The following is a 57,671-nucleotide window of genomic DNA, read 5'->3' as shown; positions in this document are numbered from 1 at the left end:
CCGGCTCCGCGTCCTCGGCCCCGACCACCCGCACACCCTCAACACCCGCGGCAGTCTCGCCAGGTGGAGAGGGGAGGCCGGCGACCACCACGCCGCCATCGCCGGCTTCGAGCAACTGCTCACCGACCGACTCCGCGTCCTCGGCCCCGACCACCCCCACACCCTCAACACCCGCGGCAGTCTCGCCAGGTGGAGAGGCGAGGCCGGCGACCACCACGCCGCCATCACCGGCTTCGAGCAACTGCTCACCGACCAACTCCGCGTCCTCGGCCCCGACCACCCCGAAACCCTCACCATCCGCAACAACCTCGCCTCGTGGAGAGGCGAGGCCGGCGACCACCACGCCGCCATCACCGGTTACGAGCAACTGCTCACCGACCAACTCCGCGTCCTCGGCCCCGACCACCCCAACACCCTGGCAACTCGAGGGAACCTGGCGCATCTGCTACTACGGCGAGGCGCAGTGCCGGCCGCACGAACACAGGCAACGGCGAAACTCGACGCAGAACGACGCCTGTTCGGATCACACGACCAGCGGACGCGGCGGACCCAGGACCTGGTCAACGAAATCAGGGCGCAGATGGGTGGACGACCGAGCCCGAGACCTGGCAAGCGGAAGAAGCGCTGACCCGCCGCGAGCAGACCCGGCGCGTGAACTGAAGGCGACGTCGCTGACACCGTGATCTGGCCGTGGACGCGCATCGCCCGCCTGAGAGCAGATCAGGTCCGCACCGGTCCTGCCCGACCGGGGCGTACCGGTTCTACGTCGTGGACGCTGGCACACTGGCCGGACCGTCGATCCGGACCGGGGGGCCAGTCATGACGACCGTCGATCGTGTCCAGCCGAACGAGACCACCGTGCCGCTGCTGCCGTGCGTGGCCGTGGACGAGACACTCACCTTCTGGCGCGCGCTCGGTTTCGTGGTCACCTACGAGCAGCGCAAGCCGTACGTGTATCTGGCGCTGCGGTGGAGCGGATTCGAGCTGCACTACGGGCCGGCGCCCCGCGACCTCGACCCGGCGAAGGAGAGCAGTGGCGGCTGCCTGGTCATGGTCGACGCGGTCGCGCCGTACCATGCGGCCTTCACCGAGGCGATGCGCCGCGCGTACGGCAAGGTGCTTGCCCGGGGGTTGCCCCGGATCACCCGCTACCGGCCCGGCGCGTCGCGGTTCAGCGTCGTCGACCCGTCCGGCAACACCATCATCTTCATCGCCCGGGACGAACCCGAGGAGTTGGAGTACGGCGGCTCGAAGCGGCTGACCGGGCTGGCCCGGGTGCTGGACAACGCCCGCATCCTGCGGGAGTTCAAGTCCGACGACCGGGCGGCGTACCGGGCGCTCAACTCTGGGTTGCGCCGGCACGGCGATGCGGCGTCGAGCGTCGAGCGGGCGCTGGCGCTCGCCGCGCTGATCGAGTTGGCCACCGCGCTGGGTGAGCCGGAGCGGGTTTCGGAGTGGGGGGCGCAGCTCCGGGCGCTGAGCCTGAGCGCCGGAGAGCGGGAGCAGGTACGACAGGCCGTCGCCGATCCGGGCACGCTCGAACCCTGGCTGTCTGGCACCTCCTGAGAGAACGTCGCCTTCGATGGAGCAGCAACCCAAGCGGCACAGGTACTTAATCTGATACAGTACTGGTCGTGGTTGATAAATCAGCGACCGTGGCATCTCCCGCCGACGACGTGCTCGCCGCCGACCTGCTGCGCGGTCACACCGACACGATCGTGCTGGGGCTGCTGCGCCGCACCGACAGCTACGGCTTCGAGATCTTCAAGCGGATCCGGGACAGCACCGGCGGCCGCCACGAGATCAAGGAAGCCACCCTGTACGCCAGCTACCGCCGGCTCGCCCGGGACGGGCTGATCGAGTCGTACTGGGGCGACGAGACCCAGGGCGGCCGCCGCAAGTACTACCGGATCACCGACGCCGGACGGGCGGTGTACCGCCGCAACGTGGCGGCGTGGTCGGTGACCCGCGACCTCATCGACACCCTGCTCGACCTGGCCGACCGTGCCGGCCACCCCAACGAAACGACCGGAGGGCAGTCCGCATGACCACCGCACGCTCCACCCACGACACCGCGCTGGACGTCCACCGGCTGCTCGACGAGGCGTTCGCCGGTGCCGAGATGAGCCCCGAACGGCAGGATCTCAAGGAGGAGATCCGGGCAAACCTGGTCGCCCGCGTCGGCGAGCTGGTCGACGCCGGCCGGTCCCCCGCTGCCGCCGCCCGCGAGGCCATGACCGAGCTGGGCGACCTCGGCCCGCTGTTGGACGCGATACCGGCCACCGGGGCGACCTCCGGCCATGCCGAATGGGAGCGCCACCGGGTCCGTCCGGCGCCCGGATTCCTGGTCCGCACGACGCTGCTCGCCGCGCTCGGCGTCACCGGAGTCGTGCTCCTGGTGCTCGCCGTGGCCGGCACCGCCGTACCGTGGGGATGGTTGCTGGTGGCGGCGGCCGCCGTCGCGGTCACGGCCGGGGCCGGCACCGCCGACGCGCTACGCCAGGAGACCTCGACCAGCTACCCGATGCCGGCGGGACGCGCCGGTGGGTACGGCGTCGCCGTCACCCTGGTGCTGGCCGGCCTCGGCGCCGGCTGGCAGTTCCTGGCCAACGGCGGCCTTCCGTGGCTGGTCGGCGGGGCCCTCGCGGTGGTCGCGGCGGTGGTGCTCTTCGCCTACCTCGGTGGCACCCAGACCAACCGGCACAAGCCATGGGTGCTGAGCATGGAGGCGACCCACCGGGAGGCGGTCGACGTGTTCACCAGGGACCCGGCCGCCGCCGCCCGGTTCGGGATCTACACGGCCACGCTCTGGTTGGTCGCGATCGCCACCTTCGGGGTGCTCAGCTTCACCGTCGGCTGGACCTGGTCCTGGCTCGCACCGCTCGGCGGGGTCGTGGTCATGCTGCTGATGCTGGCCCGCATGCAGTTCCGCCACCCCCAGCGCTGACCCCCACCCCCACCCCGTTGATCAAGAAGTTCTGGTCGTCGGCACCGCCGAAACACGACGCAAATTTCTTGATCAACGGGGCGATCGTCGGGTGTGGGCACCGGGTCAGAGGTGGGTGGGGGCGGGGATGCCTAGCAGGGTCAGGCCGGTGCGGAGGGTTTCGGCGGTCAGTTGGCACAGGGCCAGGCGGTTGCTGCGCCGCGTGCCGGTGGCGCGCAGCACCGGGCAGTGCTCGTAGAAAGTGGTGAAGGTCTGCGCCAGCCGGTACAGGTAGCCGCAGAGGCGGTGCGGTTCGTACCCGGCGACCACCTCGGCGAGCGTGTCGGCGAAGGCGTCGAGGTCGAGGATCAGCGCCCGCTCGGCGGGTTCCAGCGCTGCTCCCGGGTCGACGGTCGCGTCGGCGCCGTCCGCGCGGGCCAGGATGGAGCGTACGCGGGCGTGCGCGTACTGCAGGTAGACGCCGGTGTTGCCGGTCAGCGCCAGCATCCGCTGCGGGTCGTAGGTGTAGTCGCGGACCCGGTTGTTGGCCAGGTCGGCGTACTTCACCGCACCGATGCCGACCTGCCGGGCGCGCTCGTCCAGGGCCGCCCCGGTCAGCCCTGGGTTCTTGGCGGCGACCACGTCACGGGCCCGGTCCACGGCCTCGGTGAGCAGGTCGACCAGGCGTACGGTGTCGCCGGCCCGGGTCTTGAACGGCCGCCCGTCGGGGCCGAGGACGGTGCCGAACGCCACGTGCACGGCGGGCACGGTCGGCGGCAGCCAGCCGGCCCGACGGGCGGTGTCGAAGACCATCCGGAAGTGCAGCGCCTGCCGGGCGTCGACCACGTACAGCAGCCGGTCGGCGTGCAGTTCGCCGACGCGCTGCCGCAGGGCGGCCAGGTCGGTCGCGGCGTAGCCGAAGCCGCCGTCGCTCTTGCGTACGATCAAGGGAGTCGGCTCGCCGTCGGGCCCGCGGATGTCGTCGAAGAAGACGCAGAGCGCACCGTCGCTTCGCACGGCGACGGCGCGGCTTTCGAGATCGTGGGCGACTCCGGGCAGCGCGGCGTTGTAGGCGCTCTCCCCCACCGAGTCGGCGTCGGTCAGCCGTACGCCGAGCCGGTCGTAGACGTCGGTGAAGTAGCGGGTCGACTCGGCGACGATGTCGCGCCACACCGCGACGGTGGCCGGGTCGCCGGCCTGCAACGCCACCACCCGCCGCCGGGCCCGGTCGGCGAAGGCGGGGTCGGTGTCGAACTCCGCCCGCGCCCGCCGGTAGAGCGTGGCCAGCCGGCGCATCGTGCCCGCGTCCTCCGGCGCCGTCGGCTCGGGGTGCTCGACCTGATGCTGGATCAGCATGCCGAACTGGGTTCCCCAGTCGCCGATGTGGTTGCGCCGGACCACGGTGCCGCCGAGGTGTTCCAGGACCCGCACCAACGCGTCGCCGATGATGGTGGAGCGCAGGTGCCCGACGTGCATCTCCTTGGCGATGTTCGGCTGGGAGTAGTCGATCACGGTGGTGACGCCCGCCTCGGGAGTGCCGACACCGAGCCGGGGACCGGCGAGCCGGTCGGCGAGCTGCGCCAGCAGCGCCCCGTCGGTGAGGTCGAGGTTGACGAAGCCCGGCCCGGCCACCTGGGCTGCGGCCACCCGACCGTCCGCGGACAGCCGCGCGACCATCTCCGCCGCGATCTCTCGCGGGTTCCGCCGCCGGGTCCGCGCCGCCGCCAGCACTCCGTCGGACTGGAAGTCGGCGTGCTCGGAACGGCGAACCTGCGGCGCGAGGTCCGCCATCCCCAGGCGGGCCGCGGCGGCGGAGACGGAGTCGGACAACGACGAGGCCAACGAGGGCACGGTCACGGGAGCTCCCTGGGATGGGATGAACGGGATCGTCACGAGGCGGTCGGCCGCACGGCAGGTGCGGACACGACGGAGGTACGCGCGAGAGGACGGACGACTATCGTCGTCGCAGGCGCGAGCGGCGGACGGTGCCGAGCACCCGGTCCATCTCCACCGCCTCGAACGCCGGGCCGCGATCCGAGCGCGGCCAGATGCCGGAAGTGTACGCACAACTCGGTGCGGCGGCGGGCCCGGTCTGCGCGGGCCTGCTGCAGCGCGTCCGTCGACGGGTGGGGAAAACCCTGATTCCCGCGCCGCGGGCACTCTCTAGGGTCGATCGCAGGCCCGCCCCGGTCCGCCTCTCATGGACCGGGTCCGACACCGGACGGTCGGTGCCGGTCGTGTCCCGAGCCGACGAGGAGTACCGGTGCGCAAGGTTGTCTCGGCCGTCCTCACGGTGGTCCTGGCCCTGGCGGCAGCCGGTTGCGGCAACGGAAACCCCGCCGATCCGGCCGCCGTCGAGGATGACCCGTACAGCGAATCCGCGCTTCGCTACGGGCTGGCACCCGTGCCCCATCCAGACCTGACGTACCAGCCCGACGTGGTCCTCGTCGGCGGCGGAGGCCGCTCGGTCCGGTCGGTCACCGCGGACGGGTTGACCTGGCGGATCGACGCTGCCGCGCCCCGCGCCGGGAAGCTGGCGCCCGGTAAGATCATGTTCGTCACCGGCCGAGGCGTGGGCCGGGTGCTGGACGTGCGGCGCGACGGTGGCGACCTGCTCGTCACCATCGGCCCGGTCACCGTCACCGACGTGATCCGCGACGGCATCCTCGAGCAGCGGGGCATCGCGATCGAGAACCCGGTCGTCTACCAGGCCGGAGAACCGCTCTGGGCGATGTCCGAGGAGGAGGCCGAGACGCTCGGTGCCACGCCGTCCGGTCGCGCCGGGCGCGCCGCTCCGCTGCGGCTCGCCCCGCCGCCACCCCGGCCGGCCCAGCCGCCACCGGCCCGTGGCGGCGGTGAGGTCAAGTCGGTAGTCGCCAACTTTTCCACCGGGGTGAGCCTCAACGACGGCGCCGAGGTCAGCTTCCACTACGACCGCGACGGTACGAAGCTGTCCGGGCGGGCCGCGCTCACCTTCAACCGGCCGGAGGCGGACTTCCACCTGAGCATCAAGGGCGGTTCCGTCACCCGGGCGGACCTCTCGATCAGTGGTGGCTTCGGCATCCGCTACTCGTTCGAGGCGGGGCTCCAGGACGGGCAGAACATCACCGCGGTGCTTCCCGTCCCGGCGGAGTTCAGCATCCCGATCGGGAGAGTCATCGGCGTACCGCTGGCGCTCACCGTCAGCCAGACGCTGAAGGTCACCACCGCGTTCGGTGCGAAGGTCGGCACGGTCAAGGGCAACGGCGAGTTCTCCCTGGCCGGCTCGCTCGGCTACGGCTACGTCAACGGCACCTTCGGCCCTCAGGTCAGCAAGAACTTCAAGCGCAAGGAAAGCCTGATCAACTCCCTGCGTGGGGTCCCGGTCGGGGTGATGGGGCTGCTGATCGAGCACCAGGTCCGGTTCGATGTCGGGTTCAGCGCCTTCGTGCTCAAGGCCGGTCTGTTCTTCGAGGTGTCGACCGCCTACGGGACGACCATCGGATCGGCGCTGGGCGCACCGCTGGCGGTCTGCCGCGGGGTCGGCCTCGGCGTCCGTGCCTCGTACGGCATCGGCTACGAGATCCTCGCCCCGGTGGTGAGAGTGATCAACAAGTTCCTCAGCCTGGTGAACATCGCGCCGATCAACTCGTCCGGCAAGCTGGGACCGAAGCCGTACGTCATCCACACGGCGGAGGAGATCATCCCGCCCGGCACCAAGCTCTGCGGCACCCCGAAGCCGGCAGCCGCCTGAGCGGGGACGCACCCGGTGTCGCCGGCTCCGAGGTGTCCGGTCAGCGACCCGCGTCGTCGCCGGTGCGTGGGGGTCCGGCCGTCTCGGTGCCGAACCCGTCGAGTGCGGCACGCTCGTCGAGCGTGCGCAGTTCCTGGAACACGGTGATGTGCAGCCCTGCCGGCGCGTCGAGACGGGCGTTGACCGAGTGCCACGGCGTGCGGGTCGGCGGTGCCACCTGCTCGGCCCCGGCCTCGACCAGCCGGTCGGTGGTGGCGGCGGTGTCGTCGACCTCGAACGCCACCCGGATCTGCGGTGCCACCTGCCGCCCCACCTCGACGTCGTCGATCATGCGCTTCTGCGCCGGGTTGGCGATCTCCAGCGTGGCACGCCCGGCGTCCAGGATCACCACCCGGGCGTCGTCCGCGCCGGAGTACGCGGCCTGCTCGGGCAGCCCGAGCACGTCACGGTAGAACCGCACCGCCGCCTCGTAGTCCTCGGCCTGCACCACCAGTCGCAGCTGCCGGACGGCCGGCACGGGCTTCTCGGTTGCGCTCATCCCACTCTCCTGGTTCCGTCGGGCGGGCGCTCGGCGCCGCTCCGGCAATGGTGTGGTGCTCGGCGGACGGCGACCACCTGAGACCGACCGCTCCGCACGCCTCGTTGTGTCACTCAGTCCGGCAGGTCAGCGATCCGGGTCGAGAGCCTGCGCAGCATCGCGAGTTCGTCGGCGCTGACGTGCTCCAGGAAGCGGGACCGCACCGAGACGACGTGGTGCGGTGCCGCCTGTTCCAGGACCGCGAAGCCGTCGTCGGTCAGGTGCAGGAGGCAGCCGCGCGCGTCCTGCGGATCAGGTTCCTTGTCGATCAGCCCTCGGCCCTGCATCCGCGCGGCGTGGTGGGACAGCCGGCTGCGCGACCACTCCATCTTGGCGGCCAGTTCCTTGAGCGGCCACCGGCGGTCGGGCTTCTCCGACAGTGTGCTCAACACCTCGTAGTCCGCCGCGGAGAGCCCCGAGTCGCGCGCCAGGTCACGACCGATCCGGGCCGGCAGTGCGATGAGCAACCGCCGGAAGGCCCGCCACGCCTGTTCCTCGTCCTCGCTCAGCCAGTAGGTGTCCATCCGAACACTCTACATTTCATTGACACGTCACCGAGCCTCACCTAATCTCGTTGACATGTCATCGAATAGCTCGCGCGACCTCCGCGTCCTCGTCATCGTCGCCAGCACCCGACCCGGCCGGCTCGGACCCGCGATAGCCGACTGGTTCGTGCAGGCCACGCTCCCAGAGGCGGCGGCCAACGGGGCCACCGTCGACCTCGCGGATCTCGCCGACCTCGGGCTGCCGCTGCTCGACGAACCCGAGCATCCCGCCCAGGGCAGCTACCAGCACGAGCACACCCGCCGGTGGAGCCGCACGGTGGAAGCCGCAGACGCCTTCGTGGTGGTGACGCCGGAGTACAACTTCGGCATGCCGGCGGCGTTGAAGAACGCCTTCGATTTCCTCTACCACGAATGGGCGTGGAAGCCGGTGGCCTTCGTCAGCTACGGCAACACCTCGGCCGGCACCCGGTCGGTACAGATGGCAAAGCAGGTCGTCACGACACTGCGGATGATGCCCGTCGGCGCGACCGTCGCCCTGCGCCTCACCGACAGCGTCCGGGACGGTCGGGTGAGCGGGTCCCCGACGCTCGACGCCGCCGCCCGCGCGGTGCTGGTCGAGGTGAGCCGGGTGGCCCGCGCGATGCGCCCGCTGCGCGGCGGGACCGACGTGGTCGACGGACCGGTCGACGGCCTCACCCTCACCGACGGTCGGGCCGGCGACCTGGCGGAACTGCTCGTTCTCCAGCGATGCTGCTGGGTGCAGGAGGCCATCGTCAACGACACCCTCGACCTGGCACCGCTACGGGAGACCCTCGACGACCTGCACGCCTCGATGTCGACCTGGCGGTGGTGGTGCGTACGCCGCGACGGCCGCCTCGTCGCGGCGGTGCGCGCCCGGGCGCACGAGGGCACATGGCTGATCGGACGCCTCATGGTGGCGCCCGACCAGGCGGGCAACGGCATCGGTTCCTGGCTGCTGTCGCACGCCGAGGGGCAGGCGCCCGAGGGGACCATCCGCTGCACGCTGTTCACCGGGCACCGCAGCACCCGCAACATCAGCTTGTACGAGCGCGCGGGGTACACCCGCACCTGGGTCCCGGATCTCCCGCAGGACGTCGTCCACCTGTCCAAGCCGCGCCCGGCCGGCCAGCCGCCCCGGCCGACGACCGACAGCCCTGTCCACGACGGTGCCGGTGTGGTGTGATCTCGAGGCATGAGAGTCAGGGTCGTCGGTGCCGGTGTCGTCGGGCTGACCAGCGCACTCCGCCTCGCCCACGACGGTCACGACGTCGACGTCGTCGCTGCCCGGACGGGTGACGCCACGACATCCGCGATCGCGGCGGCGCTCTGGTATCCCTACCGCGCCTTTCCGGCTGCGGACGTGACCCGCTGGTCGGCGTTCACCTATGCGACGTTGCGGAGCCTGGCCGCCGACCCCCGCACCGGTGTACGGATGCGACCCGGTCGGGAGTTGTTCCGCCAGCGCACCAGCGACCCGTGGTGGCGCGAAGCGGTGCCCGAGCTGGTCCGGGTCAGCGCCGAACGACTCCCGACCGGCTACGTCGACGGTTTCGAACTGACCGTTCCGGTGGCGGACATGGCGGTGCACCTGCCCTGGCTGCTCGGCGAGTTGACCACGGCCGGGGTCACGGTCCGGACCGAGCGGGTCGACGATCTCACCGACGCGTTGCTCGGCGTGGACGCCGTGGTCAACTGCACCGGGCTCGGGGCCCGGGAACTGACCGACGACGACGCCGTCACCCCGGTACGGGGACAGGTCGTCGTCGTCGCGCAGTTCGGTCTGCGCGAGTGGCTGCTCGACCAGACCGATCCCGAACACCTGGCCTACGTCGTACCGAGGAGCGACACGGTGCTGCTCGGCGGCACCGCCGAGGACGGTGACGAGGACCTGACCGTCCGGGCGGACACGGCCGCCGGCATCCTGGACCGGTGCGCCGGCCTGGTGCCCGCCCTCCGCGAGGCACGCGTCCTCGGCCACCGGGTCGGTCTGCGACCCGGCCGCCCGAACGTGCGGCTGGAAGCCGAGATCACCGACCGTGGCCCGGTCGTGCACTGCTACGGCCACGGCGGTGCCGGCGTCACGCTCTCCTACGGCTGCGCCGAAGACGTGGCCGAGCTGGTATCCGCGCTGCGCTGACCGGTCTCACCCGACAGGCGGCGGCAGCGTCACGGTCACGGTCAGGCCGCCGTCGGGACGCGGCACCGCGTCGGCGGTGCCGCCGTGCGCCCGGGCCACCGCCCGCACGATCGACAGCCCGAGCCCGAAGCCCCTGCTCCCGGCCACCCGCTCCCGGCTCAGCCGGCGGAACGGCTGGAACATCGTCTCCACGTCGTAGCCGGGGATCACCGGGCCGCTGTTGGTCACCACCAGGGTCGGACGGCCGGCCACCACCCCGGTACGTACCCGCACCCAGCCGTCCGCCGGCACGTTGTGCCGCAGCGCGTTCTCCACCAGGTTGAACGTCAGCCGCTCCAACAGCACCGGGTCGCCGGACGTACCGGCCGGGTCCAACGACCGGTGCACCGGGATCCCGGGGTACGCCGTCGCCGCCTGCTCGACCACGTGCGCGGCGATCTCGGCCAGGTCGACCTGGGCCCGCTCGACCAGTTCGTTCTCCGAGTCGGCGAGCGTGAGCAGGCCGTCGATCAGCCGTTCGTGCCGTTCGTTCACCGACAGCAGCGCCTCACCGAGGCGGCGCACCTCGGCCGGGGCGTCCGGCCGGCTGACCGCCAGCTCCACCAGCGCCCGGTTCAACGCCAGCGGTGTGCGCAGCTCGTGGGAGGCGTTGGCCACGAACCGTCGCTGCCCGTCGAAGGAGCGGTCCAGCCGCTCCAACATCTGGTCGAAGGTGTCAGCCAGTTCGCGCACCTCGTCGCGGGGACCGGTCAGCGCGATCCGTTCGTGCAGGCCCCGACCGGCGGAGTCGGCCCCGGCGATCCGGCGGGCCGTCCCGGTGATCTGGTGCAGGGGTTGCAGCGCCCGGCCCGCCAGCAGCCAACCGATCGCCACGGCCGCCGCCGACACCACCACCAGGGCGAGGCCCCCCTGCGTCAGCAGCGACTCCAGCGCGTTGCGCTTGGCCTCGCTCTGCACGTCCTGGATCAGCAGACGGATCTTGTCGAGGTCCTCCGCGGACGTCGGGATCCGGGCGATCATCATGCGGTCCGGCAGCTCGGCCCGGATCGGCTGCGGCATCCGCTGATCCACCAGTACGTACGTGACGCCGAGCAGGACGATGCCGGCGAGCAGGAAGAGGCCGCCGTACACCAGGGTGAGGCGGGCCCGCAGAGTCAGCCGCTTCACCGGATCGCGTACCCCACTCCCGGTACGGTTTCGACGACCGGTGGGTCGCCGAGCTTGCGCCGCAGCTTCATCACGGTGACCCGCACCACGTTGGTGAACGGGTCGATGTGCTCGTCCCACGCCCGTTCCAGCAGTTGCTCGGCGGAGACCACCGCCCCCTCGGCGCGCAGCAACTCGGCCAGCACCGCGAACTCCTTGCGGGACAGCGGCACGTACCGGCCGTCACGGTGCACCTCGCGGCGGCCCGGGTCGAGCGTGATGCCCGCCCGGCGCAGTGTCGGTGGTGCGGCGGGTCGGGCCCGTCGGGTCAGTGCGTGCACCCGGGCGGCCAGTTCCACCAGCGCGAACGGCTTCACCAGGTAGTCGTCGGCGCCCAGGGCGAGACCCGCCACCCGGTCCCGCACCGCCGCGGCCGCGGTGAGCATCAGCACCCGCGTGTCACCCCCGGCGTCGACGATCGAGCGGCACACGTCGTCGCCGGGCACCACCGGCAGGTCCCGGTCGAGCACCACCACCGCGTACTCGTTGACCCCGAGCCGCGCCAACGCGGCGTCACCGTCGTACGCCACGTCGACCGCGAAGGCCTCCCGGCGCAGCCACTCCGCGATGGCGTCCGCCAACACGTCCTCATCCTCGACCACCAGCACTCGCACCGGTCCATGGTGCCGCGCCCGGGGATAACGCCGCCGTAAACGTGATCGGTTACGCCCGCGATACGTGCTGCCGCGTGCACTGGTCCGGTGTCCGGCGACCGTCGCCGGACACACCGAAAGGACCGACGATGCGACGCAGCACACTGATGCTTCCCGTACTGCTGATCCTCGCGTTGGCCGGCTGCGCCGGCCAGGACGGCGGTGGGGCCGGGGTGGCCACGGCCGGCGGCGGGGCCGCGACGCCCTCGGCCTCGGCGAGCGACGACGCCGAGGGCAGCGACGCCGAGCGGCGGCTGGACTTCGCCCGCTGCATGCGGGCCAACGGCGTGGAGATGCCCGACCCGGAGGCCGGTAACGGACCGATGTTCCGGTTCGACGGCAGTGTCGACGCCAAGCAGGTCGAGGCGGGCATGGAGAAGTGCCGTCACCTGCTGCCCAACGGCGGACAGCCGCCCAAGCTCGACGCCGAACAGCTCGAACAGATGCGGGTGATGGCCCGGTGCATGCGGGAGAACGGCGTACCGGACTTCCCGGACCCGGCACCGGACGGCCGGATCCAGGTCCAGCGGGACGCCCTGCGGATCAACCCGGACGATCCGGCGTTCCGCACCGCCATGGACACCTGCCGGCAGCACGCGCCGCAGTTCGGGGGCGCCCGGTGACCCGCCGTACCCGCCTGCCCGTCGCCGGTGGCGTGGCGCTGTTCCTGGTGGCCGGGGCCGGCGTGGCCGCGGCGGCCGGCTTCGGAGGTGGCTCCGGCGGCGACTCCGCCGAGGCCCGCACCGCAACGCCCGGCAGTGCCACCGTCACCCGGCAGACCCTCGCCGACGCCCGGACCATCGACGGTGAGCTGGGGTACGGCCCCAGCCGCACCGCCACCAGCCGGCTGCCCGGCACGATCACCGCACTCGGGAAATCCGGCGCCACCGTGTCGCGCGGCAAGCCCCTCTACGCGGTCGACAACGATCCGGTGGTTCTGCTGTACGGGCGGCTGCCCGCCTACCGGACGCTCCAGCCCGGCGTCCAGGGACCGGACGTCGAGCAGTTCGAGCGGAACCTGAAGGCACTCGGCTACTCCGGCTTCACGGTCGACGACGCGTACACCTCGGCGACCGCCGAGGCGGTCCGGGCCTGGCAGGACGACCTCGGCCTACCGGAGACGGGCCGGGTCGAGCTGGGCCGGGTCGCGTTCACCGACGGTGCCGTCCGGGTGGAGGGTCACCAGCTCGACGTAGGCGCGACGGTCCAGCCCGGACAGGCGGTGCTCACCTACACCGGCACCGGCCGGCTGGTCACCGCCGAACTCGACGTCGACGACCAACGCCTCGCCGAGCGCGGCGCGACGGTACAGGTGACCCTGCCCGACGGACGGCGGGTGACCGGGAAGATCGACACGGTCGAGACGGTGATTCGCGGCGGCTCGGGGGGCACGGGCGGCGAATCCAGCCCCGAGACCAAGATCGAGGTCACCGTCGAGGTCGACGACCAGCAGGCCCTGACCGATTTCGACCACGCGTCCGCCGAGATCACCTTCACGGTCAGCGAGCGCGCCGACGTGCTTACCGTTCCGGTGGCCGCCCTGCTGGCGCTCGCCGAGGGTGGCTACGGCCTGGAGGTCGTCGAGGGCGGTACCAGCCGGATCGTCGCCGTGACCACCGGGCTGTTCGCCGATGGCCGGGTCGAGGTGACCGGAGACGGGATCGCCGAGGGCACCAACGTCGGGATGCCCCGGTGACCGGGGACGTGGTCGTGCTCGACCAGGTCGGCAAGCGGTATCCCGGCGGCGTGGTGGCGCTCGCCGACGTGACGCTGCGCATCGGGTACGGCGAGTTGGTGGCCATCGTCGGGCCGTCCGGCTCCGGCAAGTCCACCATGCTCAACCTGATCGGCACGCTGGACCGACCGTCCTCCGGGACGGTGCTCATCGACGGTCATGACGTGGCGCGGCTGTCCGACCGGCGGCTCTCCGCGTTGCGCGCCACCCGAATCGGCTTCGTGTTCCAGCAGTTCCACCTGGCTCCCGGCGTACCGGCGGTGGACAACGTGGCCGACGGGCTGCTCTACGCCGGCGTACCCCGTCGGGAGCGGCGGCGGCGCGCGGATGCCGCGCTGGACCGGGTCGGCCTCGGGCACCGGCTCGACCACCGGCCGCACGAGCTCTCCGGTGGCGAACGGCAACGGGTCGCGGTGGCTCGCGCCGTGGTCGGCGAACCAGCTGTGCTGCTCGCCGACGAGCCGACCGGCAACCTGGACACGGGTTCCGGGGCGGCCGTCCTCGACCTGCTGCACGACCTGCACCGGGCCGGGACGACGGTTGTCGTGATCACGCATGACCGGGAGATCGCCGCCGGCCTGCCGCGGCAGGTGCGGATGCGCGACGGGCAGCTGCGCGAGGACTCCCGGTTCACCCCGATCGGGGTGCGCTGATGACCGTGACCTCGACGGACCGTCGACTCACCCCGGCCCGGATGCCCGCCGCCGACGTGCTGCGGGTGGGTGGCGTCGGACTACGGACCCGACCGCTGCGGGCGGTCCTCTCGGCGCTGGGCATCGCCATCGGCATCGCCGCCATGGTCGCGGTGGTCGGCATCTCCTCGTCCTCGCGCGCGGAACTGGACCGCACCCTCGCCGCGCTCGGCACCAACCTGCTCACCGTGTCACCGGGGCGGACGTTCTTCGGTGCCGACGCGCAACTGCCGCCGGAATCGGTCGCGATGATCGGCCGGATCGGGCCGGTGACCCAGGTGGCGGCCACCGGCCAGCTCACCGACGCGAAGGTCTACCGCACCGACCGCATCCCCCCGGCGGAGACCGGAGGCATCGCCGTACGGGCGGCGCAACTCGGGTTGCCGGACACCGTCGGCGCGGAGGTGGCGAGCGGGACGTGGCTCAACGAGGCCACCGCCCGGTACCCGGCGGTGGTGCTCGGTGTGGCCGCCGCCGAACGGCTCGGCATCACCGTCGCCGGACCGGACGTGCAGGTGTGGCTGGGTGGACGGTGGTTCACGGTGACGGGCATCCTCGCCCCGGCGCCGCTGGCACCGGAGCTGGACAGCTCGGCCCTGGTCGGCTGGGCCGTCGCCGCGAGCGAACTGGGCTTCGACGGTCACCCGACCACCGTCTACACCCGCGCCGAAGCCGACCAGGTCGAGGCGGTCCGGGCGGTGCTCGGGGCGACCGCCAACCCGGAGGCGCCCAACGAGGTCGACGTCTCCCGGCCCTCGGACGCCCTCGCCGCCGCCCAGGCCACCGACGAGACGTTCACCGCGCTGCTGCTCGGGCTCGGCGCGGTGGCGCTGCTCGTCGGCGGTGTCGGGGTGGCGAACACGATGGTCATCTCGGTGTTGGAGCGGCGGGCGGAGATCGGCCTGCGTCGCTCGCTCGGTGCCACCCGAGGGCAGATCCGCACCCAGTTCCTCGCCGAGTCGCTGCTGCTGGCGATGCTCGGCGGAACCGGCGGGGTACTGCTCGGCATCCTGGTGACCTCCGGGTACGCGCTCTCCCAGGGCTGGCCCACCGTGGTGCCGGCGTGGGCGACGGCCGGCGGCGTGCTCGCGACGCTGGTGATCGGCGGCCTGGCCGGCCTGTACCCGGCGATCCGCGCCGCCCGCCTCTCCCCCACCGAGGCCCTGGCCACCACGTGAGTCGCAGAGGCGTCGGTGCCGCGAGGGCGCCCGGGTGGTTTCCCGGGCGCCCTCGCGGGGGTCGCCGTCACAGGGTGATGCCGAGTACCTGTCGCAGTCGGTCGGCGATGGCCCGGTAGCCGCGGGCGGTGGGGTGGAAGGAGTCCTCCGGGTCGGAGATCACGAACCCGTTGGACCAGGGATCGCCGCTGCACACCCGGTGTCCCTGGAACGCCTCGAAGGCGTCCACGAAGACGATCCGCCCGTCCCCGGTGGCTCGGACGGCCGCCGCGATCATGTCCCGCGCCTGGGCGGTCGCCTCGGCGATGCGGGTCAGTTCGGCGGTGTCGATGGTGGCGTTCGTACCGAAGCAACCTCCGCTCGTGGGCAGCGGGTCCACCCCCGGAACGGGAAGGAAGGCCGGATAGCTCAGCACCGCCAGTACCGCGTCCGACCGCATCCGCGACAGGATGTTCTGGTAAAGCGACACCAGCCTGGCCTGGGTCGCCTGTAGCTCCGCCGGGGTGACCAGTGGGCCGCCGCCGCAGTCCGACAACGCGCAGTCGCGCAGCTTCGCGGCGAAGCCGAGATCGTTGCCGCCGATGGTCAGGGTCACCAGCCGGGTGTACGGCTTCACGTAGTCGACCTGCGCGAACTCCTCCAGGCTCTGCCGGTTGGTGAGGTCGTTGATCCGTGCGCCGTGGCACGCCCGGAGGGTGGTCCGGTCGATCGGCAGCCCCCGGAACCGGTCACCCTGGATCTGCATCGAGTAGGTGCCGTTGGCGCGTCGGCAGGCCGCCGGGTTCGGGGGGCCCAGGTACGGTGGCGCTCCCGTACCGGACGAGTACGAGTCGCCCAACGCGGTGTAGCGGATCACCGGCGGGGCCAGGCCGCTGTCGAGCGTCCCGGTACCCAGCACGATGTGCAGCAGATCCGTGCCAAGCCCTTCGCAGAGCAGGTAGCGCAGGCCCGGCAGTGGCCCGCAGGCACCCCAGGCGGTGCCGATCGGCGCCAGCAGGTACAGCTCGAAGAGGATCTCCACCCGGCGGCCACCGTCGTAGAAGTCACCGGGTATCCGGACCGCGCCACTGGTCGCCCCGTAGTAGTGCCGGTTGAAGGCGAACGGCGAACCCACGTACAGCAGCGTGCCGTCGTACCCGGCGCTGCGGTCGACGACACCGGCCACGCCGTACGCGTAGTCGAGGTAGAAGTTGCAGCTCAACTCGGCGAGATACTCGACGGTCGCGGAGTAGTTGTCGGCGTCGGCGTTGACCGACGTCCGGCGGGCCACCTGCTCCTGGCAGTACCAGTCCGCGTCCTGGTCGGCCCCGGCGGTGCGGCTGCGAACCGCCGATCCGACACCCGCGCGCAGCCCGTTCCCGGTCGCCGTCTCCTCCCCGGGCAGGGCCTTGGGGCTGATCGGTCCGGTTCTGGTCGTGAACGGCGCCGGTCGGGTGCCCTTACGCGGCACCACCACCGGTCCGGGAAGGCTGGGCTGCGGCTGCCAGAGTTCGGTCGACCCGGCCTCCGGCGCGGCCGTCGAAGCGCTCGGCGCGGTGGTCGAACCGTTCGGTGCGGCCGAGGCGCTCACCGGAGGTGCCACGGCGGTCAGCAGACCGACCGCCGCCAGAATCGGTACGACCACCTTGGAGCGTCGCCGTACCGACCACCACGCAACGGCGGTCCGGTGCCGGGACCGGCGTCTTCCGTCCACGATCATCACCCCTCACGTGCTGCGGAATCGGTACCGGCAGGGTGGCAAAGCAGGCCAGCGGACGGATCCGTGAAACTACGCAACCGGCTACGCAGACGACCCGTGCGCACGGGCCTCCTCGGAGAGTCGGCGGGCCATCGCGGTACGGGAGCGGACCTGAAGCTTGGCGAAGACCCGGTTCAGGTGGGACTCGACGGTCCGGGGGCTGAGAAAGAGTCGCGCGGCGATCTCCTTGTTGCTCAGGCCGATCGTCGCCAGGCCGGCGATCTCGCGCTCCCGGGCGGTGAGGGTGGCCGCCCCGCCCGGTCGGGCGGAGCGCGCCGGACCGGCCGCGCGGTGCCGGGCGAGCACGGAGGAGGCCCACACCGCACCGCAGGCCCGGTATCCGTCCTCGGCGCGGTCGAGCGCCGCGGCCTCGGGTCCGGGCCGACCGACACCGAGGTACGCGACACCGGCGAGGTGGTGGGACAGCGCCTCCTCCATCGGGGTGCCGGCCTCGGCGAACCTGGCCGCCGCGCGCTCGGCCAGCGTCGCCGCCCGGTCCGGCCGCCCGGCCCGGTACACGGTGAACGCCCGGGCGAACCCGGCCAGTCCGACCTCGTAGGTCAGCCCGGCGTCGTTCGCCCGTCGCTCCGCCCGTTCGCCGGCCTCCACCGCCGTGACCTGGTCGCCGAGTCCGGCTGCGGCGACGGCGGCGACCAGATCCCGAGCCACCAGCACCGGTGGGTGCCGCGACGGTGGCGTCGCCGGCTCGGCGAGCAGGCGGTCACCGCCGCTCCAGTCGCCCGCGGCCACGCTGGCCAGGGCCAGTTCCACCCGGTTCATCCGCCACCACGCCCGAGACCGGGGCGGTCCGGCAGTCCCCGGGCGGTCGTCGCGCGCCTCGACGGTGGCGAGGGCGGCGGCCGGGCCGGCGGTCCACAGCAGCGGACGCAGGCGGACCGTCGCCGCCATCGCGGCCATCTCCGGGCTGCCCACCCGCACGGCGGCGGTCCCGGCCTCCTCCGCGGCCGCCACCGCCCGGGTGAGTCGACCGGCGCGGCTGTGCACCAGCGACTCCATCACGAGCAGGTACGGCGAGGCACTGCTCGGACCGAGGCAGTCCAGGATCCGTCGGGCGCGGGCGAGATGCCGGTCGGCGTCGGCGAGGTTACCCAACTGGATCTCCGTCAGCGCGAGCGGTGAGACGATCTCGACGTAGGGGCGCAGGTCCGCGTCGCTGGTCGCGTCCATCGCGACGACGGCGGCGGCAAGCTGCTCCCGCGCGCCCCTGGCGCAGCCGAGGTACAGGGTGGCGAGCGCGCGCAGCGTCCGCGCCGCCGCCACGAGCACCGATCGGCTCTCGTCCAACAGCTCCAGTGCCCGCTGCGCATGGTGCAGCGCCGAGGTGGGCTCCTCCCGGAACGCGTCCACGGCGGCCAGCTCCACGTGCAGCTTCGCCTCGTCGGTCGGGTCGAGTCCGCCACGGCGCAGTTGCGCGCCGAGCGTCGCGGCCGCCTCGGCGAAGTCGCCGAGCTGCCGGGCCACCGCCACACCGAACGTCTCGGCCCGGACCCGTACCGACCCCCCGGCGCGGAGCAGCTGCTGGAGCACGTCGCGGCTGCGGACCAGTTCACCGCTGCGGCCGAGGGCGCGGGCGTACCACATCGCCACCTCGGCACGCCGGTCGTCCCGGGGCCCGGTGTCCGGCATGATGCGCAGCGCGGTGCCCAGCCAGCGGGCCGCCTGGGCGGGGGCCTCGTGGGCGAAGGCTACGCCCGCGTCGACCAACGTGGCGACGGCGGTCTCGTCGCCGTGGCGGGCGGACCGTTCGGTGTGGTGCGCCACCAGTTGCCGGGACGCCCGCCGGCTGCGTAGGTATCCGGCGGTCCGGGTGTGTGCCTCGAAGCGCCAGGCCGCGCCGGTCAGGGCGTACGCCGCGGCGCGCATCAGCGGATGCCGGTAGCGCAGCCGACCGCCGTCCGCGTCGAGCAGCCCGAGCCGCCCGAGCTGGTCGACCGCGGCGGTGACCACGGCCATCGGCAGACCGGCCACGTGCCCGACGAGGTCGATGGTGGTGTGGTCGCCGACGATCGCGGCGAGGTGGGCGACCCGCTGCACCGACGACGGCTGGGCGGTGATCTCCGCGGCGAGTCCGGCCAGCACGGACCGCTGCGATCCGGCGAGGCAGTCGGCGTCGACCGGGCCACCCCGGCCAGCCAGCGTCGCCAACCCGTCCAGTTCGTCGTCGGAGAGCCGGGACAGCGCCTGGATGTACAACGGATTGCCCAGACTGGCCCGCAGCATCAGCTCCCGGCGGCGGCGCGGCATGTCGGCCAGCAGCACGTCGAGACTGGTCTGGTCCAGCGGCGGGAGGTCGATCAGTGTGGCCGCCGCGCCGAGCCGGGCGATCGCGTCGACCAGCCTCGCCGGTGGACAGTTGCTGCGAAACGCCACCGCGAGCAGCATCGGCACCGGCGGTGGCTTGCGGATCAGCTGCTCGGTCAGCTCCAGCGAGGCGGAGTCGGCCCAGTGCACGTCGTCGAGCAACAGCGCGACACCGGGTCCCGACGCCTGGGTGAGCACCCGCCGTACCGTCGCCGGCACCGAGGGTCGCCCCGCGCCGCCCGGCCGGGCACCGAAGGGCTCCATCATCTCCGCGTAGAGCCCGAACGGCACTCCCTGCTCGTACTGCGTGGCCCGGCCGACCCGGACGGGCAGCCCGGCGTCGACGGCCCGCCGTTCCAACTCGCGGAGGAGCCGCGTCTTGCCGAGGCCCGCCTCCCCGCACACCTCCACCGCCACGGACCGCCCGTCCCGCACGGCGGCCACCGCCCGGTCCAGCAGCTCCAGCTCGACCGTCCGGCCCACCAGCACCGGATCATGCCCGAACCCCATCGCACGACTGGCCGTCATCTCGCCTCCCCACGGGGAGTGTCACAGCGACAGCCATCGGTGACCATCAACTATCGGCCGGATAGGTTTCGAGGTCTCCGGCGGGTGACGTGTACGGACCCGAGGTCGAGGCCTGGTGCGCTACCACCGCGTGGCGGCTCGGTCAGGTGGTGCCCCACTGGCCGCGGTGGATGACCGTGCTGGCGTCGCGGCGGCGTGCTGTCACGGTAGGGCTCTGCGGCGGCAGGTCCTCGGCACGGTAGCCGATGCAGATGCCGCCGATCGGGGCGTACTCCTCGGGGATGCCGAACTCGGCCTTGAAGGCGGCGGTGTGCGCGGGGACGTCGACCTCGGGCCTGAAGTCCTCGCCGGCAGCCGGCATGATGCCGAAGAAGCACGCGTCCAGACCCTCGTCCACGGCCGTGAGCAGCATCATCAGCGAGGCCATACCCGTGTCGATGTACCAGTAGGGTGCCGGCCAGCGGGCCTCGGCCCGATCGGTCCAGCCCTTGTCGGCCTCGGCGTACCGGGCCAGGTAGGCCGCCTTGTGGGCCAGCGGAACGACCACCAGCGGCGCGTTCTGCATGGTGGGGGTCTGTGCGACCCGGGTCGGCACGTACGGCCAGAACCTCGCCCGGTCGGCCGGTTCGGTGAGGGCGAGAAAGGCCCAGCCCTGCGAGAAACCGGCCGACGGCGCCCGCAGCGCGCTGGCCAGGATCGTTTCGACGACCTCGGGACTGAGCGGCCGGTCGGCGTAGTGGCGCACCATCCGACGACGACGGATGACCTCTGAGAACTGCATGCCGGCGATCTTGCCACCGGGACCGACCCGCCACCACCTCGAGCCGGCACGACGACCATGGATAAGGGAGGCCGACAGGGCCTGTGGCAGACTCCCTGGCCGACTGCCGGACGCCGCGTGACGCCGGACCCGGACGGGGTTTCAATGACGTGGTGGACGGCGATCTGATCAACCTCGGCCCGCCCTACGTCGCGGTGCTCGGCCTGCTGACGCTGCTCGGCACCGGAGTCGTCGCCTGGTGCCGGGTGGGTGCCCCCGCCGGGGTGGCCACCGCCGCCTCCCGGGCCACCGTCCAGCTGGCCGCCGTCTCACTGATCATCGTGGCCGTGTTGCGCTCGTGGTGGCTGACGGTTGCCTTCATGATCGCGATGTACGCCGTCGCCACGGTCACCTCCGCGCGGCGGATCAGCACCTTACGGAGTGCCTGGCCGGTCGCGTTACCGATCGGACTGGGCGTGTTGCCCACCGTTGTCCTGCTGCTGGTCACCGGAGTGCTGCCCGCCACCCCGTTGGCGGTGCTGCCCAGCGCCGGCATTCTGATCGGCGGGGCGATGACCGCCACCACCCTGGCCGGCAAGCGGGCCCTGGACGAGTTGCGGAGCCGGCACGGCGAGTACGAGGCGGGGCTCGCCCTCGGCCTGACCGAACGCGACGCCGCGCTGGAGATCTGCCGTCCGGCGGCCGGCCACGCGCTCGTCCCGGCCCTGGACCAGACCCGCACCGTCGGTCTGGTCACGCTGCCCGGAGCGTTCGTCGGGGTCCTACTCGGCGGCGCCTCACCGATCCAGGCCGGTACCGCCCAGCTGCTGGTCCTGATCGCCCTGCTGGCCGTCGAGGCGGTCGCGGTGGCCGCCACGGTCGAACTCGTCGCCGGCGGCCGCCTCACAGCCCGGCCCGCAGGCCGCCGCGCCAGGCCGGTGGCGGCGCTGGTGGGTCGGTGACGCGGGGGTGTTCCGTGGAGGGCTCAGCGCGGGCCCGTTGACACCCGCACCTCGCACGGAACGCCGTTGAAGGTGCAGTCACCGGGCGGGGTGAAGGTTTCGACGTACCGCCCGTTCAGGCCGAACACGATCGGCGCGCCCGATGAGGGAGGAGGCCCCCATCCGCCGCCCGACAGGGAGGCCCGGGTGCCCTGGCGGGCCAGGGTCGCGTTCCAGACCTGGGTGATGGTGAGGTCCGACCCGATCGTGAAGGTGAGCAGCCACGGCAGGGCGGCACACCGGACCAGCGCACGGCGCCGATGACGGTGAAGAAGCCGGCGCGGGCGTCGATCTGCAGCGTGCAGGTGAAGTTGGCCGGCAGCGTACGGAAGGTGACCGGCTCCGACAGTGGGCTGACGCGGTAACCGGCACCGGCCAACGGGGCGGCGGGTGCGGGAAGCGGTACGACCGGATCGGCGGAAGCCGGTGCGACCGGCGACGGCTCAGTCGATAGACGTCCTTCGACTTCTAAGGCGTCACCGCCGCGGGGCGCAGCAACCAGCCGCAGCCGCACCCATGGATTATCTCTACCTAGCTTGGTAGATTACGAGCATGGCACACGAGGTACGGATGACCCTGCCGACCCAACTCGTGCTGCGGACCCTCCTCGACCGCCCGAACCAGGAGTTCTACGGGTTGGAGCTCTGCGCCGCGGCCGGCCTGGCGAGCGGCACCCTGCATCCGATCCTGGCTCGGTTGGAACGGCTCGGCTGGCTACGGTCGCGCTGGGAGGACCTCGATCCGCACGAGGCGGGCCGGCCGCGCCGCCGCTACTACTCGCTGACCCCGGACGGTGCCGAGCGAGCCCGCGTTGCTCTCGCCCGGGTCTCGTCATCGGTTGAGCGGCTACGGACCCTGCGTCCCGGGCTGTCCGGAGGGCCGGCGTGAGCGGCGCGGGCCCGGACGGGCCGCAGCTCGGGCCGGCGGGGTGGCTGCCACGCCCGGAAGCGCATCCGGCCACCCCGGAGGCGACCGACGAGGTGCTGATCCGGGTGCTGACCGCGCTGCGCGGTGCCGGCGCGGAGGGAATACTGCTCCCCCGGCACGCCTCGGTCACCGATCCGCTGCCGCGACGCGTCCCGGGCGACAATCCGATGCGGCTGCCGTCATGGGCCGGGCAGTGGGCGCCGCTGCCGGTCACGCGGGACGCGGCCGCGATCGCCGCGAACACCCACTACTACTTCCGGGGTTACCGAGCGGGCGCGGCGGTGGCCGTCCAACGGCCAGCTCCGCCCGTCGCGGTGCTGCCGGGTCCGCTGCCGGTGGCCACGACCGGGTCGACCAGACGCTCGTCGCGGGCACGGACGCGGCGGGCGGCGATGCGGCTGGTCGGAGTCGTGCTGCGGGTCATTCCCGAGGTCGAGCGACCGCGCTACGGCGAGGAGTTCCGGGCCGAGTTGGCGGAACTTCGCGGGCTGCACCAACTCGCCTACGCGGCCAGGCTGTTGATCGCCGCACCGGCGCTGCGGCGAAGCCTGCGGGTGGATCCGTTACGCGAGGACGGGGGCGGCTGGTGGCCGTTTCGAGGCTGAGCGTGTTCGCTGCCGGCGGTGGTGTCGTCTCGGTCCTCGCCCTGGCGGGCTGGCCCGCTGTCGTCCTGCTCCTCGTGACGGTGGCCATGACGACGGTCCTCATCGGCTGGGTGCTCAACGACCGGGAGCGCCCGGAACGACTCGCGCTGATCATCCGGGCCATCCGCCAGCAGCCAGCCCGGACGGGCCGGCCCCGCCCTCCGCGTTGACTCGTCCTGGGCAAGGACCACTGGTGGTCGAGGTCCGGCCGCCCGTACGATCGAGTGGTGCGGGAGCTGCTGCGATCGTGGTGGCAAGAGCCGCGCCCGTCGGGCCCGCCGCCTGGCTGGCGGGACCGGATGCTGGTGGCCGTGTTCGCGGCGACGGCCCTGCTGGAAGGCCTCGTACGAGCGGACCTGCCGTCGCCGTCGCTGGTGCCGGTCCTGATCGGGATCGGCCTCACCCCGGTTTTGCTCTGGCGGCGCAGCAGGCCACTGCTCATGGCGGCGGTCGCATTTCCGATCTGCGCCGCCGGAGAGGCCGTCGTGGGCGGCGAACTCGGGCTGCACACCCTGGCCTTCCTGCTGGTCCTGGTGTTCTCGCTGTCGCGTTGGGGATCGGGGCGCGAGGCCGTCTTCGGAGCGGCCATCGTCGCCGCGAAGATCACGCTGTCAACGGCGGTCGGCCACCTCGGCGCGGGCGACGCGCTGGCCGGAGCGGGAGTGGTGTCGGCCGCCCTCGCGCTGGGTGCCGCGCTGCGTTACCGCGCACGCGCCCGCCAGCGCGAGGTCGAGCAGGTGAAGCTTCTGGAACGGGAAAGGCTGGCCCGCGATCTGCACGACACGGTCGCCCATCACGTCTCCGCGATGGCGATCCGGGCCCAGGCCGGGCTGGCCGTGCTCGACACGCAGCCCGCCGCTGCCGCCGACGCGCTGCGGATCATCGAGGCCGAGGCGACCCGGGCGCTCGCCGAGATGCGTGCGATGGTCCGGGTCCTGCGCCGCGACGAGCCGGCCGAGCGGACGCCGGCCCCACGCATCACCGACCTGGAGCAGTTGGCCGGCCGCACCGTGGAGGGTCCAGCAGTCGAGGTCGAGCTGACCGGTGACCTCGACGGGCTGCCCGTCCCGGTGGCCACCGCGATCTACCGCCTGGCCCAGGAATCGGTCACCAACGCCCGTCGGCATGCCCGGCGGGCAACGCGGATCACGGTGCGGGTGGCCACCGACGAGGAGATGGTGCACCTGCGGGTGAGCGACGACGGAGAGGCTCCGACCGCTCGCGGTTCCGGATCCACCGGCTTCGGGCTGCTCGGCATGCGGGAGCGGGCCCACCTGCTCGGCGGCTCGGTGGACGCCGGGCCGGACCACGACCGCGGCTGGACGGTCACCGCGACGCTGCCACGGACGGCGGCGGCATGAGCCGCATCGCCCGACGCCCCTCCTCGGCCTGACGGCGTCGCCGGGTGGACGCCGCGACGCGGATGTCCGTCCTGGCCGACGTGGGCACGCAGCGCCCGGACCGGGACGGTCCGCGCCCCGAGGCCTACCCGTCGCCTCGCGTACCCGCCGAAAGTACGGTCGGTCCGCCCCACCTTCACCCGGCGGACCGGCAGCCCATGGACCGATGAGCCGGCACCCCGCCCGGTGTCACGCTCGGCCCATGACGACACCGCGACGGGACCGCCCCCTTCCCACCGGGCTCTCACCACGAACTCCCGCCCCTCGCTCGCGCACTGCCCCGGCGACCCCGTGGAGGCGTAGGTGAAGGCCATCGTCCATGACCGCTACGGCGGCCCTGATCTGCTTCGGCTGGCCGACCTCGCCGTGCGCGCCCCGTCCCGGGGACAGGTGTTGGTCCGGGTCCGTGCCGCCTCGGTCAACGCCCGCGACTGGCACTTTCTGCGGGGCGACCCCTACCTGGCCCGCCTGGCCAGCCGGGAGCTGGGTCTGCGCGGGCCGAAGGTGTCCGTGCGCGGCACCGACTTCGCCGGCACCGTCGAGGCCGTCGGTGACGGTGTCGACGACCTGCGCCCGGGCGACGACGTCTACGGGGAGGCCGACGGCGCCTTCGCCGAGCAGGTCTGCGCCCCGCGGGACGTGGTGTCCCGCATGCCTCGGAATCTCACGCACGAACAGGCCGCGGCAGTGCCGCTCGCGGCCAACACGGCGCTCGTCGGACTGCGTGACTGTGCCGCACTCGACAGTGGACAGCACGTCCTGATCAACGGTGCCTCCGGCGGCGTCGGCACGTTCGCGGTCCAGCTCGCCAAGGCGTACGGGGCTGAGGTGACCGCGGTGTGCAGCCCGAGGAACGCCGAACTCGTCCAGTCGCTAGGGGCCGACCACATCGTCGACTACACCCGCGACGACTTCGCCCGGCGGCACCAGCGCCACGACGTGGTGCTCGACCTGGTTGGCAACCGTACGCTGACCGACCTGCGCCGGGCGTTGACGCCACGCGGGACGCTCGTGCTGTCCGGTGGCGGTGTGTCGCGGGGCGGCAGTGTCGTCGGTCCGATGGGTCTGCTGATTCGTGGCGCGGCCGCGGCACCCTTCCTCCGTCAGCGGGTGGCCCCGCTCGTCGCGACCCCCAGCGCGGCGAACTTCGCGGTCCTCACCGAGCTCATCGAGTCCGGGCGGCTCACCCCCATCGTCGAGCGGACGTATCCCTTCGCCGAGGCGGCGGCGGCCATCCGACATCTCGAGGTGGACCATGCTCGCGCCAAGATCGTGCTTCGCGTCGGCGACCGCTGACGACCTGGTCGATCAGGTCAGGTCGGCGCGGGCAAGCGACTCGTCAGGATGTGCGGCCGGGTCCAGGCTGCTGCGCCGGACGGGTTGAGCGGTCTCGATCAGGCCCACGCAGCCGTCACCGCGAACGCCCGCGATCAGGTCGGCGGTCGTGTGGGCCCGGATGCCGAGCGGCGCGCTGTCGGTGAACCGCGCGACGACCGCCCGGACGTGCTGCTCGGCGGGGTGCGCGAGGCCGTCGTAGACGGCCGCGAACAGTTCCCGGGCCGGTTGCCTGAGCCAGCCCGCCGGCAGCAGCTCCACCGGCAACTGCGGGTCGAGGGTGGGAAATCGGCGAAAGGTGTCCATCACCTCGGTACGCGCCCGCACCGCCTCGGCACCGTCGACCTGACCGGAGCCGACCAGCGGCAGCAGCGGTGTCCAACGCGCCAGGAACGCCTCGTAGTGCCGGTTGATGGCGTCGACGTCCCAGGCTTCGATGGGGGCCCGGTCAACGGTCGAGCCCAGCGCGTTCTGCCGGCCGCGGAACACCGTGACGGTGCCGAGGGTCAGCTGTTCGAGTTGCGCCCGCGCCTGCGGGGTCAGCTCGTACGGCGAGATCCACATGCCGTCGTACAGCGGCGCGTACCCCAGCCACCGGAGCTGGCCCCGCAGGGCCCGGCGCTGCGCGCTGCGATCCTGCGGCAGCGAGAAGGCGACGATCGTCCAGCATCCGTCCCACGGCGCCGCGGCGGTGGCGGAGGTGAGGATCCAGTTGCCGCCGGTGGAGAGGTTGGCGGCGGCGGCGCGGCTGAGCCGGTAGGAACTGCGGCGTCCGTGCCGGCTGCCGTCGAGCACGCCACGTCGGGCCAACCGGCTGATCGCGGTACGGGCACCGGCCGTGGTCACCCCGGATTCCGTGAGCAACGCGACGATGGCGGCGGAGGGCAGCGCGGCGCGGGTCCGCAGGGTGTAGTCCGCCAGCAGGGTCATGGCGAAGCCCTGGGGCGAGTTGCCCACCTGTCGCCGCGGCAGCCGGAGCGAGTCGCTCCCGTCGTCGGAATAGATCTCCTCGATGTGGAACGGGCTAGTCACGGGCGCTCCGGACTCGACTCGGGGACGGGATATCGACTGTAGATGGACGCCGATGAGCCGATCCGCCGGCCAGCCCGGATGCCGACCACTGTTGATCGAGGCACGTCGATTGACACTTCCTGGGCCGAGGAGAACAATATCTGCTACACGACGCCACACGGAGCCGGGCAGGGCAAGCCAGACGTGATGGACAGCCGTGATCACCGCGGGATTTGGGCGAACCCGCGAGCAACGCGCACACCGAACTCAGCCTGTGACAGGCGTTCGAAGGAGTCGTCCCGTGAGAATCAGAAGAACATTGCTGCTCGGCCTGGCCGTGTCGCTGGTGGCGGCCGGCCTGGTGATCCCGACGTTCCGGCCCGCGTACGCGGCTTCGCTCACCGAGGTGACCAGCTTCGGTGACAACCCCGGCCGGATGCGCATGCACATCTACGTGCCGGACAACCGCCCGGCCCGGCCCGCGGTCGTGGTGGCCATGCACGGCTGCGGCGGCTCAGGCCCCGGCTTCTACTCCAGTAGCGAGTTCGCCGGCCAGGCGGACCGGTACGGATTCATCGTGATCTACCCGTCCGCCACCCAGCAGACCGGCTTCGGCAACTGCTTCGACGTCTGGTCGGACGCCGCCAAGCGGCGCGGCGGCGGCAGCGACCCGGTCTCGATCATCTCGATGATCCGGTACGCGCAGCAGCAGCACAACGCCGACCCCGACCGGGTCTACGCCACGGGCAGTTCGTCCGGCGGCATGATGACCAACCACATGCTCGCCCTCTACCCCGACGTGTTCAAGGCCGGCGCCGCCTTCATGGGCGTGCCGTTCAACTGCTTCGCCAACGCGGCGGACTTCCCGCCCAGCAGCAGCCAGTGCACCGGCGGCAACATGAACCGGACCCCGCAGCAGTGGGGTGACGCGGTTCGCCAGGCGTACCCCGGCTACTCCGGCCCGCGCCCGCGCGTGCAGCTGTGGCACGGCACCAACGACACCCTCGTGCCGTTCTCCCTGCTGCAGGAAGCCATCGAGCAGTGGACCAACGTGTTCGGGCTCAGCCAGACGCCCACCTCCACCGACACGCCGCAGGCCAACTGGAACCGCCGCCGGTACGCCGACACCAGCGGCACCGTTCAGGTCGAGGCGTACAGCATCCAGGGCGCCGGGCACAGCCTGCCCTCCGGCGGCATGGCCGCGGCCGCCGTCCAGTTCTTCGGCCTGACCAGCCCGAACCCGACCACCCCGCCGCCGAACCCGACCACGCCGCCGCCGAACCCCACGACCCCGCCGCCGAACCCGACCACCCCGCCGCCGGGCTCCGGCGCCTGCCGGGTGGGCGTGGCGATCAACGCGTGGAACAACGGTCTCACCGAGAACCTCACCATCACCAACACCGGCACCAGCGCGATCAACGGCTGGTCCCTGGTGTTCACCCTTCCCGGTGGGCAGACCATCACCGGCGGCTGGAACGCCACCTACTCCCCCGCCTCGGGACAGGTGACGGCGAGGAACGTCTCGTACAACGCGAGCATTCCCGTCAACGGATCGGTCACGATCGGCTTCCAGGCCAACCACACCGGTAACACCGCCCGGCCGAGCTCGTTCACGCTCAACGGGGCCACCTGCACCATCGCCTGACACCGCCGCCGCTCCGGGGACGGCCGCCGCCGCGGACCTCCCCGGAGCGCTGGTGTGCCACAGCGCCGGACGGCGCCGTGGCCGGCACCGAACCTGGCCGCCGGGGCGGCGCTACTCCCCGGCCTGCACGCCCTGAGCGAGCAGCCCGTCGACGAGGGCGCGGAGGCCGTCGACATAGGTGTCGCGCGGGGCCAGCACCGCCCAGCGGTCACCGAGGGCGGCCAGGTGCGGCAGCTTCTCGGCGTCGATGTTGTCGAAGAACCCGCCGTGGTGGGTGGGTCGTTCGCCGTCCCGCCGACGGGCGGTGTGCGCCCGCACGAGGATCTCCCCGACCGTGTAGTACCAGATGCTGCGGAAGACGTAGACCGCATGGTCGGGCGTGCATCCGTAGTCGATGGCACCGGCCACGACCGCCTCGACCAGCCCGAGGGGCGAGACACCGAGCCGAGCGATGAACCCGTCGGTGGTGAGCACCTCGGCGGCCCACGGCCACGCCGCCAGCGCGTCGTGGATGGTGGTGGCGGCGGCGATGACACGTTCCCGTGGCTCCTCGGGCAGCCCGGGGTAGGAGACCTGTTCGCCGTACTCGTTGATCAGCAGGAACAGCAGGTCCTCTTTGTCCTGGACGTGGTGGTAAAGGGTCGTCGCCCCCACGCCGATCTCGGCAGCCAGCTTGCGGATGGTGAGCTGCTCCCACCCGTTGCGATCGATGAGCCCCTGCGCGGCGGCCAGGATCTGGGCGCGGGACGTCGTCGGTGGTCTGCCTGCTTTTAGTCGCGGCGCGTTCGCATGTGGCACCGCCCCATCATGCCCCCTTCCGTCGACCGGGTGGCTTCGCGGTGACGTGCTGGACAGCGACCGCCAGCGGTGTTAATTTCAGAACGCGTTCGAAAACAAGGACGTCACCAGTCACTACGACAGAGGACCGGGTTTGCGGTGGCCAACAACGCATTAGTCAACGGACAATCAGCAATCGACCGAGGTGCCCGGCCAGGGCTGACCCTGGCCGCAGTGGCCGTTGTGCAGTTCATGGTGTCGCTGGACCTGTCAGTCGTGAACCTCGGCCTACCGGAGATCGCCGAGAGCCTCGGGTTCAGCGAACTCGGCCTGACCTGGGTCATCCACGCCTACGCTCTCGCCTTCGGCGGACTGCTCCTGCTCGGCGGCAAGATCGCCGACCGGTACGGCCACAAGCGGGTCCTGCTCATCGGGCTCGTCGTGTTCGGCATCGCCTCCCTCGCGGGTGGCTTCGCCGACGTGCCCGGGCACCTGGTGGCCGCCCGCGTCGCGCAGGGCGTCGGTGCCGCCGCGCTGGCCCCGGCCGCGCTTGCGCTGCTGACCGCGACCTTCCCCAGCGGCAAGCCTCGGGTGAAGGCGTTCGGCGTGTGGGCCGCGATGAACGCCGCGGGCGGCGCCCTCGGCGTCCTGATCGGCGGCGTGCTCACGGAGTACGCCGGCTGGCAGTGGGTGATGTGGGTCAGCGCGCCCATGGCCGCGGTCGCGCTGGTCCTGGCGTGGCGCGGCATCGCCAGGGACGTACCCGTCACGCCCGACGGTCGCCCGGACGTGCTGGGCGCCCTCCTGGCCACCGGCGGCATGACGCTGCTGGTGCTCGGCATCGTCCGTACGGACCGGTACGCCTGGAGCTCGATGGTCACGCTGAGCACGCTGGCGGCGGCGCTCGTGCTGCTCGCCGCGTTCGTCTGGGTCGAGCGGACCACCACCCGCGACCCACTGGTGCGGGTCGGTCTGTTGGCCAACCGCTCGGTCGCCGGAGCCAACTCGTACAACCTCATCTTCGGCGCGACCATGGCCTCGGCCTTCTACTTCGTCTCGCTCTACCTACAGCGGGTGCTCGGCACCAGTCCCGCCGAGACCGGACTGAAGTTCCTGCCGTTGGCGATCGGCGTGGTCGTCGGCTCCGTCATCGCCATCAAGCTCGGCTACAAGGTGCCCGCCCGGACCCTCATGATCGCGGGCGCACTGGTGAGCGCGGTCGGATTCGCGGGCTTCGGCCTGATCAGCGCCGACGGCTCGTTCCTCACCGACGTCCTCGGCCCGTCGGTGATCGCCAGTGTCGGCTTCGGCCTCTGCCTCGGGCCGATGGTCTCCACCGCCACCCACGGTGTCGCGCAACACGAGACGGGCACGGCGTCCAGCCTGCTGAACAGCTCGCGTCAGATCGGTGCCGCGCTCGGGCTCGCCTCGCTCAGCACCGCCGCCTTCGAGTACTCGGGCAAGGAGGGCACGCCCAGCGCACTCAGCGACGGTTACGCCTTCGCCCTGACCCTCGGCGCCGGGCTCTGGGTCGTCGCCGCCGTCATCGCGCTCGTCGTGCTACCCCGGGTCAGCCCGGCGACGCAGGCCGAGCAGGACGACCGCGAGCTGATCGACGTACCGGAGAAGGCGGTCTGACCGGCGGTCGGTGACCTGGCAGCAGCCGCACATCGCGACGTCGGTCGGCACCGCCGCGACGAGGTCCGGCCAGCGCCTTCCCGGACCCTTCAGCGAGACACGCGGCGCTGCGTCGACGGCCGGCACGTCATGAGCGGCCCACTCGGTGACGGCCAGGGCCGGCTCGCGACGAAACACGTGTCGCGCGCCGACCCTGGCCGGACAACACACCGTCGCCGGACTCGCGTGCCCGCACACGGTCGTCCCGCCGGCCCCGGAAGTCCGGCCCGGGCCCGGTCCCGCGACCCGGTGGCCGCTCCGAAACGTGGAGCGTGCCGCAGCTGAAGGATGGGAAGATGCCCCCAGACGTACCCCGCAGGCGACGCGTCGGTCGACCACCGCGCCTGTCCCTGGAAGCGATCATCGACGCGGCGACCCGAATCCTGCAGGACGAGGGACTCGAGAGACTGTCGATGCGACGCCTGGCGAACGAACTGGGCAGCGCCCCGATGGCGCTCTACCACCACGTACGTGACAAGGACGAACTGCTGGCGCGGGTGATGGAGACGCAGGCCAGGGACATCGCCCGGCCGGATCTCCCCACCGATCCCCGGGAGCGGCTCATCGCCGCGTCGGTGCTGCTCTACGAACTGCTCGCCGAACGTCCCTGGATCGTCGAGGTACTGGCCAGCGACAACCTCATCGGGCCCTCGGCCCTGTGGATCGTCGAGGAGATGCTGGCGGCCGCGATCGACTACGGCCACCCAGCGGACGAGGCGCACCACGTCTACCGCACGATCTGGTTCTACATCGTCGGAAATCTGATCATCAGGGTGGCCGGCGACCGCCGTCGCGCCCGGGCCGGCACGGCCTACCAGGACGAGGTCGTCGCCCAGCTGACGATCGCCACCCATCCCCGGCTGGCGGCGATGGCTGACCGCTGGGCCGAACTCAACGCGCGGAAGACCCACCAACGGGCGCTGGCGGCGATCGTCGACGGCCTGCTGCCCGCCCGTATCTCCGCGCAGCCCCGGTGCGCAGGAATGGAAACCTCCCCCGCGGCCATCAGGAAGAGACCCGACCAGCGGGACAACATCGATCCGAGCCAGTTGGAGCTGTTCATCTCCTTGTGTATCCCGCCCTACGGTTCTCCCGCGGAGTTCAGCGTGAGCTGGTACCCGGCGCTGCGAACCTGAAGGCGAGACAAGCACGTGCGCGTACCCCGGCCACCCGGGTGGCCGGGGTACGCCGTCAATGTCGCGCTAGAGCCGCAGCTGGGGCGAGTGCAGCTCCAACCAGGTGTGCAGGTCCAGAACCCGCTCCAGGCCACCACGCATCGCCACCGGCATCCGCGACGGGTCCTGGGCCACGGCCTGCTGGGCCCAGTTCCGATCGATCACCGCGAACACCTTCGCGTCCCGGTCGGCGACCAGTTCCTTCACCTGCTGCTGGAGGATCCCCGCGTAGGCGGGGTTCTGCGTCGACGGGTACGGGCTCTTCACCCGCTCCACCACCGACCGCGGCAGCACATGGGCGGCGGCCTGGCGCAGCAGGCTCTTCTCCCGCCCGTCGGACACCTTCATCGACCATGGCGTGTTGTAGACGTACTCGACGAGGCGGTGGTCGCAGAACGGCACCCGCACCTCCAACCCCACCGCCATCGAGAGTCGGTCCTTGCGGTCGAGCAGAGAGCGCACGAACCGCGTCAGGTGCAGGTGGCAGGCGACCCGCATGCGTCGCTCCGCGGCGGACTCCCCGTCCAGGTGTTCCACCTCGGCGAGGGCCGCGGCGTACTGGTCCGCGGTGTACGTGCCGACGTCGAGCCGTGCGCGGAGGCCCGGTTCCACGTGGTCGGTACGGCCCGGCAGGGTCAGCGGCGGAATGACCGTCATCCACGGGAAGGTGCCGGCGTTGAGCGCCGCCTCGTGGTGGAACCAGGGGTAGCCGGCGAACACCTCGTCCGCCGCCTCACCCGACAGAGCCACCGTGGAGTGCTGCCGGATCGCCTTGAACAGCAGGTACAACGAGAGGTCGAGATCCCCGAAGCCGTTGGGGATGTCGCGGGCGGCGACGGCCGCGCGCCGCACCGCGGGGTCGGACAGGTCAGCGGGGTCGAGCACCACGTCCCGATGCGCCGACCCGACGTGCGCCACGACATCGCGGACGAACGGCGAGTCCGGGGTGTCGCGCATCTCGTCCGGTACGAAGTTGTCCTCCTGGCCGACGAAGTCCACCGAGAAGCTGCGCACCTGCTCGCCGCGCATGCCGAGCCGTTGCGCGGCGATGGAGGTGATCGCGCTGGAGTCCAGGCCGCCGGAGAGCAGGACGCACTGCGGCACGTCGGAGATCAGCTGATGATCGATCACGTCGGTGAGCAGGTCACGGATCCGGGCGACGGTGTCGTCGAGGTTGTCCGTGTGCTCGATCGCCCGCAGCCGCCAGTAGACACGCTGCCTGATCCCGGTGCGGTCCACGGTGACCAGGGCGCCGGGCAGCACCTCGTGCATACCCTTCCACAGCGCCCAGCCCGGTGCCTTCGTCTGGGCGAACAACTCGCGCAGCCCGTCGGTGTCGACCACCTTCGGGGCCAACGGGTTCGCCAGGATCGCCTTGGGCTCGGACCCGAACAGCACCCCGTCCGGCGTCGGGTAGTAGAAGAGTGGCTTGATCCCCATACGGTCGCGCACCAGGAGCAGCTTCTGGTCACGCTCGTCCCAGACCGCGAACGCGTACATGCCCTCCAGGTGGTCCACGACGCTCTCGGCCCACTGCAGGTACCCGCGGAGCACGACCTCGGTGTCGCTCTCGGTCCGGAAGGTGTGCCCGAGCGCCTTCAGCCGCTCGCGCAACTCCCGGAAGTTGTAGACCTCCCCGGAGTACACCAGCGCGACCTCACCCGCCGGCGTACCCACGCTCATCGGCTGCACGCCGCCCGGCAGGTCGATGACGGCGAGACGGCGGTGTCCCAGCGCGGCATGCGTACGGACGAACACTCCACGACCATCCGGCCCCCGGCAGGCCATGGTCTCGGTCATCGCGTCGAGCGTCTCCCTCTGACGCACCAAATCATCGTCGAACGACACCCACCCGGCAATACCACACATCTCATCCTCATTCCACTCGTGTCCTGCGCGATGCTCGTCGGTCCGATCAGGGGGTGGACGGCCACGGCACCGCCGACGTGGCGGACACCGCCCGGGCGCGCGCGGTGAGGAGTTCGATCACCGCGTCACGGTGCTCGTCCAGGTAGAAGTGCCCGCCCGGGAAGACGCGGGAGTCGAAGCCGCCGTCGGTGGCGTCGCACCAGCTCTCGGCCTCCCGGGCGGTGACCTCCGGATCCCGGTCGCCGTAGAGCACGGTGACCGGGGCCCGCAGCCGCACGCCGGGCAACGGCCGATAGGTCTCACTCAGGCGATAGTCGGCCCGGATGACCGGCAGGAACGCCTGGATGAGCCCGGGGTTGTCGAGGATGTCCAGATGGGTGGCCTCGGTCCGGCGCAGCTCCTCGATCAGCTCGTCGTCGGTGCCGAGGTGCACCTGGCCCGGCCGAGCCAGGTGCGGGGCGGGATGCCCGGACACGACCAGCGCCACCGGCGGCTCGCCCGCCGCGGTGAGGCGGCGGGCGACCTCGTACGCGACGGCCGCCCCCATGCTGTGGCCGAACAGGACGGTGGGAGTCGCCGGCCCCTCCAGCGGCAGGTCCGCCACCAGGACGTCGACCAGCTCCCCCATGTCCTTCGGGACCGGTTCGGCGAACCGGTCCTCCCGACCCGGGTACTGGACGGCCAGGAACTCGACGTCCCAGGGCGCCGAGGCCGTCCATGGCCGGTAGTAGCTCGCGCTGCCGCCGCCGTGCGGGAACAGCACCACCCGGGCACGGGCGTACGGGCGGGTGGCGAGCCTGCGGAAGGCGCCCGAGGACAGCTCACCGGCCGGCATGACGGCTCATTCGCCCGCGCCGGTGGCCACGGAGAGGCTCCAGTAGTCGGCGTACCGGCCGCCACTGTGCAGCAACTCGTCGTGGCTGCCCTGCTCGACGATCCGCCCGTCGTCGATGAAGACGACGCGGTCGGCGCGTTGGACGGTCCGCATCCGGTGCGCGACCATCACCACCGTCCGGCCCGCCATCAGGCGCTCGATGCCGTCATGGACGGCTGCCTCGTTCACCGGGTCGAGCGCCGAGGTCACCTCGTCGAGCAACACGATCGGCGCGTCCTTCAGCAGTGCCCGCGCGATCGATACCCGCTGGCGCTCACCGCCGGAGAGCGACGCTCCGCCCTCGCCGACGTTCGCCGCCCACCCGCCGGGCAGCCGCTCGATGACCTCGTCGAGGCGCGCGGCGGTGGCCGCCGCCCGCACCTCGGCCTCGCTGGCTTCGGGACGGCCGAGCCGTACGTTCTCCTCGATCGTGCCGTCGAAGAGGTAGACGTCCTGGAAGACGATGGCGATCTGGGACATCAGCACGCCGGGATCGATGTGACGTACGTCGACTCCGCCCACCCGCACCGTGCCCGCCGCCACGTCGTAGAACCGGGCGATCAGTTGCAGCAGCGTGCTCTTGCCCGCGCCGGAGGGACCGACCACCGCCAACCGCTGCCCCTGCGGCACCGACAGCGACACGCCGTCGAACACCACACGATCGCCGTGGCGGAAGGTGACCGCGTCGAACTCCAGGTCGAACCGCTGCGGTCGGACGGGCTGGGCCACCTCGGGCAACGGCTCGGTGCGCAGCACCTTGTCGAGCCGGTCCAGCTCGGCGCGGGCGGTGCGCAGCTTGCCGCCGATGTCCGACAGGGAGAGCAGCGGGTCCGCGCTCCGGGCGGCGAGCACCAGAATGGAGAGCACCTCCGCGGCCCCGATGTCACCACCGAGCGCGAGGTAGGTTCCCAGCACCAGCACCGTGGTGAAAACGGCCTGCACGATGAGCGTCAGACCCACCGCGCCGGGCAGCACCGACATCGTCTGACGGCGGGAGGCCCGCTCGACGCCCTGGAGCGCGTCGTCGAGCAGGGAGAACCGCTCGCCGCTGCGGCCACCTGCCCGCAGCACCGGCTGGGCCTGGAGGTATTCGATGACCCGCGCGCTGGCCTCGTTGCTGCGAGCGGCGTTGTCCGCGTCGTTGGCGGCCATCAACCGGGCGGTCCAGATCTGAGTGACCACCACGAGCGGCGCCGCCACCAACGCGGCCAGCCCCAGCTGCCAGTTGAACACCGTGATCACAGCCACGATCGTCAACGGCGTCACGCAGGCGGAGATGAACGGCCCGAGCAGGTGCGCCGACACGCCCATCGCCGCGAGCAGACCGCGGCTGGCCATCACGGAGACCTCGCCGACCCGGGCCGCGTTGTACCACCCGATGGGCAGCCGGGCGAGGTGTTCGCCGAGGCCGTGGTACATGCCCCGCAGCATCGTCGTGCCGACGCGCATGCCGGACAGGTCACTGGTGTAGCGCATGACCGCGTAGACCGCGACCCCGACCGCGAACGCGATCAGCCACGGCCATGCGTCCGACGGGGTGCTCCCGAACAGCGCCCGCAGTACGGGCACCAGCAGCGCGTAGAGCAGACCCTCCAGCACGGCGGTCGCCGTCATCAGGGCCACCGTGCGGCGCATCGGCCTGGCGTACTCGTCGCCGAGCACCCGCAACAACATTCTGATCATCGGGAAAGGTCTCCTTGCAGTACGCCGCCGCGGGCTTCACTGTCGTCGGCCACCGCCGACTGCTGGGTCCGCCAGAACGCGGCGAACCTGCCGTCCTGCGCGAGCAGGTCGGTCGGCCTGCCCTGCTCGACCACCACCCCGTCCTCGAGCATCACCACGAGATCGGCTTCGGCGATGGTCTCCAGGCGGTGCGCGATGACCAGGACGGTCCGGTCGCGCAGCGCCGCCAGGGTCTGCCGCACCGCGCGGTCGGTCTGCGGGTCGGCGAAGGCCGTCGCCTCGTCGAGCACCAGGACGGGCGTGTCGGCGGCCAGGGCACGCGCGATGGCGATGCGTTGCGCCTCCCCGCCGGAGAGCTTGACCTCCTCGCCGATCACGGTCTCGTAGCCGCGGGGCAGTGCGAGGACCCGGTCGTGGATGTGCGCCAGTTGGGCGGCGCGGACGACCTCGTCGGGGGTGGCGTGCGGAACCGCCAGCGCGATGTTGTCCGCGACGGAGGCGCGCAACAGCCGGACGTCCTGCAGGACGAAGGAGACCCGTCGGTAGAGCTCCTTGCTGTCGATGTCGCGCAGGTCGACGCCGCCGAGGCGGACCGACCCGTCCGTGGGATCGAAGAACCGCGGCAGCAGTTGCACCAGAGTGGACTTCCCGCTGCCGGAGGGCCCGACCAGCGCGGTGACCGTGCCCGGTTCGAGCACCAGGTCGATGCCGCGCAGCACCTCGGGGCCGTCGTCGTCGTAGCCGAACCGGACGTCACGCAGCTCGACCCGGTTGTCCTGCGGGGAGGCCGGGCTGGCCGGCTGGGGCAGCGCGCCGACCCCGAGGACCTCGCGGATGCGTCCGACCGCGCGGCCGGCGGCCTGCATGTCGTCGAAGCCGTGGCCGAGGGCTGCGACCGGAGCGGTCAGCCCCAACCCGAGAAGCAGGAAGGGCAGCAGGTCGGCCGGGGCCAGGTCACCGGAGGTGATCCGTACCGTGCCGCCGATCAACACCACCAGCAGCACGAAGGGCGGAGACAGCGCCAGCTGCATTCCGGCGGCGACGGCGGAGACGCCGCGCACCCACCGGGTGAAGATGTCGACGAAGTCGTCGGCGGCGGCGAGGAACTTACGGTGGGCGCGCTCGGAACCGCCGAACGCCTTGACCACGGCGATGCCCTGCACGAACTCGACGACCGAGCTGGCGATGCGGCCCATCGCCGCGTCGAAGTCCTTCTGCTCGCGGGTACGCGCCGGAGTCATCAGCAGCGGAACGTGTGCGATGGCCAGCACCACCGGGATCAGCGTGATCAGCGTGAGCCGCCAGTCGACGGTCAGCAGGTACACCAGTGACACCAGCGGCACGACGAACGCGGAGACGAGTTCGCCGGGCGCGTGGGCGATGAAGGGGTGCACCGCGGTGACGTCGTCGCCGACCACCTTCGCCAGCTCGCCACTGTGCCGGCGCGAGAGCCAGCCGATGGGTGCCCGCCCGAGGCTGCGGGCCAGTTCCCGGCGCAGCGAGAGCTGCACCTTGCCGTCGAGAACGTGTCCCAGCCCAGAGGACGCGCCGGTGAACACCAGCCGGACGAACAGACCGACCACGCCCAGGATCACGAAGGTCCACACGCGGCTCGAGTCGACCGGGCCGGGCGTCAGCAGGGCTCGGCCCAGCTCGATCACGGCGAACAGCGGCGCCAGCCCTGCCACGGCACCGATCACCTGCAGGACGACGACGACAATGAAACTCGTGGCGTGCGGACGCAGCAGTGGCCCGGTGCTCACCGGTTGCCGCGCCGTCGGAGTGCCTCCCGGTGACGGCGTGGACTGCTCTCCTGCCTCAGCGGAGTGGGTCGCACTCATCGCTCTCCCGTCCCTATTTTCAAACATGTTCGAGAATTACTCTACCCCGAACCCACTCGGCGAGCTACCGTGAATCGGCGAGCCACGGACGACGGAATCTCGCCCGGTGTACAGATCGGCTACCACCAGCGGGTCTCCCGGATCCGGCTGGGCCACCTCCGGGTAGCCGAGGGTCTCGGTCAGCTCCTTCCAGGCGCTGGCCACAGCCAGGTGACGCTGGCCGCCTCGCAACGGGTCGACGCCCGCGTCGACCCGCCCGCGCAGGTCGCTGAGGGCGGCCAGCACCCCGTCGCCCCACAGGTCACGCACCACGCCCGCCCAGGTGGGTGTCTCCGGCGCGCCCACGTAGTCGGCCGTCGGTCCGAGCACGTCCGACCAGCGCGTGTCGGCGGATCCGGCGACGGTGAGGAACACCCCCGCCGGATCCGCCGGCGTTCGCAGCACCGGACTCCACAGCACCGGGCCGTGGGTGTTGGCGAGCATCAGGTTCCCCGCATCCGTGCCGACGGTGATCCGGTGCAGCAACAGGCTCGTACTGTCGTCGCCGGCCTGCATCCGGTTCTCCACCCGCAGCGTCAGCGGGACGCCGGCGACCTGACCGTCCACGCTGGCCAACGGTCGGCCGGCCCGGTCTCCGACGGCCGACAGCGACCAGGGCCGCAGCCCGTCGAAGACCTCGGCGAGGATGTCGAGCAGGTCGAAGCAGACCTGCACCGCGCACACCGCGTCGACGAAGACCGGCTTGCGTAACCGGACCAGCGTGCGGGCGGCCGAGATGAACTGTCGAACCGGCTCCACGTGGGGGTAGAAGCTGTTCACCACGTACTGGGCTCCGGCGCGCCGGGCCGCCCGCAGGCACTCCGCCAGCTCCGTCGGGTGCACCGGATGTTCCTGCAACACGTGGATACCGCGGCCGAGCAGCGCCTTGGCCAACTCGACGCCCGCACCGCCGCCGACCGCGGTCGACACCACCACGCAGGCCGCGTCGACGTCGTCCGGCAACCGGTCGACGGAGGAGTACAGCGGTACGCCGTACGCCTCCGCCAGCGCTGTCGAGCGGGTGCTGCCCCGGGCCACGATGCCGGCCAGTTCGAACCGCTCCGGTGCGCGGGCGATGGCCGAGAGGTAGACCTGACCGAACCGCGTGCCGCACACGACGACCCGCAGCGGGCCGGGCCGGGCGGTCATCGGGCCTCCGCCGGGGCCGCCGCCGCGACCACGGCCGCCACGTTGGGCGGTCGGAGACAGCTGACGTGGTCACCCGGCACGTCGATGACCCGCACCTCACCGAGACACACCTCCTGCCAGAAGTCGGTCATCCCGTTACCACGGCCCGGCAGCAGGCCCCCGGCCGCCGTGGGACGGAGGACGGTGACGTCTCCGGCATAGGGTTCGGGCTCGTACCGCGCGACCGCGTTGAGGATGCGCGCGAAGGCGGCGTGGGCCACGGCGACCGCCGCGGGCCCGTCCCACACCGGATCGTCGTCGGCGACGGCCTGATGCAGTCGCGCGTGTCGGTCACCGACGGCCTGCTCCCCGAGGGCGCGGAAGCGCTCGGCGGCACCGACCAGCCGCTCGTCCCCGGTCAGCCGCCCGAGAGCACCCGCCGGCACCACGCCCGGCGAGCCCGCCAGCACGGTGGCGACCGCCCGGTCGACGGCCTCCTCGTCGGGCCAGCCGAGGGCGGCCGGGTCGACCCCCGCCGCCCGCGCGAACGCGTGGTCCACCACGAGTCCGTCGTCCACCCGGTACGGGACTCGATGTCCGGACAGGACGGTCAGTCGCACCGTGGCTCCCGCCTCGCCCAGTGCCCGGGCCAGTTCCAGCGCGATCGGAGCACCCAGGCAGTAGCCGATCAGCTCGACGTCGTCGAACCCGGCGGCCCGCACCTCGCCCGCGTAGCGTACGGCCAGGTCCTCGATCGACGTGGCCTCGTCGATCTCTGCCGGCGAGCCGGGGTCGATCGCCGCAAGCCCGAACACCGGCCCGCTCGCAGCGAGCCCGGCCGCCAGCTGCCGCAGTGCGGTGAGGGTACCCGTGCCGTCGTGCACGAGCAGCCGCACCGGCCCCCGGGTCGGACCGCCGAGCGGAACCAACGGTGATCGCTGAGGCGTCTCCGCCGTCCCGCGCTCCGGCACCGCGTCCGATGCCAGCCGCTGCGCCAGACCCGCGACCGTCGGCTCGTCGAGCAGGGCACGCAGCAACACGTCGAACGGAACCCGTTCGGCCTCGGGCAGCCGGTCACGCAGCTGCCCGACGAACCGTGCGGCCAGCAACGAGTTGCCGCCCGCGTCGAAGAATCCCAGCTCCCGGCTCGGTGGTGGGCCACCGAGCACCTCGCCCCACAGGTGGGCGAGCTGCTGCTCCACGCCCGGCCGAGGCGGTTCGGTCCGCCCACCGGCCACGGCGGTCGGACCGGGCGCCGACTCCAGCAGCCGCTTACGGTCGACCTTTCCGTTCGGCGTCAACGGCAGCGCCTCGACCACGCGAACCCGTGCCGGGACCATGTACGCCGGCAGCCGGTCGGCCACCCAGGCGACGACCCCGGCCGGATCGACGTTCCCCGACGGACGTTGGGGTACCACGAACGCGACCAGTGCGCGTTCGAGCGCGTCGTCGCCGGCCGCCAGCACCACGCAGCTGCTGACCTCGGGGTGCTCACCGAGTACCGCCTCGATCTCGCCGAGCTCGATCCGATGGCCCCGGATCTTGACCTGCTGATCGGCCCGCCCGAGGAACTCGATCTCGCCGTCGGGGAGGTAGCGACCGAGGTCGCCGGTTCGGTACAGCCGCTCCCCCGTCTCAGGGTGCCGGATGAACCGCTCGGCGGTACGTACCGGATCGTTGAGATAGCCGTCCGCCAGCCCGGTACCCGCGATGAACAGTTCGCCGGTGACCAGATCGGGCCGGTCACGCAGCGCGGAGTCGAGCACGTGGAACCGCTGGTTCGCCAACGGCAACCCGTACGGGATGCTGCGCCAGTGCGGCTCGACCGTCCGGATGCGATGGTAGTTCGACCAGATCGCCGCCTCCGTCGCCCCGCCCAGACTGACCAGCTCGGCACCGGGCACGTGCCGTCCGACGTGGCCGGGCAACGAGAGCGGGATCCAGTCCCCGGACAGCAACGCCAGTCGCAGGGTGGACAGGTCCACGGGTTCGACGTCCAGGTAGTGCATCAACATCTGCAACTGCGCGGGGACCGAGTTCCAGAGCGTCACCCCGTGTGCGGCCACCATCGCCGACCAGTGCGACGGGTCGCCACGGCGAGCCGGATCGGGCAGTACCAGTGCGGCGCCGCGGGCGGGCGGTCCGAACAGGTCGTAGACGGACAGGTCGAAGCTCAACGCGGCGAGGCCGAGCACCCGGTCGGCAGCGGTGACGGCGAAACGCTCGTTGATGTCGTGCACCGTGTTGGCGGCGGCCCGGTGGCTGATCATCACGCCCTTGGGCGTTCCGGTCGAGCCCGACGTGTGCATGACGTAGGCGAGCCCGGTCTGCGCCGGCCGGGAGCCGGTGGGAATCTCCGACCCCGGGACCGGTCGCACGTCCGCCACGTCGACACCGGCAACCTCGTCGGGCAGCGGACCGGCCGTCTCGCCCGCCACGACCGCGAACCGGGCACCGCTGTCGATGAGGATCCGGTCCCGGCGCACAGCGGGCTGGCCGAGATCCACGGGAACGTACACGCCGCCGGCGAGGAGCACACCCAGCACGCCCACGGCCTGGTCCCGCGACTTGTCGATCAGGACGCCGACGAGGTCACCCGGCCGGCATCCCGCGGCGCGCAGCCGTGCGGCGACCCCGGCGGCCCGGGCCAGCCAGTCCCCGTAGGTCATCGACCCGGCGGCGTCGATGACGGCCACCCGGTCCGGATTCTCGCGCGCGTAGGCCACCAACGGCTCGTGCAGCAAACAGTCCGGCACGGGTGCGTCGGTCGCGTTCGCCGCGCTCCGGCGGGCCCGTTGCGCGCTCGGCAGCGGCTGCGGGTCGACCGTCGCCCACGACGCGTCGTCGGCGGCCAACCGGTGCAGCAGGTCCACGTACGCGGTGAACATCTCGTCCACCAGGTCGTCGGGGAAGACGCCCTCCCGCACGTCCCAGTTCATGTCCAGGCCGCCGAACTGGTCGCCCACCTGGCAGTCGATCCACACCTGCGGGGTCTGACTGATCCCGTACACCGGTCGCAGCCGGCGGCCCGCCGCCGACGGCTCGCCGCCGCCCACACCGATGGCGCCGGTGAACACCACCGGCAGCACCGCCGCGGCGTCCCGGCCGCGGCGGTGGGCGAGTTCACGCAGCACCTCCACACCGCTGAACAGGCGGTGGTCGAGGTCGTCGAACACCCGCTCACCGAGCGCGCGGGCCCGCTCGGCGAAACTCACCCGCCCCGCCGGCTCCACGGCGAGCACGCTCAGCGAGGTGAAATCGCCGAGCAGCCGCTCGACGTGCGGGTGCAGCGGCATCCGGTTGAGCACCGGTAACCCGACGCAGAACCGGTCGGTGCCGCTCCAGCGTCCGATCGTCTCGGTGTAGGCGGCCAGCACGGCGTTGGCGGCGGTGACGCCGTGTGCGGCGGCGCGGGCCTTGAGCGACCGCCACACCCGGTCCTCGACCGTCGCCGCCAGGCGACGGAACCGGGCGGGGGCCGTGGACGGGGCGGGGTCGTCGCGCAGCGGCAGCGCCGGGGCGCCGGGTAGCGTGTCGATGCGCGCCAGCCAGTACGCCCGGTCCTTGTCGTACCGGTCGGTGTCCCGCAGTCGGCGCTCGGCCAGCACGTAGTCGCGAAAGGTCGCCTCGACCGGGGGCAGGACGCAGTCGGGCTGCCGGTAGCGGCGGTCCAGTTCGGCCAGCACCCGTTGCAGGCTGAGCCAGTCCAGGGCCATGAAGTCCACGGACACGTGCAGCACGCTACGGTCGGTGGCCAGGGTGAGGCGCAGCTCGTACATGGGTCGTCGGCCCGTCGGGTGGACCTTGTGGGACAGTTCGTCGCGCACCGTGGCGATCGTCTTCCGCACCGCGTCGACGGATGCCCCGCGCAGGTCGGTCACCGCGATGCCGGTGCCCGGTGGCGCGGCCAGCACCCGTTGCGACCCGTCCTCCTGGATGACCGTCCGCAGCGTGTCGTGGCGACGCACCAGGCCGTCCCACGCCTGCCGCATCCGGCCCGGATCCAGGTCCGCCGGGTACTCGAACTCCTGGTAGAGGTGGCAGGAGACGCCGCCGTAGTCGAAGGCCGGGTTGCGTCCGAACAGGTACGCCGACTGGATGTCGGTCAGCGGGAAGGCCTCGTCCCGCGCCTCCGGGTGGTCCCGCCACACCGCTTCGGGCTCCTGGACGGCACGGCCGGCGGTGTCGGCCATGCTGGCCAGCAGCTCGTTCTTGCTGCGGTGCAGCCGGGCCAGGCGTTCCTCGGTCATGCTGCCCCGGGGAGCGCGGAACCGCAGTTGCTGGCCCTCGCGCCACACCCGGATGCCGGCGCTGGCGAGTTCGTCGAGCAGGTCGCTGGCGTTCACAGCGCACCTTCTTCGAAGTCCTCGGCGGTGTCCCAGCCGACGGGCGGCGGTTCGCCGGTCGCCTCCCGCAGCTCGTCGATGAGCACGCTGAGCCCGGCGACCGTCGCCGAGCGCATGACATCTCGCATGGGCAGGTCGACGCCCCACGCGCCGCGCACCTCGGTGACGAACCGGGTGGCGAGCAGGCTGTCGCCGCCGAGGCGGAAGAAGTTCTCGTCGCGGCCCACCGCGTCCAGGCCGAGCAGCTTCGCCCACCTCTCGGCGACGAAGGTCTCCGTGCCACCCCTCGGCGGAGCACCGACGTCGCGTGGTCGGTCGACGGACTCCTCGATGACCGCCTGAATGCGTCGTCGGTCGACCTTGCCGTTGGCGCTCAGCGGCAGCGCGGGCAGCACGGCGACGTGGGCGGGCACCATGTGTTCGGGCAGCCGGTCCTCGGTCCACCGTCGCAACCGGTCGGTGTCGACCCCGACCGCGCTCGACGGACGGTCCGCGGTGACCAGGATCTCGCCGGTGGCCTCGGTACACAGCACCCGTACGTCGCACAGCCCCGCCGCGGTCAACGCCCGCGTCCAACGTTCGGGGCCGTAGAGCCACCCGGACCCGCCGTCACCGGCGAACCGGCCGGCCCGCGCCTCGAGCGGCAGCGCCGTCACCAGCGCCAGCGGTGTCGGGTGGGCACGTTCGAGCAGGTAGAGGCGACCACCCCCGGCGAGCAGCAGCGCCATGCTCGCCGCGGCGGTCTCCGGATCGGACATCCGGTGCAGGACGTTGTTCGCCACGACGGCGTCGAAGGCGTGCACGTGCTGCGCGGCGATGGCGTCCGTACCCTGCACCGCGATCCGCGCACGGTGGCCGTGTTCACGTAGCAGCGCCTCCGCCTTGGCCAGCACCGGTCGCGCGGCGCCGAGCAGGGTGTAGTCGATGGCTTCGCCGGACAGCGCCGCCAGCAGCCGGACCGCGCCTCGGCCACCGTCGGTCTGCCACTCCGCCACCGCCGCACGGGGCGGGCCCACGCGTTTCCGCAGGTCCTCGGCGACGGCGGCGAGACACTCGGCGGTGGCGGGCATCAGGTCGTTGAGGGCCTCCGGAGCCAGTACCGGGTCGTCCAGCAGCGCGGTGGCGTCGGCGTCACCGGAGAGGATGGCCGCGTAGAGCGGCGCGGCCCACTCCAGGGTGGCCGCCACCTGCGCCAGGCGGGTGCCGAGCGCACGTTCCCGGACCCGCTCGGCCCACTTCGGATCCGTGACCTCGGCCCACCGCGGCCCCCGGGCGTACCCGCCGGACGGACGGCTCACCACCTCGCGGTGCGCCAGGTAATCGAGCCAGACGTCCACGACCGGCCGTTGTGGTGTGCAGACGGTGAACGGTGTGCTCCCGGGCTCGATCAGCGGCGCGACGACCTCGGCCAGCAGCACCTCCACCAGCTGATGCTCGGGCAGGAGCGGGTCGTCCTCGGCCGTCACGCTGGTCGCCGGAGGCAGGAACGCATCGCTCGGACGTCCCGCGACGGGCTCGACGACCGGGGCGTCGGACTCCGGTGCCGACGTGCGCTCGACCACGGCGGCGATCACCTCGCGTCGGCCTTCGGTGACGACGACGGCGACGGCCTGGGCGACCTCCGGGTGTGCCAGCAGGCAGGATTCGATCTCGCCCAGCTCGACCCGGAAACCGTTGATCTTCACCTGGTGGTCGAGGCGGCCCAGGAACTCCAGGTTGCCGTCGGGCCAGTAGCGGCCCAGGTCGCCGGTGCGGTACCAACGCTCGCCGTCCACCAGCGGGAAGCGGGCCGCGCTCAGCTCGGGGTCGCCACGGTAGCCCAGCGCCACCCCGGCACCGCCGATCCACAGCTCGCCGGGTACCCAGTCGGGGCAGTCCCGACCGTGGCCGTCCACCACGCGGAACTTCTGGTTCCGCAGCGGAGTGCCGTACGGGATCGACCGCCAACCGGCGGGCACCTCGACGACCTCGTAGGAGTTGGACCAGATCGCCGCCTCGGTGGCACCGCCGAGCGAGACGAACCGGCAGCGCCCGCCGGTCGCGCTGGCCAGCCTGCCGGGCAGATCGAGGCCGATCCAGTCGCCGGAGAGCAGGGCCAGACGCATCGTGGCGGGCAGCGGCGTGTCGTCCGCGGCGGTGAGCAGCATGTCCAGCAGCGCGGGAACGGTGTTCCAGACGGTCACGTCGTGGCGGCGGCACAGCGCCAACCACTCCACGGCATCGCGCCTGCCCGACTCCGGCACCAGAACCACGGCACCGCCCACGGCGAGCAGGCCGAAGATGTCCCACACCGAAAGGTCGAAATCGAGGGCGGAAACGGCCAGGACACGATCGGCCGGACCGACATCGAACCGCTCGTTGATGTCCTCGACGGTGTTGACCGCCGCGCGGTGGGTGAGTTCTACCCCCTTGGGCAGGCCGGTCGATCCCGACGTGAAGATCACGTACGCGGCGTCCCCCGGGTCGGCGGGCACCGGAGCCTCCAGCGGCTCGGCCTGTTCCGCCGCGTCGATGGTGAGGATCTCGGCAGTTGAACCGGCGGGGTCGAGCAGCCCGCTGCCGTCGAGGACCACCCGCGCGCCGCTGAGTTCGAGGATCCGGGCGCGTCGCTCCGAGGGCTGGTCCACGCCGATCGGCACGTACGCCGCACCCGCGGCGAGCACGCCGAGCACGGCGACGATCTGCTGCGCGCCCTTGGGAGCGACCACCGCCACGTACGAGCCGGGCCCCACGCCACGCCGGGCCAGTGACCCGGCCACCCGCAGGGCACGTTCGGCGAGGGTGTCGTGAGCCAGCGCCTCCTGCTCACCCCAGAGCAGCGCGGGTCGCCCGACGCGCTCGCCCGCCTGCGCGAAGAACCGTGTGTGCAGGAGGTTGTCGGTCATCGCCCGGGTCGACGAGTTGACCGCCGCCCGTGTCCGCCGAGTTGCCGCCGGCAGGGCGATCTCCGGCGCCGCGCCCGTCCACGCGTCGGCGAGCAGGTCACGGACCAACGTCTCGTACGCGGACAGCATCGCGTCCAACATGCCGTCCGGGAAGAGCGCCTCGACGGCGTCCCACACCAGGCGCACGGTGCCGTCGCTGGTGCGGTAGATCTGATGGTCGAGCCAGATCTGCGGAGTCTGGGAGATCATCCACGTCGGCTCACCGAAGCGGGCGGCGAACTCCTCGGGGATCAGCGGGGCGGACAGGTCCACCGAGAACACCACGGGTGCCGTACGAGGCGATTCCGGGTCGGCACGGGTGAACTCACGCAGCACGTCGACGCCGGTGTAGGCGGCGTGGCCGATGTCCTCGTGCATCTGCTTCTGCAGGGTGCGCGCGCGGTCGACGAAGCTGTCACCGGAGAGGTCGACCTCCAGCAGGACCAGGCCGGAGAAGTCGCCGACGAGCCGGGGCATCTCGGGGTGCACGTCGAGGTCACGGTCGAACAGCGGCAGGCTGAGCAGGAAGTGCTCGTCCCCGCTCCAGCGGCTCAGGACGGTGGCGTACGCGGTCGCCAGCACGGCCGCCGGCGTCAGTCCCGCCTCACCCGCGCGCCGCTCGAGTTCCCGCCACTGATCCGCGGTGAGATCGAAGGACCGACGGACGAAGCGTTGCACGGTGACCGCGTCCGGATCCACCGCGAGCGGCAGCTTCGGACCACCGGGCAGGCTCGGCAGCCGCCGCTGCCAGTACGGGCGGGCCCGCTCCCGTTCCGCGGTCCGGGCCCCGGCCTGCTCGGCGAGGTATCGACCGAAGGTGTAGTCGACCTCGCCGAGGGCGTCCGGATCGTCGTAGAGGACGACCAGTTCGGAGAGCAGCACCCGGAAGCTGGCCAGGTCCACCGCCAGCAGATCGATGTTGAAGTGCAGCCGGTCGACCCCGCCCGGTAGCCGGGTGAGCAGTACGTCGATCACCTCACCGCGGCCGACCTCCAGGATGCGGTGCGAGAGCCGGTCGCGCAGCTCCAGCGCCGCTGCCGCCGCCTCGTCGGTGGAACGGTCGCGCAGGTCGTGCACGGTCAGCCCCGGCCAGGGGGACTCCGGCAGGATCTGCTGGGTCGCGTCGTCGGCGAACCGGGCCCGCAGCATCGGGTGTCGAGCCAGCAGGGCCCGGACCGCCCGTTCAAGCCGCTGGGCGTCCAGACCGGTCGTTTCGAACTCGAGGTAGTTGTGGCACCCGACGCCGCCCAGCGCGTGGTCGCCCGAGCGACCGAACAGGTAGGCCTGTTGCACGGGGGTCAGGGCGAAGGCCCGTTCCGGGTCGTGGTGACCGGTCCCGGTGGACTGCCTCGCGGGTGTCGCCGCCCCGTTCGAACCCGGGGCGACGCCGACCAGCCCGGCCCACGCCGACAGCCGCGGGTCGGAGGAGAGCTGGGTGAACGTGACCTCGGCGCCCGCACCGTTGAGCCGACTCGTCAGCCGCATCAGGTGCAGGGACTGCAGGCCCAGTTCGAACAGGTTGCTGTCGTCGTCGGCCGCGGTCAACTCCATGCCGAGCAGTTCGGACACCGCGGCGCGCAGCGCCTCCCGGTCCGTCCCGGCGCCGCAGTCGGTGTTCTCCGATAACATCCTCAAGCTCCCTCGCACGCTATCGACTCCGCTGCGGAATGACTGGTCCGGAATACGTCGACGACCGGGGCTCGGGATTGATGTCAGGCGAACTGGCGACATCAGCGCCGGCGCCTGGCCCGACCCTAACAGCAGCCGCAGCACCGATCAATCTATTGGCGGCCGGCGGGCGGCCGTGAATAACATGGACGTTGCCGTGAGAATTGCACATCGGACTACCGGGTGGCCCCAATCAGTTCGGTCACGGAGTCACCCAGCATCGTTCCCCGCACACCGAGGTCGAAAGCCAGGTCGAAGTGGTTCCGCGACGGCACGACGAGGTCGACCACCCGTCCGCCGCCGGCCCGGACGGCGGCGACGAACTCCGCCTGCTGCCTGCCGAACTCGTCGGTCTCGTGCTCACCTCGCGCGACGACCAACGGCGGCAGCGTCGACGGCAGCCGGTGCAGCGGACTGCAGGCGCGAGCCGTCTGCGGGTCCAGCCCGAGTGCCTCGTTCACGTACGTCCGGCGCACCGGTTCCAGGTCGTAGACGCCGCTGAGCAGGACCGCGCCCGCCACTGCCCGGACCTGATGCCGCCGCCGGCCCGGCTCGTCGAGCAGGGACATGGCGGCCAGATGCGCGCCTGCGGAACACCCACTCAGGTAGATCGATCCGGGGCTCGCCGGCAACCGGTCAGCGTTGGCACAGATCCACCGAACTCCCTCGGCGACCATGTCGACGATCTCCGGCAACCGGTACGCGGGCGCCAGGCCGTAGCCCAGCGCCGCGACGGAGATCCCGCGCGTCACCAGGTCCAGGGCCATGAATGCCGATTCGAGCCGGCTCAGTTCCTGCCAGTACCCACCGTGGATGAACACCAGCAACGGACCGCCGGTACCGGCGGCGGGGAAATAGTCGAGCAATTGTTCCGGCCGCTGCCCGTAACGCACCCCCGAACGAACGTCGAGTCGCTCCCGTGCCATTGCGCTGCGTTCCGCGTATTCACGCAGGTAGACATTGATGTCCGCAACACACGAGCTCGGCGAGTACTGAATGTCCAGGGATCTCTGGTCGTACGTCAGATACACGTCACTCCGTTTCCGGTACCGAAACGGTCACTGCCGGAGGCGGCTCCGCCTCCCCTGCGATCAGCCGGACCGCAGGGGTAGGCGGTGTCGTGGCGCCGTCGTCACTGGTTGGCGCGCATGGCGGCGAAGTACTGGTTCTGCGTGGGAAGCTCCTGCACCAGCTTCTCGGCCTTCACCCGGATGCGCTCGAACTCGGCCAGCGCCGCCCGTTCGTCGGCCAACTCGATGGCCGGCGAGTGCCGGACGTCGATCCCACCCGCGCCCAGCAGGATGCAGTTGTACGAGTACGGCGGCAGACCGTGGTAGTGCGGGTAGATCGACTCCGCGTCGGGCACCTTGTGCTGCCAGATCTCGATGCGCTCCGCGAGCGCGTCCGGGATCACGCGGGTCTTGGTGTCCTTCCAGTACTGGTTGTCGACCCGCTTCGCGCCCCGGTAGTGCAGGCAGAGGAACTCGCGTACCCCGTCCATGACGTGCGCGACCGAGCGGTTGTACTGCTCGCGCAGCGTGTCGTCGCCGCGCCCGGACGGGAAGTACTTGACCATCTGCTCGATGGCGTGGTGGATGAAGAAGATCCCGGTCGACTCCAGCGGCTCGACGAATCCGCTGGCCAGGCCGACCGCCACGCAGTTCTTCACCCACGACCGCCGGCTACGACCGATACGCATCCGGATGTGGTTCGCCGGCACGTCGGCGGCCTCGGGACCGACGAACTCGCGCAGCACCCGCTCGGCCTCCTCCGGGGTCGAGTAGTCACTGGCGTACACGTAGCCGGTGCCGATCCGGCTGATCAGCGGGATCGTCCAGATCCAGCCGGCCTCCTGCGCGGTAGCGGTCGTGCACGGCCGCAACGGCTTGCTGTCCATGTCCAGCGGCACCTGGAGGGCGACCGCGCTGTCGTTGGGCAGCGTGTCCTGGTAGGAGACGAACGGCTCACCGAGCGCCTTGTTCAGCAGCAGGGCCCGGAATCCGGTGCAGTCGACGAAGAGGTCCGCGGCGATGTCGCCGTGCTCGGCCGTACGCACATGCGAGATGAACCCCTGCTCGTCGAGCACCACGTGCTCGACGTTGTCGACGACGTGCTTGACCCCGCGCTGCGTGGAGTAGCCGGTCAGGAACTTCGCCAGCAGGTGCGCCTCGAAGTGGTACGCGTAGGGGATCTGCACTCCCTGGTACTCCGCGATGGTCGACCGGGGTGACGTCTCGTCGCGGGACTGCTCGACGAATCCCTGGTCGACCAGGCTGCCGTCGAGGTAGCGGGGTGACCGTTCCGCGTCGCACAGCGAGGCCATGACGAAACAGTCCTTGTCGAACCGCGACGTCGTCGGGTAGCGCAGCCACCAGTCGCTGAGGGGGAACCCGTCGACCGAAGCCATCTGCTCGAACGGGTGGTAGAAGTGGTGGCCCGGCTCGCGCCAGTTCTCGAACCGGACGGCCAGCTTGTACGTGGCGTTGCAGGCGGGCATCCAGTCGGACTCGTCGAGCCGCAGAAATTCGAAGAAGTGACGGATATCGCTGAAGGTGGCCTCGCCGACGCCGATCGTGCCGACGGTGGCCGACTCGACGACCGTCACATCGACCCGGTCACCGAAGGCGGCCGCCAGGTACGACGCCGTCATCCAGCCGGCCGTACCGCCACCGACGATGACGACGCGCTGTGTCCTGCCGGGGTCGCGCGTGTTCTTGGCGGCGGCAGCACTGACAGTCATTGCGGTTCCTCCTTGTACCCGATAACCCGGGACTCGACGGATGTGTCTGGTTCGGATCCGTTTCGGTGGATCGCGCCGCCCAGCCGGGGCGGGAAGACCTCGGGGAACAACGTCCGCTCGGTCGACCGCCACAGGTAGGCGGCGCCGGCGGAGCCGGCCGTGCCACGGGCCGCGCCGAGGTACTGCTCGGCCAGTCGGGCGTGCCGCGCGCGCCAGGACCGCACCGCGTCATCGAAGGCGGCCAGCGCGGCGCGTACCCGCTCCACCGCCCTCGGGTCATCGCCGGCCCGCGCACGGTCGCGGTACTCGACGAAGGCCCCCGACAGCGACGGTTCCGCGATCCGGGCGCCGAGCCGGGCCCGCTCACCGGCGGTGAAGCCGGGTGTGTTGAGGAACCGTGGGTCGCGGGCCCCGCACAGGAACTCGATCTCCCGGTACTGCGCGGACTGGAACCCGCTCGACGAGCCGAGGGTCGCCCGGATCTCGTCGAACGACTCGGCGGTCAGCGTGCTCAGGACGTCGAAGTGGCCGCTGAGCACCCGCATCGCCGCCGGCAGCCGCTCGATGTGGTCGGCGGCGACGTCCGGACGATCGTGGGTCAGCGCGTCCCGTCCGGACTCCAGGTGCCGCAGGATGACCGCGAACCACAGCTCGCACGCCTGGTGGGCGGCGAAGAAGAGGGTGCGGTCGGGCTCGTCGCGTACGCACGCGATGTCGAGCAGTTCGTCCAGTCTGAGGATCTCCCCGTAGGCGCGGTCGCGCTGGGTGTCCGTCGAATAGGTCATCGGTGTGTCGGCCCTCCTCAGCAAGGCGCCGGGACGGTGACTCAGCGGTGCTGGAGCTCACGCCGTCCCGCGCGCAGGGCACTCTTGTCGATCTTGCCGACGGGCGTACGGGGCAGGTCCGGCACGACGACCAGTTCGTCGGGCAGCTTGTACGGAGCCAGTCCACGGTCGCGGATGTGCTCTCGGATCGTGCGCAGCGACAGCGGCGCCGCCGCGTCCGCCTCGGCGGTGGGCACCACGAACACGCAGATGCGTTCGTCGATGGCGTCGTCGGGGATGCCGACCACCGCGGCGTCCCGGACCGACGGATACGTCAGGACGTGGCCCTCCACCTCCTCGGCCGAGACCTTCTCGCCGAAGTGGTGGATGATGTCCTTGAGCCTGCCCTCGATGACGATGCGCCCGTCCTCGGTCAGCTTGGCCAGGTCGCCGGTGCGGTAGAACCCGTCGGAGGTGAACGCCCGGCGGTTGTGCTCCGGCGCGGCGAAGTAGCCCCGGATCGTGTACGGGCCACGGGTCAGCAGCTCACCGGTCACCCCGGCCGGGAGATCGCGATCCTCGGTGTCGACGATCCTGACCTCGTCGTCCGGGCAGATGGGCGTGCCCTCGGTGGTGTAGACCACCTCCAGCGGATCGTCCAGGCGCGTGTGGGTGATCAGCCCCTCGCCGATGCCGTAGACGTTCATGATGCGGCACTTCAGGCCCGACTGGACGCGTTGCGCCGCGGCGGGGCCGAACTTCGAACTGCCCACCTGGAGGGTCATGCCGCTCATGTCCACCGGCATGCTCTGCGCCGCCTCCGTCCAGAGCAGGGCGAGCGCCGGCACCAGCGCGGTGTGGGTGACACCTTCCCCGGCGATCAGCGGGAACACGTGGTCCGGGCTGGGGTTGGCGGCCAGTACGGCCTTCCCGCCGACGAGCAGCGCGCCCAGGGCGCCGGGGCAGCCGAGCGCGGCGTTGTGTGGCACCGGGTTGGCGGCGAGGTACACGCTGTCCGCACCGAACCCGGTCACCTCGGCACAGGCGAAGATGTTGTAGGCGTAGTCGTCGTGGGTGCGGGGGATCAACTTCGGCACGCCGGTGGTCCCGCCGGAGAGCAGCAGCAGGGCTATCTCGGAGGCGTCGACCGGCGGCAGCTGACGCGGCTCTGACCGGGCCACCTCGGCCAGCGAGGTGAACTCCGCGCTGTCCCCGGCGATCACGACATGCCGCACGCTCGGCACGTCGGCGCGGATCTCGCGAGCCAGCGCCCGGTGGTCGAACCCCTGGAAGCGGTCCGGACCGAGGTAGGCCACCGCGTCCGAGGCGCGGGCCAGGTGAGTGATCTCGTCGCGGCGGTGACCGGGCAGGGCCAGCACGGGTATCGCGCCGATGCTGAACACCGCCAGCAACACCGACAGGAACTCGTTCACGTTGGGCAGGTGCAGCACCAGGCGGTCCCGGCTGCCGATGCCGAGATCGAGCAGACCGGCGGCGATGCGATCGGCCTCGTCGGCCAGCTCCGCGTAGGTGAGGCGGCGAGTGGCGTCCACCGTGGCCACCTTGTCCGGGTGGCGGCGGACGCTGTCGTCGAAGAGCTGCCGAAGCGAGAGGCCACGCCAGTAGCCCGCACGCCGGTAGCGGTCGGCGACGTCGGGCGGCCAGGGCACGAACCCGTCCAGCATCTGTCTGTCCTCCTTCGGTGCGGCGCTAACAGATTCCGGTAGCAGCCCAGAGGCCGCGGCCCACCCGACAGAGCCTTGACAGATTGTCTGGACGAACGGCCGGGCTCGGTGACGCTCGATGTCGTGAGCCGAACACGGAGATCCGACCGGAGATGGGTACGGGCGCTCACCGGCGTCGGACACCCCACCACCCGGCTGGTCTGCTTTCCACACTCCGGCGGCACGGCCGCGGCATACCGCGCCTGGGCCTCGGCGCTACCCACCGGCGTGGCGTTGTACGCCGTGCAGTACCCGGGTCATGCCGACCGGCTGGCCGAGGCACCCGCCGTCAGCGTCGCCGAAATGGGCAGGCAGGTGGCCGCGGAGCTGCTGCCGATGCCGCCCGCCCGGTGCGCGCTGCTCGGGCACAGCCTGGGCGCGCTGGTCGCCTACGAGACCGCACGGGTGTTGCGGGACAAGGGAAGCCCTGTGCACCAACTGTTCGTCTCCGGGGCGGCCGGACCGTGGCTGGCCGGCGGTGGACGCACCCACCAGCTCGGTGACGAGGAGCTGTGGGCGACGGTCACCAGCCTGGGCGGGATCGAGCCGGAGGTAGCCGAAGAGCCCGAACTGCGGGAACTGCTGCTGCCCGTGCTCCGGGCGGACATCACCGCGCACGAAACCTACCGGCCCGCACCGGACACGGCGCCGCTGGGCTGCCCGGTCCGCGGCTACTACAACACGGAGGACCCCCTGGTCGACGCCGACCGGGTCGCCGGGTGGGCCGCGGTCACTGACGGCGGATTCAGCATGCGGGTCTGGCCGGGCGGCCACTTCCGGCTGCTCTCCCACCCGGAGGAGCTGGTCGCCGACATCGTGGCGACCCTGGCCGAAAGCGGTGTGCGGCGGTGACGCTCGACGGGAAGTCGGTGGTGGTCACCGGCGCGGCCACCGGCATCGGCCGTGGCATCACCGAGTGCCTGGTGAAGGCGGGTGCCAACGTGACGATCGTCGGCCGCCGCGAGCAACCGCTGCGGATGCTGGCGGACCGTCATCCGTTCGCGGTGGCCGTCGTCGCGGCGGACGTCTGCGCAGCCGGCACCGCCGACCGGGTCGTCACGGTGGCCGGGGAGACCTTCGGCGGCATCGACGCGGTGGTCAACAACGCCGGGCTGGCCCGGTTCGGCCCGATCGACACCCTCGATCCGGCGCACCTGGACGCGATGTTCGCGGTGAACGTCCGCGCCCCCGCCGAGCTGATCCGGTGCGCTCTGCCCCTGCTGCGGGCCAGGAGGGGCAGCGTGGTCAACGTCTCCTCCGTCGGCGGGGTCCTGTCCATGCCCGGGCGGGCCTACTACGGCGCGACCAAGGCGGCGCTCAACAGCCTCACCCGTTCCCTGGCCCGGGAACTCGCACCGGACGTACGCGTCAACGCCATTCTCCCCGGGCCGGTGGACACACCGATGTGGACCGACGCCGGGCTGGACGCCGCCGGCATCGAGCGGCTGCGAACCGACCTGGTCGCGTCGACCCCGATGGGGCGCTTCGGTGAGAGCACGGAGGTCGGCCAGTGGGTCTGCATGCTGCTCGACCCGGCCCTGGCCGGCTGGGTCACCGGTGCGTTGATTCCCGTCGACGGCGGCCGCACGGCATGAGGCCCTTGCAGTCCGAACCAACACTTCACGGAACAGAGGTGGTCAGAGCGTGAGCCCCGAAATCTCGTCCGCTGCCAGCTACATTCCCTCGTCGTGTCTGCACACCATCTTCCGCGCGGCGCAGGAGGCCGAGCGGCGGACCGGCGAGGAGGTGGTGAAGCTGCACGTCGGCGACCCGTACTTCCACCCGGCGGAGAACGTCGCCGACGCGTTCGTCGACGCGGTACGTCGCGGCGACACCAAGTACACCGGCCCGGACGGCCTGCCCGAGCTGCGTGAGGCGGCGGTGGAGAAGCTACGCGCGGACAACGGCATCGACACCGTGGTCGACCGGGTGCTTGTCTCACCAGGCTCGTGCGAGGGACTCGCCGCCCTGCTGCAGACGCTCGGCGAACCCGGGGGCGAGATCCTCCTGCCGGAACTGCACTGGCCGGTCCACCTGCAACAGAGCCTGCTCGCCGGGCTCCGCCCGGTGCTCTATCCGCTCGGGCCCGGTTTCCGACCCGATGTCGAGCGGATCGCCGCCGTCGCCGGCCCACGGACCAGGGTGTTGCTGATCAACTCGCCGGCCAACCCCACCGGGGTCGTCCTGAGCCCCGACGAGATCAGCGCCCTGCTCGACCTGGCCCGTACCAGAGGTTGGCACGTGATCAGTGATGAGGCCTACGAGCACTTCTGCTACGAGCGCGAGCATCTCTCCGTCGCCTCCCTGGAACGCGACGTCCCGGTCGACGAGCGCATCGTGCACAGCGTCTTCAGCTTCTCCAAGAGCTTCGCCATGACCGGCTACCGGCTCGGATACGTCGCGCTGGCCAACGACCGCGCCGCCGACGTCATGCGGGTGGTCCAGGAGGCGAACATCATCGGTACCTCCACCCCGGTGCAGCACGCCGGCGTTGCCGCGCTGGCCACCCGGTCCGGTGCCGCCGCCACCAACCGCAAGCTCGTCCAGCGCAACCGGGACGTGGCCCTGCCGCCCCTGCTCCGCGCCGGGCTGCTCAGCGAGCTTCCGGCGGGAGGCTGGTACGCGATGTTGGACGTGGCCAGGACCGGGCTGGACGCCGAGACGTTCGCGCTGCAACTGCTGGAGCGTAAGGGGGTCGCCGTCGTCGCCGGCAACGGATTCGCCATGCGGCCCCAGCTCGACGAGCGCGGTCACATCGGTGCCCACGACTACGCACCCTGGGCACGACATCTGGTCCGGGTCGCGTTCTGCGTGGATCCCGGCTGGTTGGAGACCGGTGTGCGCAGGATTCTGGAGTTCGTCGACGAGTGCGGCGACGGAGGCCTCCGATCCGCCGGGTGAACCGGAGACGCCGGTCGGGTCGACGCCCGACCGGCGCGTGCGGCATCCCGGAAGGCTCCCCTGTGCGATCGAGCGAGGAGGTGGGCACACCGTGCCAGAGCCCCTGACCGGCACCATGGCGCCGCCACCGAACCCCTTTCCACCTGAACCACCCGGCACCGGCGGACCGCCTCCGGCCCTGCGGTCCGAGGAACCGCACGGAGAGGCGGAGAAGGGTTCACTGGTCGACCCGGCGCAGTTCCGTTCCCTCATGGCCACGCATCCCGCGGGGGTCGCCATCGTCACGACCACGGCGACCGACGGCGCACCGTGGGGGATGACCTGTTCCTCGGTGTGCAGTGTCGCGTTGCGGCCGCCGACACTGCTGGTGTGCCTCCGCGCGGCGAGTCCGACGCTGGCGGCACTGCTCGAGGTGTCCGCGTTCGCGGTCAATCTCCTGCGCGACCACGCCGAACCGGTCGCGCAACTGTTCGCCTCGGGCGTACCGGACCGGTTCGAGAAGGTCGAGTGGGTCGCGGAACCGGAGTCCGGGCTGCCGCACCTCGTCGACGACGCCCACACGGTCGCGGACTGCCGGGTCAGCGAGACCCTGCCCGTCGGTGACCACGTGGTGGTCCTCGGGACGGTGCTGCGGGTACGCACGCACGCGGTCGCTCCGGTCAGCCCGCTGCTGTACGGCATGCGCCGGTACTGGTCACTGGGCGTCACCCCGGCCGCCGGGGACGCCGGGTCCGAACCCGACGGCCGGCGATGAACGAGCCCTTCGGAGGCAACATGAGCAGTGTCCGCACCGACGCCCAGCAGATCGCGCAGCGCCCGCCCGGCCCGAAGGCCCGGATCCCCGACTGCCCGCTGGGGCGGACCGT

The 57,671-nt window shown here is 71.7% G+C and carries 47 protein-coding genes (2 of these 47 cut by a window edge); 25 read left to right on the top strand and 22 right to left on the bottom strand.

Annotated features, from left to right (window positions below):
* From fxsT to SM447_RS25455, 4 genes are all read left to right on the top strand, one after another.
* On the top strand, nucleotides 1-628 hold the end of the coding sequence (gene fxsT / locus SM447_RS25470) for an FxSxx-COOH system tetratricopeptide repeat protein (RefSeq protein ID WP_474575399.1). It extends 2,219 nt beyond the left edge of the window; only the last 628 of its 2,847 coding nucleotides appear in the window; its start codon lies beyond the left edge, outside the window; the stop codon is at nucleotides 626-628.
* Nucleotides 629-819: 191 nt separating this feature from the next.
* On the top strand, nucleotides 820-1,566 hold the full coding sequence (locus tag SM447_RS25465) for a VOC family protein (protein WP_474575398.1): 747 nt from the start codon (nucleotides 820-822) through the stop codon (nucleotides 1,564-1,566).
* Nucleotides 1,567-1,634: 68 nt separating this feature from the next.
* Nucleotides 1,635-2,048, top strand: coding sequence for a PadR family transcriptional regulator (locus SM447_RS25460; RefSeq protein WP_474575397.1), 414 nt, complete (start codon nucleotides 1,635-1,637; stop codon nucleotides 2,046-2,048).
* Nucleotides 2,045-2,947: a permease prefix domain 1-containing protein gene (locus SM447_RS25455; RefSeq protein ID WP_474575396.1), complete on the top strand. Its 903-nt coding sequence runs from the start codon at nucleotides 2,045-2,047 to the stop codon at nucleotides 2,945-2,947. The genes SM447_RS25460 and SM447_RS25455 overlap by 4 nt, the downstream gene beginning before the upstream one ends.
* A gap of 105 nt (nucleotides 2,948-3,052) precedes the next feature.
* Here the strand turns inward: SM447_RS25455 and argS are convergent, their stop codons facing one another.
* Complete coding sequence (gene argS / locus SM447_RS25450; RefSeq protein ID WP_474575413.1) at nucleotides 3,053-4,777, bottom strand: arginine--tRNA ligase; 1,725 nt, start codon at nucleotides 4,775-4,777, stop codon at nucleotides 3,053-3,055.
* A gap of 412 nt (nucleotides 4,778-5,189) precedes the next feature.
* Here argS and SM447_RS25445 point away from each other — a divergent pair, with 412 nt between their 5' ends.
* Complete coding sequence (locus tag SM447_RS25445; protein WP_474575395.1) at nucleotides 5,190-6,659, top strand: hypothetical protein; 1,470 nt, start codon at nucleotides 5,190-5,192, stop codon at nucleotides 6,657-6,659.
* 40 nt (nucleotides 6,660-6,699) lie between these two features.
* Here SM447_RS25445 and SM447_RS25440 read toward each other — a convergent pair whose 3' ends face one another.
* Together SM447_RS25440 and SM447_RS25435 are read right to left on the bottom strand one after the other, a co-directional pair.
* A complete protein-coding gene (locus SM447_RS25440; protein WP_474575394.1) occupies nucleotides 6,700-7,197 on the bottom strand; it encodes a VOC family protein in 498 nt (165 codons plus the stop codon).
* A gap of 113 nt (nucleotides 7,198-7,310) precedes the next feature.
* Nucleotides 7,311-7,760, bottom strand: a complete 450-nt coding sequence (locus SM447_RS25435) for a MarR family winged helix-turn-helix transcriptional regulator (protein WP_474575393.1) — start codon at nucleotides 7,758-7,760, stop codon at nucleotides 7,311-7,313.
* Nucleotides 7,761-7,815: 55 nt separating this feature from the next.
* On the opposite strand from SM447_RS25435, the gene SM447_RS25430 reads away from it, so the two are divergent.
* Both SM447_RS25430 and SM447_RS25425 read left to right on the top strand, forming a co-directional pair.
* Entirely contained in the window at nucleotides 7,816-8,946 is a 1,131-nt protein-coding gene (locus tag SM447_RS25430; protein ID WP_474575392.1) for a GNAT family N-acetyltransferase, read from the top strand.
* A gap of 9 nt (nucleotides 8,947-8,955) precedes the next feature.
* Complete coding sequence (locus SM447_RS25425) at nucleotides 8,956-9,900, top strand: FAD-dependent oxidoreductase (protein ID WP_474575391.1); 945 nt, start codon at nucleotides 8,956-8,958, stop codon at nucleotides 9,898-9,900.
* A gap of 6 nt (nucleotides 9,901-9,906) precedes the next feature.
* Here SM447_RS25425 and SM447_RS25420 read toward each other — a convergent pair whose 3' ends face one another.
* Both SM447_RS25420 and SM447_RS25415 read right to left on the bottom strand, forming a co-directional pair.
* Entirely contained in the window at nucleotides 9,907-11,067 is a 1,161-nt protein-coding gene (locus tag SM447_RS25420) for a sensor histidine kinase (protein ID WP_474575390.1), read from the bottom strand.
* Nucleotides 11,064-11,720, bottom strand: coding sequence for a response regulator transcription factor (locus SM447_RS25415; protein WP_474575389.1), 657 nt, complete (start codon nucleotides 11,718-11,720; stop codon nucleotides 11,064-11,066). The genes SM447_RS25420 and SM447_RS25415 overlap by 4 nt, the downstream gene beginning before the upstream one ends.
* 128 nt (nucleotides 11,721-11,848) lie before the next feature.
* On the opposite strand from SM447_RS25415, the gene SM447_RS25410 reads away from it, so the two are divergent.
* From SM447_RS25410 to SM447_RS25395, 4 genes are read left to right on the top strand one after another with little or no spacing between them, the layout of a single operon-like run.
* Nucleotides 11,849-12,382, top strand: a complete 534-nt coding sequence (locus tag SM447_RS25410; RefSeq protein WP_474575388.1) for a hypothetical protein — start codon at nucleotides 11,849-11,851, stop codon at nucleotides 12,380-12,382.
* Entirely contained in the window at nucleotides 12,379-13,455 is a 1,077-nt protein-coding gene (locus SM447_RS25405) for an efflux RND transporter periplasmic adaptor subunit (protein WP_474575387.1), read from the top strand. The genes SM447_RS25410 and SM447_RS25405 overlap by 4 nt, the downstream gene beginning before the upstream one ends.
* The gene (locus tag SM447_RS25400) at nucleotides 13,452-14,147 is read left to right on the top strand and encodes an ABC transporter ATP-binding protein (RefSeq protein WP_474575386.1); all 696 of its coding nucleotides are present in this window, start codon (nucleotides 13,452-13,454) and stop codon (nucleotides 14,145-14,147) included. The genes SM447_RS25405 and SM447_RS25400 overlap by 4 nt, the downstream gene beginning before the upstream one ends.
* A complete protein-coding gene (locus tag SM447_RS25395) occupies nucleotides 14,147-15,364 on the top strand; it encodes an ABC transporter permease (RefSeq protein WP_474575385.1) in 1,218 nt (405 codons plus the stop codon). Before SM447_RS25400 ends, SM447_RS25395 begins: the two co-directional genes overlap by 1 nt.
* 67 nt (nucleotides 15,365-15,431) lie before the next feature.
* Here the strand turns inward: SM447_RS25395 and SM447_RS25390 are convergent, their stop codons facing one another.
* From SM447_RS25390 to SM447_RS25380, 3 genes are all read right to left on the bottom strand, one after another.
* Nucleotides 15,432-17,057, bottom strand: coding sequence for an SGNH/GDSL hydrolase family protein (locus tag SM447_RS25390; RefSeq protein ID WP_474575384.1), 1,626 nt, complete (start codon nucleotides 17,055-17,057; stop codon nucleotides 15,432-15,434).
* 87 nt (nucleotides 17,058-17,144) lie between these two features.
* Nucleotides 17,145-19,952 (bottom strand): helix-turn-helix transcriptional regulator, encoded by a 2,808-nt coding sequence (locus tag SM447_RS25385; protein WP_474575383.1) that lies wholly within the window; start codon nucleotides 19,950-19,952, stop codon nucleotides 17,145-17,147.
* Nucleotides 19,953-20,094: 142 nt separating this feature from the next.
* Nucleotides 20,095-20,733: a nitroreductase family protein gene (locus tag SM447_RS25380; protein WP_474575382.1), complete on the bottom strand. Its 639-nt coding sequence runs from the start codon at nucleotides 20,731-20,733 to the stop codon at nucleotides 20,095-20,097.
* A gap of 152 nt (nucleotides 20,734-20,885) precedes the next feature.
* On the opposite strand from SM447_RS25380, the gene SM447_RS25375 reads away from it, so the two are divergent.
* Entirely contained in the window at nucleotides 20,886-21,674 is a 789-nt protein-coding gene (locus SM447_RS25375) for an ABC transporter permease (RefSeq protein ID WP_474575381.1), read from the top strand.
* A gap of 23 nt (nucleotides 21,675-21,697) precedes the next feature.
* Here SM447_RS25375 and SM447_RS25370 read toward each other — a convergent pair whose 3' ends face one another.
* Nucleotides 21,698-21,934, bottom strand: a complete 237-nt coding sequence (locus SM447_RS25370; protein WP_474575412.1) for a cellulose binding domain-containing protein — start codon at nucleotides 21,932-21,934, stop codon at nucleotides 21,698-21,700.
* A gap of 331 nt (nucleotides 21,935-22,265) precedes the next feature.
* Here SM447_RS25370 and SM447_RS25365 point away from each other — a divergent pair, with 331 nt between their 5' ends.
* The 5 genes from SM447_RS25365 (at nucleotide 22,266) to SM447_RS25345 (ending at nucleotide 25,980) form a co-directional block, all read left to right on the top strand.
* Entirely contained in the window at nucleotides 22,266-22,601 is a 336-nt protein-coding gene (locus tag SM447_RS25365; protein WP_474575380.1) for a PadR family transcriptional regulator, read from the top strand.
* A complete protein-coding gene (locus SM447_RS25360; protein ID WP_474575379.1) occupies nucleotides 22,598-23,245 on the top strand; it encodes a hypothetical protein in 648 nt (215 codons plus the stop codon). The genes SM447_RS25365 and SM447_RS25360 overlap by 4 nt, the downstream gene beginning before the upstream one ends.
* Complete coding sequence (locus SM447_RS25355; RefSeq protein WP_474575378.1) at nucleotides 23,227-23,454, top strand: hypothetical protein; 228 nt, start codon at nucleotides 23,227-23,229, stop codon at nucleotides 23,452-23,454. Before SM447_RS25360 ends, SM447_RS25355 begins: the two co-directional genes overlap by 19 nt.
* Before the next feature lie 57 nt (nucleotides 23,455-23,511).
* The gene (locus tag SM447_RS25350) at nucleotides 23,512-24,645 is read left to right on the top strand and encodes a sensor histidine kinase (protein ID WP_474575377.1); all 1,134 of its coding nucleotides are present in this window, start codon (nucleotides 23,512-23,514) and stop codon (nucleotides 24,643-24,645) included.
* Between the two features lie 342 nt (nucleotides 24,646-24,987).
* On the top strand, nucleotides 24,988-25,980 hold the full coding sequence (locus tag SM447_RS25345) for an NAD(P)-dependent alcohol dehydrogenase (RefSeq protein ID WP_474575376.1): 993 nt from the start codon (nucleotides 24,988-24,990) through the stop codon (nucleotides 25,978-25,980).
* A 12-nt stretch (nucleotides 25,981-25,992) separates the two neighbouring features.
* Here the strand turns inward: SM447_RS25345 and SM447_RS25340 are convergent, their stop codons facing one another.
* The gene (locus SM447_RS25340; RefSeq protein WP_474575375.1) at nucleotides 25,993-27,051 is read right to left on the bottom strand and encodes a PaaX family transcriptional regulator; all 1,059 of its coding nucleotides are present in this window, start codon (nucleotides 27,049-27,051) and stop codon (nucleotides 25,993-25,995) included.
* A 280-nt stretch (nucleotides 27,052-27,331) separates the two neighbouring features.
* Between SM447_RS25340 and SM447_RS25335 the strand changes: the two genes are divergently transcribed.
* Nucleotides 27,332-28,675: an extracellular catalytic domain type 1 short-chain-length polyhydroxyalkanoate depolymerase gene (locus SM447_RS25335; RefSeq protein ID WP_474575374.1), complete on the top strand. Its 1,344-nt coding sequence runs from the start codon at nucleotides 27,332-27,334 to the stop codon at nucleotides 28,673-28,675.
* Between the two features lie 111 nt (nucleotides 28,676-28,786).
* Here SM447_RS25335 and SM447_RS25330 read toward each other — a convergent pair whose 3' ends face one another.
* The gene (locus SM447_RS25330) at nucleotides 28,787-29,473 is read right to left on the bottom strand and encodes a TetR/AcrR family transcriptional regulator (RefSeq protein WP_474575373.1); all 687 of its coding nucleotides are present in this window, start codon (nucleotides 29,471-29,473) and stop codon (nucleotides 28,787-28,789) included.
* 213 nt (nucleotides 29,474-29,686) lie between these two features.
* On the opposite strand from SM447_RS25330, the gene SM447_RS25325 reads away from it, so the two are divergent.
* A complete protein-coding gene (locus SM447_RS25325; protein ID WP_474575372.1) occupies nucleotides 29,687-31,090 on the top strand; it encodes an MFS transporter in 1,404 nt (467 codons plus the stop codon).
* A 335-nt stretch (nucleotides 31,091-31,425) separates the two neighbouring features.
* Nucleotides 31,426-32,265, top strand: a complete 840-nt coding sequence (locus SM447_RS25320; protein ID WP_474575371.1) for a TetR/AcrR family transcriptional regulator — start codon at nucleotides 31,426-31,428, stop codon at nucleotides 32,263-32,265.
* A 66-nt stretch (nucleotides 32,266-32,331) separates the two neighbouring features.
* Here SM447_RS25320 and asnB read toward each other — a convergent pair whose 3' ends face one another.
* From asnB to SM447_RS25265, 11 genes are all read right to left on the bottom strand, one after another.
* Nucleotides 32,332-34,173: an asparagine synthase (glutamine-hydrolyzing) gene (gene asnB / locus SM447_RS25315; protein ID WP_474575370.1), complete on the bottom strand. Its 1,842-nt coding sequence runs from the start codon at nucleotides 34,171-34,173 to the stop codon at nucleotides 32,332-32,334.
* A gap of 46 nt (nucleotides 34,174-34,219) precedes the next feature.
* Nucleotides 34,220-35,008: a thioesterase II family protein gene (locus SM447_RS25310; protein ID WP_474575369.1), complete on the bottom strand. Its 789-nt coding sequence runs from the start codon at nucleotides 35,006-35,008 to the stop codon at nucleotides 34,220-34,222.
* 6 nt (nucleotides 35,009-35,014) lie between these two features.
* Nucleotides 35,015-36,730, bottom strand: a complete 1,716-nt coding sequence (locus SM447_RS25305; protein ID WP_474575368.1) for an ABC transporter ATP-binding protein — start codon at nucleotides 36,728-36,730, stop codon at nucleotides 35,015-35,017.
* The gene (locus SM447_RS25300) at nucleotides 36,727-38,493 is read right to left on the bottom strand and encodes an ABC transporter ATP-binding protein (RefSeq protein WP_474575367.1); all 1,767 of its coding nucleotides are present in this window, start codon (nucleotides 38,491-38,493) and stop codon (nucleotides 36,727-36,729) included. The genes SM447_RS25305 and SM447_RS25300 overlap by 4 nt, the downstream gene beginning before the upstream one ends.
* Nucleotides 38,494-38,607: 114 nt before the next feature.
* Nucleotides 38,608-39,759 carry a Gfo/Idh/MocA family oxidoreductase gene (locus SM447_RS25295; protein WP_474575366.1) on the bottom strand — a complete coding sequence of 384 codons (1,152 nt, stop codon included), beginning with the start codon at nucleotides 39,757-39,759 and terminating at the stop codon, nucleotides 38,608-38,610.
* On the bottom strand, nucleotides 39,756-44,084 hold the full coding sequence (locus SM447_RS25290) for a non-ribosomal peptide synthetase (protein ID WP_474575365.1): 4,329 nt from the start codon (nucleotides 44,082-44,084) through the stop codon (nucleotides 39,756-39,758). Before SM447_RS25290 ends, SM447_RS25295 begins: the two co-directional genes overlap by 4 nt.
* Nucleotides 44,081-48,637 carry a non-ribosomal peptide synthetase gene (locus tag SM447_RS25285; protein ID WP_474575364.1) on the bottom strand — a complete coding sequence of 1,519 codons (4,557 nt, stop codon included), beginning with the start codon at nucleotides 48,635-48,637 and terminating at the stop codon, nucleotides 44,081-44,083. The genes SM447_RS25290 and SM447_RS25285 overlap by 4 nt, the downstream gene beginning before the upstream one ends.
* Nucleotides 48,638-48,852: 215 nt before the next feature.
* Nucleotides 48,853-49,602, bottom strand: a complete 750-nt coding sequence (locus SM447_RS25280; RefSeq protein WP_474575363.1) for an alpha/beta hydrolase — start codon at nucleotides 49,600-49,602, stop codon at nucleotides 48,853-48,855.
* Nucleotides 49,603-49,808: 206 nt separating this feature from the next.
* On the bottom strand, nucleotides 49,809-51,416 hold the full coding sequence (locus tag SM447_RS25275; protein ID WP_474575362.1) for a tryptophan halogenase family protein: 1,608 nt from the start codon (nucleotides 51,414-51,416) through the stop codon (nucleotides 49,809-49,811).
* On the bottom strand, nucleotides 51,413-52,201 hold the full coding sequence (locus SM447_RS25270) for a tryptophan 2,3-dioxygenase family protein (RefSeq protein WP_474575361.1): 789 nt from the start codon (nucleotides 52,199-52,201) through the stop codon (nucleotides 51,413-51,415). The genes SM447_RS25275 and SM447_RS25270 overlap by 4 nt, the downstream gene beginning before the upstream one ends.
* A 41-nt stretch (nucleotides 52,202-52,242) precedes the next feature.
* Nucleotides 52,243-53,865, bottom strand: coding sequence for a (2,3-dihydroxybenzoyl)adenylate synthase (locus SM447_RS25265; protein ID WP_474575360.1), 1,623 nt, complete (start codon nucleotides 53,863-53,865; stop codon nucleotides 52,243-52,245).
* Between the two features lie 123 nt (nucleotides 53,866-53,988).
* Between SM447_RS25265 and SM447_RS25260 the strand changes: the two genes are divergently transcribed.
* The 5 genes from SM447_RS25260 to SM447_RS25240 all read left to right on the top strand — a co-directional run.
* Nucleotides 53,989-54,756 (top strand): thioesterase II family protein, encoded by a 768-nt coding sequence (locus tag SM447_RS25260; RefSeq protein ID WP_474575359.1) that lies wholly within the window; start codon nucleotides 53,989-53,991, stop codon nucleotides 54,754-54,756.
* Nucleotides 54,753-55,499 (top strand): SDR family NAD(P)-dependent oxidoreductase, encoded by a 747-nt coding sequence (locus SM447_RS25255; RefSeq protein WP_474575358.1) that lies wholly within the window; start codon nucleotides 54,753-54,755, stop codon nucleotides 55,497-55,499. The genes SM447_RS25260 and SM447_RS25255 overlap by 4 nt, the downstream gene beginning before the upstream one ends.
* A 49-nt stretch (nucleotides 55,500-55,548) precedes the next feature.
* Nucleotides 55,549-56,805 carry a pyridoxal phosphate-dependent aminotransferase gene (locus tag SM447_RS25250; RefSeq protein ID WP_474575357.1) on the top strand — a complete coding sequence of 419 codons (1,257 nt, stop codon included), beginning with the start codon at nucleotides 55,549-55,551 and terminating at the stop codon, nucleotides 56,803-56,805.
* 91 nt (nucleotides 56,806-56,896) lie between these two features.
* Complete coding sequence (locus tag SM447_RS25245; protein WP_474575356.1) at nucleotides 56,897-57,559, top strand: flavin reductase family protein; 663 nt, start codon at nucleotides 56,897-56,899, stop codon at nucleotides 57,557-57,559.
* Between the two features lie 20 nt (nucleotides 57,560-57,579).
* Nucleotides 57,580-57,671, top strand: the 5' portion of a protein-coding gene (locus SM447_RS25240; RefSeq protein ID WP_474575355.1) for a winged helix-turn-helix transcriptional regulator. The gene runs 442 nt beyond the window's last position; 92 of the gene's 534 nt are visible here — the first part of the coding sequence; the start codon lies at nucleotides 57,580-57,582; the stop codon falls past the right edge of the window.

It is taken from the genome of Micromonospora aridisoli (genome assembly GCF_056150025.1).
Note: the sequence above shows the minus strand (reverse complement) of the source record. Positions and strands in the feature narration are given on the sequence as shown.

Excerpts from the sequence above, each read along its gene's own strand:
- SM447_RS25280 (WP_474575363.1), bottom strand. The coding sequence starts at position 49,602 with ATGGCACGGGAGCGACTCGACGTTCGTTCGGGGGTGCGTTACGGGCAG.
- SM447_RS25465 (WP_474575398.1), top strand. The coding sequence starts at position 820 with ATGACGACCGTCGATCGTGTCCAGCCGAACGAGACCACCGTGCCGCTG.
- SM447_RS25265 (WP_474575360.1), bottom strand. The coding sequence starts at position 53,865 with ATGCTGGACGGGTTCGTGCCCTGGCCGCCCGACGTCGCCGACCGCTAC.
- SM447_RS25380 (WP_474575382.1), bottom strand. The coding sequence starts at position 20,733 with ATGCAGTTCTCAGAGGTCATCCGTCGTCGTCGGATGGTGCGCCACTAC.
- SM447_RS25305 (WP_474575368.1), bottom strand. The coding sequence starts at position 36,730 with ATGATCAGAATGTTGTTGCGGGTGCTCGGCGACGAGTACGCCAGGCCG.
- SM447_RS25310 (WP_474575369.1), bottom strand. The coding sequence starts at position 35,008 with ATGCCGGCCGGTGAGCTGTCCTCGGGCGCCTTCCGCAGGCTCGCCACC.
- asnB (WP_474575370.1), bottom strand. The coding sequence starts at position 34,173 with ATGTGTGGTATTGCCGGGTGGGTGTCGTTCGACGATGATTTGGTGCGT.
- SM447_RS25285 (WP_474575364.1), bottom strand. The coding sequence starts at position 48,637 with ATGTTATCGGAGAACACCGACTGCGGCGCCGGGACGGACCGGGAGGCG.
- SM447_RS25395 (WP_474575385.1), top strand. The coding sequence starts at position 14,147 with ATGACCGTGACCTCGACGGACCGTCGACTCACCCCGGCCCGGATGCCC.
- SM447_RS25440 (WP_474575394.1), bottom strand. The coding sequence starts at position 7,197 with ATGAGCGCAACCGAGAAGCCCGTGCCGGCCGTCCGGCAGCTGCGACTG.
- SM447_RS25430 (WP_474575392.1), top strand. The coding sequence starts at position 7,816 with ATGTCATCGAATAGCTCGCGCGACCTCCGCGTCCTCGTCATCGTCGCC.
- SM447_RS25425 (WP_474575391.1), top strand. The coding sequence starts at position 8,956 with ATGAGAGTCAGGGTCGTCGGTGCCGGTGTCGTCGGGCTGACCAGCGCA.
- SM447_RS25435 (WP_474575393.1), bottom strand. The coding sequence starts at position 7,760 with ATGGACACCTACTGGCTGAGCGAGGACGAGGAACAGGCGTGGCGGGCC.
- SM447_RS25455 (WP_474575396.1), top strand. The coding sequence starts at position 2,045 with ATGACCACCGCACGCTCCACCCACGACACCGCGCTGGACGTCCACCGG.
- SM447_RS25275 (WP_474575362.1), bottom strand. The coding sequence starts at position 51,416 with ATGACTGTCAGTGCTGCCGCCGCCAAGAACACGCGCGACCCCGGCAGG.
- SM447_RS25385 (WP_474575383.1), bottom strand. The coding sequence starts at position 19,952 with ATGACGGCCAGTCGTGCGATGGGGTTCGGGCATGATCCGGTGCTGGTG.
- SM447_RS25410 (WP_474575388.1), top strand. The coding sequence starts at position 11,849 with ATGCGACGCAGCACACTGATGCTTCCCGTACTGCTGATCCTCGCGTTG.
- SM447_RS25365 (WP_474575380.1), top strand. The coding sequence starts at position 22,266 with ATGGCACACGAGGTACGGATGACCCTGCCGACCCAACTCGTGCTGCGG.
- SM447_RS25295 (WP_474575366.1), bottom strand. The coding sequence starts at position 39,759 with ATGACCGCCCGGCCCGGCCCGCTGCGGGTCGTCGTGTGCGGCACGCGG.
- SM447_RS25320 (WP_474575371.1), top strand. The coding sequence starts at position 31,426 with ATGCCCCCAGACGTACCCCGCAGGCGACGCGTCGGTCGACCACCGCGC.
- SM447_RS25270 (WP_474575361.1), bottom strand. The coding sequence starts at position 52,201 with ATGACCTATTCGACGGACACCCAGCGCGACCGCGCCTACGGGGAGATC.